Source organism: Rapidithrix thailandica (genome assembly GCF_039710355.1).
In the GTDB taxonomy this organism is placed as follows: Bacteria; Bacteroidota; Bacteroidia; order Cytophagales; family Flammeovirgaceae; genus Rapidithrix; species Rapidithrix thailandica.
On record NZ_JBDKWZ010000023.1, the window covers coordinates 1 to 57,671 of the forward strand.

Below are 57,671 nucleotides of genomic sequence, written 5' to 3' on the forward strand. Positions count from 1 at the left end.
GAATGCTTGGCAAAATGACCGCAACAACAAAGAAAGTCGGATAAACTGGCAGTTTACCACCAAGGAATCAAGAGTGAAACTAAAAAGACTTTATCCGTCATTTAATGATTAACATAACACTAGGTAAGTTGGTACTGATCAGCTTGTCCGTACTGGCTGAAAACGACTCAATGGTTTTGTATTCCTGGTTAAACCCGGCCAATACGTTGAAGGCATGTTTTCCAAAAGTTTTCCGAAGGTTCGTATAAATATTATATACATTGTAGCGGGTATACGTATTCGAACTGCTCGCGCTGGAATTTCCGTCTCGCTTCAGAGGCATACCCGGTCCGAGGCGATAGGGAAGCGGAAATTGATAACGTTCCCCTTTATCGTTGGACCTACGGAAAGTCGCATCCCCTTTTAAACTCCAAACATCTTTGATCAGAGACATATCGAAAGAAAAGGTCGATTGAAAATCATTGGTCCAGGTGTTGGAACGTCCCCCTTCTTTCAAACTCCCGATCATACTGGCACCGGTCTTGGTATAGCTGCCATCCGGGTTGGTAATGACATTCAGCGAATTCGAACGGTTCACATTATGAAAAAACAACCAACCTCCGTATTCCGGCTCATCGTATTCACTATAGGTAAAAGAAGTATTGTTTTTCAGTACCAACCAATCGGTTAAGTTTACATCTACCTTCCCCCGAAAATTGTATCGATCGTAAATATCATTGCCATAGCGCAGCATTCCTTCCTGACGGGTATAATCCCCGGAGAGATAAAACGTCACCTCTTCTACACTCTTAGATACACTTATATTGTGATTCATAATGGTAGAAGAGCCGGTATAGATCTCGTCAAACCAATCGGTAGCACCATAATATTTCCAGGCTTCGGGGTTGTTCGGATCTACGATGACTGCGGGAGCAGAAGGATCATCCACCCGCTTTTGCCCGTAAGCAAAGTCTACATCTTGGTACAAGTCGTACCAGGGTTCAGCCATTACGTCTTTGTACTTCATCACCTGATACGGGTTTGTAACCACCTCCGGTCTGCGGGTCAGCTTTTTCGTTCCGTAATTGGCATTATAAGTCACTTTCAAATCTTTGGACGTTCCGTTTTTGGTGGTGATCAACACCACGCCAAAAGCCGCCCGGGCGCCATAAATTGCCGCAGAAGAGGCATCTTTTAACACCGAGATACTGGCAATATCATTGGGATTCAATAAAACCAACTCCGATTCCGTCACCGGGACATTGTCCACCAAAATCAACGGAGAGCCTTTTCCGTCCCCGTTACCGGAATTGATAGAGGTAACCCCCCGAATGTTGATACGAGGAGCAGAATTAATCTGTCCGCTGCCTTGGATAATATTTAAGTTAGCTACCGAACCTTGCAAGCCACTGGAAATATTGGCAATCGGCCGGTCTTCAAGCACTTCCGCTCCTACAGCATCTACGGCACCGGAAAGGTTGATTTTCTTCTGTTCTCCATACCCTACTACTACCACCTCATCCAGAGTAGTGGCATCTTCTTGCATCACAATATTCACCACATGGCTATTCCCCAATTCCACTTCTTGCGTAACATAGCCGATAGAACTGAATACCAACACACTGCCCTCCGGTACATTAAAGCGGAAATTTCCTTCATAATCGGAGGTCGTTCCTCTGGAAGATCCTTTGATCAGAATACTCACCCCCGGAAGGGATAACCCTTTTTCATCGGTTACCTTACCTGAAACGGTCACCTCCTGAAGCACTTGTACCGGTAGCGCATGGCTTGACTTTTTGGCAGCTGATTTTTTAACACTGATATTCTCATTGACTTGCAAAAAACGCAATTCGCCTTTCCGGGCAATTTCGGTCAACAGCTCCGCTACACTGATATTTTTCAGGTTAATATTCAAGCGCAACTGTTTGTCAATAGCTTTTTTATCTACGGTAAACTGATAATCCGTTTTGTTTTCGATGGCAGTAAACACTTCCATCAAAGAGGCATCTTTCACATGAAAAGAAATATACACCTCCTTGATGCTTGTACGCGTTTTTTGGGCATTGCCTTCCCGGGCAAATAACAAGGTAAAAACGCAGCTCTGGACGAGAAATCCAATTAAAGCATACTTCGACAGCATTTTAATGAGTCGTAAAAGTTTTTTTTCCATAACTTTGTAGCGTTAGGTTAATTAATTATTTAATTATAAGCATACTCCTCCCGGCCAGGCGTGCCAAGCTACACCGGTTGTGAGTAATGTTATTAGCAGCAAGGGACCAGTGCATTGCAGTACTGGTTTCTTCTTTTCTAGCTAGTATTCATGTCTTTAAGTCAGCATATTTGGTTGCAAAAAATACGATTATACATTGTTAGGTTGTTGGTAGTGATCAGGCTTAGGTATTCGGTTTTTCATAAGAACAGATTTTATATGCTCACCCAACACGTTGAATGAGTATTCAAAATTTCCCAGTAGGCCAACTGTCCTCATGCAACAAGTAGTGATTCGAATGTGTTAGGTTATTATCTATTATTAGGTTCAGTCGGCAACAGTTCGCTTTTCTATCTCTCTATTCATACTCAAGGTAAAATGCCTTTACTTACTCTTGACGGAATACGGTCTATTGATATACTTTGACCCAATCTACAATCATTTGCACCGGCAAGTCTTCCGGTTTGACTTTTCCTACCCATGAGCCACCCAGTTGTTGGTCGATTAACACATAAAAAGGTTGATCGTAGGGCCATTGTGAAGGGTCTACCCCTTCTACCCTTGGGTAGCGGAAGGTTTCTTTCCCGTTCAGGGTAAAAACCAATTTGTCAGGATACCATTCCAAACCGTACGTATTAAATTGATTGATATCCACTTTGGCCGTTCCATGATGCGGAGGGTTTTCTTTTTCTTTCAATCCCAAGGTGTAATACGAATGGGTAGTTTGGTAAATGATCTCGTCAAAATTGAGATGCTCCATAATGTCAATTTCCCCATTTCTCGGATATTTTCCATATTTCTTTTGCTCAGCCAACATCCACATTGCCGGCCAGGCACCTTGTGCGCATTCCAGTTTAGCGTGTATTTCTATCTTCCCATATTGAAAAGCAAACTTTCCTTTGGTATACACCCCGCCGGTTAAAAAGGGCCTGGGATCATTTACCGTATCCGGGTTGACAATGCCTTTTAAATATAACTTCCCGTCTGATAGGCCATAACATTGAGGATCGTTGGTCATATGTTTTCCCCAATCCGCTTGATTCGGAGGAATTTTGGTCCACTTGCTTGTATCCAATTCCGAATTATTAAAATCATCCTGCCATACGACCTGCCAATCCTCTTTTACTCTTCCTTCTTTTTGCACATAGATATAAGAGTCAAGCAATTCGGAAGGTGATTCCTTACACCCTGTAATAAAGATTACAAGTGCGATGATCAGATACGGATACTTTTTCATTTCTATTTCAAATTTGAGTTATTGCCTACTAAATACTTTTATATATGAATGTCAGCTCCCTATAAGCACAAGGCTTATGACATTAGGTAGAGGAAGAATATTTATTTTGTTTCAAATTGTCTATCCTCACCAATTACGCTCCTCAAAACATGGTGATCCACACCTCTTTTCCTTTGATTTGGTAATTAAAATTCAATGAATAACTCAGGCTTTTCAACACCGCCTCCAATGCCTGTTGACTGTAAGAGGTATTGATCAGGACTTCCCGGTTCTGAGGATTTTCCAAATGGATGGTGACCCCGTACCAACGGCTGAGTTTTTTGACAATCTCGGTCATTCCGTCTTCCTCAAACACCAGATTACCAATACGCCAGCCAAACTCTTTATCAGGGTCAAACGGCCGTTTCCCTAACTCGTTTGAAATCCGTTGATACACAGCCTTTTCTCCAGGAATCAAGTGTATTTCCAGAGGAGATTCTCCCTCTATATTTACCTGAACTTTTCCCGTAGCCAAGGCAACACTCGTAACGTTTTCTTCCGGATAGGCCGATATACTAAAAGAGGTACCCAACACCTGAGTACGGGTATTACCCGCCCGAATGATAAAAGGCATCAAAGTATCCCGCTTCACATCAAAAAAGGCTTCTCCTTCCAGGTATACGCTCCGGTTTTTTCCGGTAAATTTTTCCGGATAACGCAAGCTGCTTTCCGCATTGAGTTTGACTTCGGTGCCATCGGCCAGGTAAAAATTCGACTTGGAACCTGCCGGATTGTATTTGGTGACCCACTGGACTCCTGCTTCTTCCTGTATTTCAAGGGTGTTAAAGTAATACAATCCCCATCCAGATACGAATAATAAACCGATCATAGAGGCTATTTTTATCCAGGAGAAATGCTTCTGTTCTGCTTTTCGATGGACTTTAAAATGTGTTTTTTTCACTAGAGGTGATCCGGAAGAAACCGATTGACGAAATTGCTTCCAACTACCTTCGGCATTATAAGAGGTGGTTTCTTCTTGGCAAAGACCCAGTAAATCCCAACTTTCTTTAAGCTCACGAAAATACTCAAAGTTTGCCTCCGAAGCGTCTATCCACTGAAGCAGCACTTCCCGTTCTTCTTCCGATATTTCTCCGGTGATAAACTTGACAGTTAATTCCTCTTTGATCTTTCGTTCGTCCATTTTCCGTTTGCTTTGCTCCTATGACAAGCCTCAACGGATTTACCCTTACAGGTTTTTAATTTTTTTTCAAGAAACTTTCGGAAGAAGGTAGGAGGAAAGAAGGACTGAGGGATTGAAGGATTGAAGGGGGGGATTATTAAGGCTACTCCATTATACACCACAAATTACCCTATATGTTTCTTTAACGACCTATTTGTGGTTTTAAGAGCAATCAAATGCAATTGGAAAATAGTAAAGCGCTTATTTCAACAACTCGCGCAGTTTGAGCAAACCTCTGGAAATTTGGGTTTCTACGGTTTTCACTGATATCCCCAAATGCTCGGCAATCTCCCGGTACTTCATTTTATGAAATTTACTGAGTACCAACACTTCCCGGCAACGCTCCGGCAAAGCCTCCAAAGCTTGTCGAACTTTCTCTTCCAGTTCTTCCTGCTCTGATTTAAAGGCCTCTTTGGGCAAGGTGACTAGTTCTTCCTGTTGTTGGTTTTTCAGGACTTTGAGGTGTTGGTAATGCGTGTCCCGTACTTTCCGGGCATTGATATGATTCAGGCAGAGATTGTGAATCGCTTTATAAAGATAGGATTTGATAGAGGTGTTAATCTGAAGTTCTTGCCTTTTGTTCCACAGCTTTAAAAAGACTTCTGACACGACCTCTTCAGCCGTATGTCTCTCCCGCACAAAGCTCTCTGCATACAAGCACAACCTTACATAATAATTTTTATACAAGTACTCAAAAGCCCAGTCCTCCCCCTTTTGCAAGTGGGGCACCAACGCGGTGCCTTCTCGCCCAGGAGATGTTTCAGATAAATAGTTTTCTGTTTGCTGTTGCTCTTGCAAAATTAGTGCTTCCATAAACTCTGGCTTGGGCTTTTTCATTCTTATAGGGCAAATTTATCGAACACAGTTGATTGCTCTTCAAAGGGGCTAATGAACAAATTAAGAAGTTTTTGTATCCGTGGAGTAAACGTTTTCCCCAAAAAGCAAATGAGCAATTACCTAAAAAGCAGGTTTACTCTGGTAATTCCGGTTTGGAAAAGTCCATATTCAAGCGGGAAAAACAGATGGGTTAAAGAAGGGATTCTTAAGGGTGCTTTTCTCTCTATTGTGTAAACAGTGTTACTAGTTAAGCTTGTAAGTTTCATTATTTTCATAGTTACGTTCTTGCTTGTAACCTTTCACCGGACCACAGTGAAAGTGATAGTTGCTTTTTCAAACTTAATCAAAAGTTACGGGTTGACAAAGTTATGAAGCCTGCATACCTTGTAATTTTTCTATTCAACAGGTACCTTCCCCTTTGCACAAGCAGGGTAAAAGCCTATTTATTTCGCTACCGGATTTTCCATATCTTAATACCGGAACTCGGGATATTTCCCCAAAAAACAATCAATCAATCTGCCTATCGTAATTCAAATGAGGGGATAAGGCATAGTCCTTCTACTCCCCATGGACACCAGCCGTTGGAAAAACAAAAATTATGAAGTGCGTTTATCCGGTTAGCGCTTCAAAATTTTTTCAAAAGTAGTATCGCCCAGTTGCTTGGCTACATCCAAGGCACTGAGCTTTCGTTGGTGGGTACGGGCCTCAGCATCCGCTCCGTTTTTCAACAATAACTTGGCAATGGCATAAAGTTCTTTACGGGCCTGGGTAATCTCTTTAGCCGAGAGTTCCTTTTGATACAGAGAAGCTTCTCCGGCTTCATTTTGTTTTAACTCACTCAATTCTTTGGCCACTATCAATAAAGGGGTAAGGTTGTTATCAAAGTCACTTTGCCGGAGCATCCGGGCCCATTCCGGGTTTGAAATGGGCAAATTCACATCCGCCCCTTTGGCAATGAGTAGTTTTACCATGGCTTTGTTATGAGCCTGGATGGAATAATGCAAAGCCGTGGCGCCCCGCTTATCAATCAAATCAACAGGATATCCCTTCGCCAAAATCTCTTTTACCAAAGTACGGTCTCCCCCATTGCAAGTAGCAGCAGTTGAGAGCAACAAATTTCCGGAAGGGTCAAACAACTCATTAATTGCTTTATTTCTCAAATCGAAGGGGATATTTTCCCGTTCAATCATCCGGAGGCGGTCAAAGATCCACTTTTCTGTCAGGGTATCTCCTTGTGTGTATTTTGCCTGCCAATATGCTGCCGACTCCCGCTTAGGATCATACCCTACTTCTAAGAACAACCGGATCAATTCGAGTTGGCAATTATCTGCGGCCCATTGTATAGGCATACCATAGCGTGAAATCACATTGACTTCCGCTCCTTTTTCCAATAAAAAATCCACCAGCTCCCGGTTGCCCCTACTGGAAGCGTAGAACAACAAAGTAGGCTCCCAGGGTTGGTTGCGGTAGTTCACATCAAACTGATGTGTTTCAATTAGCTGTTTCACCTTTTGGGTTTGTTCTTTGCGAATATACTCTTCCAGTTGCCGTTTGAGCGCCTTGTCATCAACATCTGTTACGGTATCGGCAGTTGCTGCACAAGGAACCGTCAGCAAAAGGCTCAATAAAATACTACAAACTAAGGCGCTCAAATGATACATAAATTTGGTCTTTAATAATAGGTTCGGTGTTAAACAAAGCTACTTCTATTCCACTGTAATTCAAAAGTCCCGTTACATTCCGGAATCTTATACAGCCATCGCTACGGTTTCAAATACGTTCGGGCAATACATTACCGCTACTTTTCCGGATAAAGAGAACTGATATTATCATGCCATAGCAAGACTTCGAACTTTTTCTTTTTTGAAAAAAGGAATTATGGCACCCACTCATCTAAGAGCATGTTTACATTTCACCTTTTGGGCTAAAAATCCCCATTTCAGGAACCTCAACGCATCTTTTTTGAGAACCCTAAACTGAAAATTTTCATCATCAAAGGGGCGGCCCCCGCAACAAATTTTAAACAGGCTCTACTATGAAACTTCTCCTCATAATATTAACTTTTCTAAATGAAGTAGATGTACCATTAAATTGCTTTCGCAAATGCAATGCAAGGAAATAGACGATTAGCAGCCATCATGTTTACTGATATGGTAGGATACAGCGCACTGTCTCAAAAAGACGAAGCGCTTGCCTTGGAATTGCTGGATGAACACCGCCTGTTGTTACGGCCTTTTTTTGAAAAGCACGAAGGAAGAGAAATCGAAACTGCGGGGGATTCTTTTTTTGTGGAATTCAACAGTGCGGTAGAAGCCGTACAATGTGCCATAGAAATTCAGTCAGCCTTGTATCAGCGGAATAACAAGGTTGATAAAGAACGGAGAATCTTATTGCGCATCGGCTTGCATATCGGGGATGTGGTGATCAGTCAACAACATGTACACGGAGATGGGGTTAATATTGCCGCCCGGATGGAACCCTTGGCCGCTCCCGGGGGAATTTGTATTTCCGAAGACGTAGCCCGGCAAATCCGTAACAAAGTGCCATTCCCGGTGATCAAGCTGGGTAGAGGAAAACTGAAAAACATTTCCTTGCCCATTCATATTTATTGTATTCAACTTCCTTGGCAAAAGCAAAACCCGCATCTACCTCAAAAAACGTCCGTCAGGCACCTTTTTCTCAATATCGGTTTAGCCCTGCTTGCTTTGTTTTTGGCCTTTCTTCTCTTCAGAAGCCATCAATTAGAAAATAAAACCACTTATTCCAAAACCCGACTGGCCGTATTACCCTTGACCAATATTAGTTATGATTCGCAAAATGAATACTTTGCCGATGGCATGACTGAAGAGCTGATTTCCAGTCTGTCAAAAATCGGGGAGTTAAGAGTGATTGCCCGTTCTTCCGTTATGAAGTACAAAGGAGGGCAAAAAGATATTGCACAAATCGGAAAAGAATTGATGGTAGGTACCATATTGGAAGGTAGCGTGAGAAAATTTGAAAACAAGGCCCGGATTACGGTACAATTGATAGATGTTTCGACTCAGGAGCACCTGTGGTCAATGGATTATGATCGTGAATTAAAGGATATCTTCCACATTCAGAGTGAAATCGCCCAAAATGTAGCCAAAGAATTAAAAGTCAGACTAATAGCAACAGAAAAAGAACTCCTGTCAAAAATTCATACCGATAATATCAATGCCTATCAGGACTACCTGGTGGGAAAGTATTACATGAATACCAGAACATCCGAAAGCATTCATTCAGCTATCCGGCATTTTGAATTGGCAATCAATCAAGATCCTCAATTTGCGCTTCCTTATGCCCATCTTGCCTATTGTTATACATTGGCCGGTGTGGCCGGTTATGGTGAAATTTCCCGGGAAGAAGCTGAGAAAAAAGCTTGGAATGCGGTAAACACAGCCTTACAGCTCGACAGTACACTGGCCGAAGCCCATGCTGCTTTGGCCTATATTCAATTCCGAATTGATTGGGATTGGATTAGTGCCGACCGGGAATTCCGCAAGGCGATCTCCTTAAACCCCAGCTATGCCACCGCACATGAATGGTATGCCTTGTTCTTGAGTATTCATACACGGCTGGATGAAGCACTTGTCGAGATTCAAAAGGCTTATGAGCTGGACCCTCTCTCCCTCAGTGTAAATACCGGGTATGGCCGGGTGTATCATTTTAGAAATGAATTAGACAAAGCCATTACCCAACTTGAGAAAACACTAACACTGGATCCCGGTTATGCTGAAGCCTACTTTGCTTTGGGTATGACGTATTATAAAGACCATCAACCGGAAAAAGCTTTGCCTGCCATGCAAAAAGCAGTAAAGCTCTCCGGGAGGCGTCCGGTAATGTTGGGATTAATGGGACTGGTTTACCTACAAAAAGGCGATACTACTATGGCCCTGCAACTATTATCAGAACTGGAAACCCCTCCTATGAATAGTGATCAACTTTATGCTTGTGCGTTTATCAAAATGGGCTTGGGACGCGAACATGAAGCCTTTGATATTTACGATCAATTGGTGAAAGAAAAATACGGAGTGCTGATTTATATGAACGCTGAACAAAATCTCTTCAAAAAAAGTAATAGACTTCATCCTCGCTTTCAAAAGCTTTTGGATCAGATAGGTTTTCAAAAATAGTTGTATGCACTTTTCAAAACCCACCTGTAAATCTCCGGGGCATTCACATAGTAGAGGCTGTCTAAAAAGATAATATATAAACACTGGGGTTTGTACAGGAGCAATGAATTGCAAATCAAAAGCTTGTATTTCATAGCCTGTCTGGAATTTTATGCTCTTTTGACTTTTTAGACAATTCCCCCCTTTCGGTTACAAAGAGGCAGAAGCTTGTTGAAGCAGGTTGGAAAGCAATGGGTAATCCACCTCCTGGCCTTCGGTAATGGTAGCGGTTTTTCGATCTGGACTTGACATGGATTTGAAAAGCCCTTCGATTTCATCAAGCCCACCGGCATTAAAAACCATAAAAGAAACCTTCTTTTTGGCTACATGGATTACACAGGCATAAGAGCCATTCTTAAGGAAATGGGGTTTTCCGTATTGTATCCGTTCTTCAATGGAGGGGATGGTTTTCCGGATCATGTTACGCAATGATTCACAAATACTCACTTGCCAGCCCTCGTGTTTTTGAATGTATTCAGTGACTTCAGCATTCATCTTCGGTTGATTTAAAGTTTAAGCAAAAAATATTGTTTTGGGCATTCTTTTCTCTTACTCCCCCACATTAACCGGATGGTGTAAATGCTCTTACCCTTGTGCATAAGCCTCTTTCAATTTATGGATATCAAGTTTGTCCATTTGAAGCATCGCCTGCATGGCCTTTCGCGACTTTTCAGCATCTTCACCATGAATCAACTCATTCAAACCGTTGGGCACCACTTGCCAGGATACTCCGTATTTGTCTTTCAACCAGCCACAACGTTGCTTTTCTCCTCCTTCGGAAAGCTGTTCCCACATTTCATCGGTTTCCTCCTGTGTTTCACATTTGATAAAAAAGGAAATTGCTTCCGAAAAGGTAAATTGAGGTCCTCCGTTCAAAGCCATAAATTCTTGTCCGTTGAGGTAAAAAGTGATCGACATCACTGCTCCTTCCGGTATTCCGGATACTTCTGCCGCCTCTTTTCCATAGCGACTGATGCTTCCGATTTTTGAGTTTTTAAAAATAGAAGTATAATAATTTACGGCCTCTTCGGCATTGCCATCGAACCATAAAAAAGGGCTGATTTTCTGTGAAATTGCGTGTTCCATTCTTCCAAGGTTTTTAAGAGTTTGATTGTAAAATTGATACCACAAATTTACTCCCTTACTTCTTACCTTAGAAGGTGCAAAAACGACATTTTGAAGGGCAAAATACGACATTATAAAAACCCGGTTTCATTCCCAAGGAATATTTCACGGCAACGTCCCCTGTAAAAAAAATCAAAACAGGTTGAATGCCCTGAAATTAGGTCTACTCGTCAAGGGAGAAAAAGCCCATGGAATATTCAATAATATAAACAGTAAACCGGCTGTAAACCAAAGTGCCATGGTTTTAAACTTTTCTTTGTCTGCGGCTTTCCGTTTGGCTTTGGCCGAACCTATCGTAATGATCAGAATGGCGATAAACATCATGGAGCTGTGTTCCATTCCGAAAAAGCGGATTTCCCTTTGATGGACCGCTTCGCCAAAGTTCTGAAAAAAGTAGGTGATTAAGGGACTGATAAAATACAACCACAGGCCGATAAGTAACTGTATATGGGCAATAGTAACAGTCGTATGCCTAACGGTATTGTCAAATTCAGAAAAGGTACTTTGAGAAACCCATCCCTTGTAAGCCCGGTAAAGAGCAAAACATAAACTGGCCAAAACCAACCAACGAACAATCGAATGAGTTGCTAACAATGTTGCATACATATCACAAATATTTAACTTCGGAAACTAGAATTCACAAGAAAGGCCAAAGATAGGTATTAGAGCACTCCGCGCTCGTTTAACAATCATTTTTATAGACAAAAATAGTGCGTTTGGGAATTTTCAGCGTTGCTCCTTATTTAATTTATGAAGTGAATTAAACTCTTTCTTTTTCCGAAAAAATGTTTCAAAAAGGCCTCCTCTGTCTTACTTTTTTCAACAATAGCGTTGGCTATTCTCTTCAAAAAGTACCTTGATGAGCCGATTTTGATTCCATCTTCGGTCAAAAACTATACGTTTAAATCACTTCTATATCAAAAAAAGCCCTCCCGGAGGAAGGCTTTTCAATACATTTTTAACTCGTGAATTACTACCTGGTAATTACCCCAAGCTCGGCCACACAGGCCCAGGCTTTTCCATCCACTTCCTTAAGCGTACGGAAACGGATAAATTGTCCTTTCACAGGTTTTTCAAAACGGATTTCTTGCAACATGGGGTTGTTTTTGATATTGTCAAAACTTCCTTTTGCAATAGCTTTGCCCCAGTTTTTTCCATCTTCACTTACGTAAAATTCAAATTCTTGTACCGTTCCACTGATGTTTCGATCGGTACGTGGCTGATAGGTAAAACCCTTTAAATCAGTTTTTTGCCCTAAGTCCACGGTAATTTCATGCGGGTGCCCTTCGGTGTTACCGTCCCAGGGCGTATGCCAATAGGTGGAAGGATTGCCATCAATGGCTTTGTCCCCTCCGTAATTTTTCACGGCTTCATCCGTAGCGACCAACTTCCAGTTACCTTTGCTGATATCAAACGATTTTTCGATCAGCTCACTGGCTTGGGCAGCCCCTTCTCCAATGAATGCCCGGGCTTTTACAACTCCTCCTTCCTTTAAGACAAAAGGTTGGGTATAACGGGTAGAGGCAGTAGTAGGCTCGGAACCGTCCAGGGTATAATAAATAATCGGGTCCGGTGTTTGGCAAGCGATGTGCACCTGCCCTTCTTTCGAACGGGTAATCTGCGGGTCGCTAAGAATTTCAGGCCCTTTGTACAAACCGATATTGGCCAAGGTAGGGGTCGCCCGGCTGGCAAGGATCTTCACCCGTACTTTGCCGGTTGTCACCATTGGGAAGCGTAAAATCCGTTTGTAACCCACCACGGTATACCCGGCAATTTTCTGCCATTGCCCGTCCAGTTGTGCTTCTACTTCAAACTCTCCGATGCGTTGCCCGTGGTTTTTGATGTCTTCTTGCAATACGAGCCGGTTAAAGGTCTTCTCTCCGTTCAAGTCCAGTTCAATAGTAGCTTGGGCTTGTGCCGGCTGCCAGCTGGTTTCCAAATTACCATCCAATGCATTTTCAGCCGGATGTCCTTCCATCGTAGTTTCACTTTTCGCTTTGGCATCAGCAGCCAGGTTATGCGCAAATGTTTCCTTCACAATCCGCCCTACCTCTCTCAAGCGTTCCGCATCTTTGTCCGGGATCAGGCCCCTTCGGTCAGGCGTAAGGTTTAGCAGAAAGACCGTATTTCCCCCTACCGAGCGGTACCAGGTATCCAACAATTCATTCACGGTTTTTACATACTGCTCCTCATCCCGGTAAAACCAACCGTGGCGAATGGAGGTATTGGTTTCGGCCGGATACCAGTACAGGTATTTACCCTCCTTCACTTTGGCGTCACTGCCCAGGTCTTCCTGGGTCATGTCCGGCCAATTGCCTTCTTCCGGCTTGTTCGGGAAAGGAATCACACTCCATTCGTCTTTCCTTGTGTGCCCGGCTTCGTTACCACACCAGCGTACATCCGGTCCTTTGATCGCAATGACGGCATTGGGTTGCAGTTTGCGGATCATATCGTACCAGGCCTCGTAGTTATAAGTCTGTCCGGTACCGGGTTTGGGATTGGCCCCGTCAAACCACAACTCCGAAATTTCCCCGTATTCGGTTAGCGTTTCATAAAGCTGGTTCATAAAATAGGTATCGTAGTCAGTCAGTTCGTATTCGAAAACCCGCTCCACGGATTTTTGGTGGTCCGGATCGGAAGGGATTTTGGTCAGCTTTCGTTCGGAACCATTGCCATAAAGCCCTCCTTCCCGTTCAATTTCGTGCAAGTCGGCCGGAGAAAGGTACACGCCTAACTTGATACCTTCATCCTGACAAGCTTCGGAAAGCTCCTTCATTACATCCCCTTGACCGTCTTTCCAGGGGCTGTTTTTTACCGAATGCTCTGTATAGCGGCTGGGCCAAAGACAGAAGCCATCGTGATGCTTGGCCGTAATCATGGCCATTTTCATCCCGGCGTCCTTCATCACACTCACCCACTGACGGGTGTCCAGTTCGGAGGGGTTAAAAAGAGAAGGGCCTTCTTTGCCGCTGCCCCATTCCACCCCGGTAAAGGTATTGACCCCAAAGTGTAAAAAGGCAATGAATTCGTGTTTTTGCCAGGCATATTGCCTTTCGGTGGGTACTACCCGGGCCGCCTTTTGGAGAATAGCCTCAGGGCTATCCCCTTCTTCAATTTTAATTAAGTTGCTTGTTTCCGTTTTTTGTTCTTTTACCGGAGGCTGGCAGGCCATCCCCCAGAGTAGCATAATGAATGCAAGACAAGTAGTTAGTGATCGATTCATATTTATCATGTTTGGATTGAATACCAAAGCTAGTGAAATTTCTCGGAAGCGCGCTTTTGTGACTTTCATGAGAAAACGAACACATAATACCTTTCAAATCAACACTTTGCATAAGGTCTTCTTAGCAAATTCCTGCAAACGTTTGCCTGAAAAGTATGAGAAAGAAAGCACTTTATGAGTAGTGAGGAAATAATAAATACTCCCGGGTTTGCTCCAGGCCCGGCAACTACATCTTTCACCGGGAGGCTAAGAAACGTTTGAATAAGCAAGAATAACTTTAAAATATATACCCATATGGCAGTATCAAAAATATTTAAGAATCTTTGATAGTTTTTAAAAATTACGTACTTTGAGGTAAGGGTATTTTTTAGTGGAGCTAAACAAGCATCAAAAAGAGAAAGTGTTGAATAACCCACCGGAAAGCCTTCATGATGGGATAGGAGTTTTGGCAATAAACAAATTAACATCAATTAAACGATAAAGCCATGCAATCTAATTACTTAAGACACCTCGGTCATATTATCGACCAGAAGAAAAGAGCTCAGCGGATGAAATTGCTTACCGCTATTGAGCAACCTACAATCCCTCCGGAATTCAACCCGAAAGACTATCTCAGTTTTTTAATTCACGTAGATGCCGAGTTGGAACACGGATTAATGGTACAATACCTCTATGCAGCCTACAGTATGGGTGGAGACCAAATTGAAGAAAAGGACCGTGAAAAAGTAAAGCGTTGGCAGGAAATTATTTTGGGCATTGCCAAAGAGGAAATGGGCCACTTTGTTTCGGTTCAAAACGTGCTAAAGGTAATTGGTGCCCCTTTGAACTTCGGCCGGCAGGATTTTCCATGGGACTCCAAGCTCTATCCCTTCGAATTTTGTCTGGAACCATTTACACTTAACTCCCTGGCCAAATACGTTTATGCCGAGTCACCGGAAGGCTGGATTGAACCTAGCCCGGACGATGATCAAGAGACATTGGAAATAAAGCAGGAAATCAGAAACGTACTGCAAGATACGGAACATGGTGATCCTGTGGGTGTCATATTCGCAGAGGTTCTTAGTATTATCAAGGACCCTAAACTCATCCCCGATAATGTCTTTCTGCCGGAAACCTACCCCCTTCAGGCGAAATTTGACGAATGGGGAAGAGGCTATAAAGGCGGGGCGCGTGGAAACAGTACTCTGGGTAACCCCAAAGGTGCACCGGATGTATTGGTAGCTCCTTTAAGCTCCCGTTCGGATACGGTTGCTGCCCTCGAAGCCATTGCCGAACAGGGTGAAGCCACATCCGGTGAAGAGAATGAGTTATCCCATTTTGAAAGGTTTTTGGGTATTTACAAAGAATTGAGAACAATGCCGGTCGACTTTTCCCCTTCCAGAAATGTTGCCTTCAATCCCACCATTGCCGAGGGAGTTGCCGACCCTTCCATTGACCCCTCGGAAGGAGAAACAAGTGATCAGCGAAGAGACATTATCGAAAACCCTCTGGCACAAACCTGGGCCAATCTCTTCAATGTGCGCTACAGGATGTTACTTACTTTATTAAAACATAGCTTTCTGTTAGATGACGGATTCAATTATTCAGGTGCTTATTCTCCAAGAGGGACTATTATCCACTCTACCTTCGGAGAAATGTACAACTTAAGGAGTATAGCCAATGTGCTGGTAAAACTTCCGATAAGCACAGGTTCCGATATCATGGCAGGCCCTCCCTTCCTGATTCCCTACACGATAGATTTACCCTCCAGTGAGGCAAGCCGATGGAGAGTCCATCAGGATTTACTGGAAGCCTCAGGTGCACTCATTGAAGTGTTGCTTCAGTCTGGTGATGAATCCAACCACAAATATTTGTACTCCTTAAGGGAGGCGGATAAGCAATTGAACAACATTGCTGAAAAAATAACTGCTGTACCTGCTTAACGAACTTTTTAAAACTGAGCATATGAAAATCATAGATATAAGAATTTTGCCTCCAATGGCTATTGGAAGACTAGGCTCTTCAGAAATACCAATGGCCGCATTTAACCTGAAGGTAATGGAAGATAAGCCGCTCGATTTCCGGCAAATCGTCCCCAAAGAGTCGCTGCAAGTTGACCCGAATACAGGTGTCATAACTAGCTATCAGGAAGAAAACATCATCTTCAAAGATGCCGAGAACATCAATGACAAAAACGGAAAAATCCGCCCGGTGGCGCCATTCTTAGAAGTTTTTGCCATTACAGATGAAAATCCGGGTATGCTGGTCCCTTTAACCTTAGGCTTGCTGGAACAGGCCGGCTTATCCGTCAATGACATTTCATGGAATGTGCATGTAGGTAATATTAAAATATACAGAAGGACCCAAAATGAAGACGACAAAATCAGTGCTGAACTGACTGACATTACCACTCATGAACGCAAGCCACTGCTAGGCTTTTGTAATAATTTTCGAGAAGGGAAAACCCTTCCTTTAGGGCATATACAATTTATTCAGCCAACGGAAGAGTTTCCGGAGATCAGGCTTCGCTACACTCCCGGACCGGGGAAGGTGTACGGAACCAGAAAAGATAGAATTGAATCTGCCGGGGCAGAACCTACACCAGATCCTGTGTATCAATATTACGGAGAAGATTTCCTTCTTTATAATGAATCCGGTGACTGGTTAAACTATAAGGAAAAGGGAATCCCCAATCCAATGTATACTAACCCGGCTCAAATATTTGCAGGCTATTACATAGACGAAACCCAGGAGCAGGTAAGCTGGGGATACCTGGACGATGAATGTGATGGATTTGCTTCGGTACATTTAAAAAATTACGATGGAGAAGTACTGAAAGCCAGAGCCCATATCAGTGCCGGGCCACCGGCCTTTGCACCGGATACCTTGCCTGTAAGAGTGGTAACCGATGAATTGGAGCAAATCCTTTTGGGGCCGGAAGTAGATCAGGAAGTGCCTATTGAAGATGCCGAAGAAATTATCAGACGTGCACTGGAAACCGTACGTTTAATGAATACGGCCATCATGAACGGAAATCTTTACGATGGCCAGTCCAATGTAGCCAGTACTATGGTGAGGCAGGATACTAACGACTTCGGAAGGCTATATGAACCCATCATGGCTACTTCGTTGGTGGATAATTTGGCCGTAAGAGCGATTCACGAGCGCGTGTATAATGGCATAAGCACCGGAGCTACCCCCTGGTTTGAAAATGCCTTGCGCAGACCGAATAAAATAGGCAACCTCTCTAACGAAGAGCGCAGAAAAATGCCTGCTTTAATGAGGGGGGCCGATGGAAGGGCTTTATGCTTTACTCACCGGCAAATCAATACTATCATCAGATGTGCCGCTTCGGCCATGTTTAGCAATGCCAGTAAAAAACTGGACATAGACGAGGGCAGCCCCATGGCAGTCAATGACCTGAGTGGTCAGCTGCATTACCGGGGCAAAGGAAACCCCTTCTCCATTTTACCCAGAACCGCTATCTCCAATTGCTTTCCGGGCTTGGAGTTCGATTTCCGGAACCTGTGGCGCAGGGCATTTGTAGGGCTTACCTTAATAGAGAACAACAACTATGTGTTAGAGGGGGAAGGTGAACTCAGCGACCTGCAATATCACCGCTTAGTAGGTATTGACGGAGAGCCCACTATGGTACTCACTTCCGGGCCAACCTTCCCGAATGGCGGTAACAATACTACCTTAATCACCACCGACAATCCTAATGGAGTCTCCTTTATGGAATGGTCAAACAACCTGGCCAAAGTATTGCAAAAGCAAGGCGAAGAAGTGGACTGTTATTTTACCAGATGGGAAGAGAAAACAGAAGTGGTGGTGACCAAAGAGGAACTAAACGATACGAATGAAAAACTCATCAAGAGAAGATTAAAAGTAAATACTTTTTTTGAGAAAGACAGTGCGGAGTTTACAGACAGTATCGTTCTGCCCGGTGAATTAACCCAAGGCTTATGTGCCCCATGGCAAAATGACTACCGCGAATGTGCCTGTTACTATTGGGCAGCCAGCCGTCCTGATTATGTAAACGTAGAGCCCGGTGAAAATGGGCTTAGTAAAGGAGACAACTGGATGGCTAAGGAAAGAAGTGGCAACTATATTCCTGACAACCGCACCGACAGCCGGTTGGTTACCTACGATGATCTTTTTAAAGATTGGGAAGGTGAACTCAACTTTATCGTAAAAGGTAAAGATGCCTTAGATTCAAATGGAGATCTAGATCTATGATTAATCGAACCCTAAAAGAAGAAGCCAGTCCTTATACGAAAATAGCCCAAGGGCTGGCTTCTCATATTGCCGAAAATTCAAAACCGGCTTCTGCGCATGTACACTTGATCAAAGGCGCAAAAAAAACACAGCTATTTATCCCCAATGGTAGCAGGCTTTATCAGATCACACCAGAAACGGAAGCCTATTTGGCTTCCTTAATGGATGCCAAAGACGAAAAAGCAATCCGGTATGAACTGGTAGCATTGGGATTGGATGCACCTGCCCTGATCAGTGATGAACCTTTACAGGATCCGCCTCTGCATGCTTTATCCCTGGCAATTGCCCAAAAATGCAATATGGGGTGCTCTTATTGCTATGCCGATCAAGGCGACTTCGGTGGACCGGCCAAAAAAATGTCTCTTGAAACGGCCAAAAAATCAATCGATTTATTGATCAACGGACGCCAAAAAGGAGACAGGGTACAATTGACTTTTTTGGGTGGAGAGCCTTTGATGAACCGGCAAGACTTGAGAACCGCCACCGAGTATGCTGCCAATCTCGCAGCGCGCAAACAGATAAACATCGGTTTTTCCATCACCTCTAATGGCTCATTGGTGCGCGAAGAGGATGCCCGCTTTTTCGAAGAATACGGCTTTGCGGTCACCATTAGCCTCGATGGCCTGAAAGAAGCGCATGACAAGTTACGCCCTTTCAAAAACGGCACCGGGAGTTTTGACCGGATCATGGAGAAAATAAAGCCTTTGTTAACTCTCCAGAAAAACATGCAGGTTTCTGCCAGAGTAACCGTAACCCCTGACAATATGAATTTAGCCAAAGCACTGGATGAATTCATTGATATGGGCTTTCACAGTGTAGGTTTCTCTCCGTTATTAAAATCCAGCAACGGGGAAAAGGAAATGTCTAAAAAAGACTTGGAGCATTTATTGGCCGGAATGATCGAATGTGGTTTGAAATTCGAACATGCCGCGCTTCAGAACAAAAGGTACCCCTTCTTAAACATGGTGAACGCTTTAAAGGAAATAGGGAAAGGAACACACCGCCCCTACCCCTGTGGAGCCGGAGCCGGATATATGGGGGTATCTGCCGATGGGGAATTGGCGGCCTGCCATCGATTTGTCAATGAACCCAAAGGCAACATGGGCACTCTTGATGGGGGGATTGATCCGGCTCTTCAAAATGGTTGGTTGGCAGAACGGCACGTGCACCGACAAAGCCCATGTAACAATTGTTGGGCACGCTATTTATGCGGAGGAAGTTGCCACCATGAAGTGATAGACAAAGGAAGAACCGCCTGTGACTACATCCGGGGATGGCTGCATTTTGCAATCCAATCGTATGAAAGAATCAATCGATTGACCCCCGACTGGAACAAATGACATAACAGGCATTGCAGTACTATGGACAATTATGATATTTGTGTAGTGGGAGCAGGGCCTTCGGGTTCCGTAATTGCTAAAAAGTTAGCCCGGTTCGGTTATTCTGTGGTACTGATTGAAAAAGAAAAATTTCCACGAAAGCATATCGGCTTATCACTAACTCCCGGCATACATCATTGGTTGGGTTTATTGGGTTTAAAAGAAGAGGTGAACAAGGCAGGCTTTACCCGGGCCTTAGAATCGTTCATACTTTGGGAAAGTAATGAGGTAGTCAAAAAGGAGTTTAAGCCCGATTTGGCAGGATACCATGTAGACAGGGGCAAGTTCGATCAAATACTGCTTCACTCGGCCTTGGCTGATGGTGTCCGGCTTTTACAACCCTGTACAGTAAACCGGCTGGATCAGTGCGATGACGGAGACTGGAAAATTTCAGTGACACAATTTTCTACCCAAAAGCATCTCTTCGCTAAATTTATAGTAGAAGCGACAGGCAGAAAATCCGTTTTAACAGGAAGCAAGAAGGCTTATTTACCCAAAACCTTAGCGACTTACACGTATTGGAAATCAATCCCCACCAACCCTGTCTCATTTGTGGAGGCAGGTAAAAACGAATGGTACTGGGGTGCTCCGGTGGGCAAGGGCTATATGGCCTGTATTTTTTCCGACCCGGAAACTATAAGGAAATTTGCATCCGTTCAGGATTTTTACTTCCGCACAATGAACCACTCTTCCTTATTCGCCTCATTGGGAAATATTGGAGGTGCCGGTGATATAATCGTTTGCGATGCTACGGCTTATAAAGAAGAAAGACCTGTTTCTAACAGATATATTAAGGTGGGAGATGCGGCATTCACGATGGACCCTTTGTCATCACAAGGTGTACAGAAAGCTATCAAATCCGCCTATCAAGGAGCCATTGTGGTTAACTCGCTACTAAAAGACGGGCACTCCCATGCAGCACTTGAATATTATCATACTTTGATCAGAAATGAAGTTTTAAAAAACACTCAATGGACCAAACAGTTTTACAACAGGCAGAAAAGGTTCGATGGAGGAGCGTTCTGGGACGTGAGGAAGGATGCTTTCATCCCTGGTGCGAAAGAGCCCCCCGAGACGAATGTTTCCCTAAAGAAAGAAGACCGCCTGTTTATGAATCCAAATGCCGTAATTATCGATGTTCCGGTGGTGGGGGAATATCGCATAGAATATTGCAAAGGTGTCCGCTTAGAAGAGAATGACGAACCCTTTGTGTTCCTTCAAAACACCTCTATTGCTTCACTGATCAAAAACATGCACGGTAAACCCTTGATAGAATGCCTTCAAATCATTGAACATACAATGCCTCATTCGCCCCCCCTGGAAGTACTGCGATGGTTGCTATACCATAGAGTGATAAGCAATTAAAAAGCACCTTTAGCTTTCCATCAAGAGAGGTATTCTTTAATAACATCCAAGTTTTTCCTCTTTAACACAGGCCGGTGTTACGCTGTGACAGTCCCCTCATTTTACCATAGGAATAAACGTATTCTCCTAAAAAAGCAGCAATACTTTAGAAACCTTTGATAAAAGGTAAACCTTGTATAAATTTAAGTATCGCATGAATTTTTATACTTTTTTGGGAGTAAAGAAGTGAAAAAATAAGCTTCCGGATAGCCGGCCGACATTTGGTAAATAATGAAGTGAATTAACCTTTTTCTTTTTCCTAAAAAATGTTTCAAAAACGCCTCCTCTGTGTTACTTTTTTCAACAATAGCTTTGCTATTCTTTTCAAAAAGTGCCTTGATGAGCCGATTTTGATTCCATCTTCGGTCAAAAACTATACGTGTAAACCTCTTCAATATCAAAATTATTTAATAATATGAAAATTAGAATTGTAACCTTAAAGCAAGCAATAGAATTAGTTAAAGCCCACGAACCTCTATTTATATGGGAAATAATTGAACAATTGGAGAGCTGCGTTTACAATAGAAAAATAAGAAATGAAACCAATCCAAATGACGGCTTAAGTGATGAGTTGAAAAACCAACAACTTAATTTAATCAACACGTTAGACACCGATAAAATCATTGAAAAACTAGGTGCGTTTTCTGATGAAGTTTTGGTCTATGAAGGGGAAACAAAATTAAAAGAGCTTATTCTTGATAAAACAATCGTAATCATAAACGGTGATTTAGTTGTTGAACAAAGTATTAAAGACAATTATGATGATGATTGTTTATTTATAGTGCTAGGAAATGTAAAGGTTGAAAGTATAGTCACCTATTCCTGGATGTTTATTTCGGGGAATTTAACCTGTGAAAATGTTACCATTTGTGATTCCTCCAGTAATAAAACCATGTTTGTATGTGGAAATATGCGTTCGAAAACGATACTAGAAAACGGACATTCTATTATTGTTGGCGGGAAACTCAATGTGGAGGATATTTACTATATTTCTAAATATAGCGTACAAGATGAAAATGGATTTATAGAAGCAAATTCGAAAACGCCAATACAAGAAATTCTCAATGAAGATCAAAGCTATATGAACCTGGATAAGGCACTTGATTATTTAGACAAAGGAGGAACAAAGTTTACCGTATAAGCCGTCTGCACACGGCAGTCCGATGTAATTAGGCTTTGTACTTCCTAAAATTAAAGGCTTGTACGAAACGGCCCAGAACCCAACCCCTTAGCCACTCATTGGTGATGCCCGGTTTTTCGTCAATTTGTCTGATGGTAATAAGGGCAACAGATGTTAATTGTGAGCTTACTCTTACAACTAAGAGCGATATCTTCATTGTCATTTTCCGATCATATTTTTTAAAAGAATACAATCCATTCCTAGAAAACTCCTCAATTTGCGACCTGATTGCTTGGGGGATCTACAAAAAACTGGAGTTAGAAATCTTAAAACAACCCTCCGTTAAACCTTTATTTATATTTGACAAAAAGACCATAATAAATGACTACTCATATCATATTGCATTTTGCTATCTAGATAATTGTACGGAAAAAAGCTATATTAAAACATTTTATCTATTTCTAAAGGGGGCTTTGAATGAGGGAGTTATCAGTGGAATTCGAGAAGCTTTGCAAAATAGACTTGGTAATAAGGCTACAATCACCAACAAAAAAGTAAAGAAACGCCTTACAAGTAAAAGGGGTAAACGCCTCAGAAGGTCAATTCAGCTACAAGTATTCGCTAAAAGCAAAATTAGATATGCCAAAAATGAAAACGGATGTTGCTACTTATGTAAAGTATGAACTAGAAAAAGTATTTAATCAAAAACCTGAAATTGAGACAACAAAAAACTAAATCCACAAAAAGCCCTACCAAGGAAGTTGACCTGAACATTTCCCGGATCTTAGGTTCTTCTCATTAAATTAACCCTTCGTTTTGTGAGGAACCGGAATGAGTCGACCTTTCATTATCTGGTTTCTAAAGAAAAAGACAAAATAAATGAGCAAAGTATATCAAAGTAAGTGCAATAAACGTGCTTTTACATCTACTGATGTTCTCATTTATTTTGTCTGAAAATTTCATTAAACCTGCGTAGGTTATCGCAACTTCCCTATATACCCAATACTTCCGCCAACGGGGGTTGAAACGACTTTAAACTCTTTGGCTCCATCTTGTCTGAGCAGGCTATAATCGCCAGAACTCGCGCCAAAGTTGCCATAGTATTCAATTCCGTCTATCTCACCAATACGATAAACGGTTCCGTATTCTTCAAAAGCAGTAAACTCCTCAAACGTCTGGGCCTCCAAGTCTACCAATGCAAATTTAGTTGGGGCTTTCAACCAATCCGAGGGGTTTGAAGGAGGCACATGCGATGCATCCATATACTGGGTAAGGGCTTTACCACCATGCACATAAGTTACTATATTTACAGAGTGGGCATTTAAAATCGCCTTTAAATCCACAAAAAAGGCTGGGTCAAATGTTCCGTCAGGGTTTACTTTCAACAGTCCACCGGTAGTAGGAAAATCCGTGAGCGTGGTATAGTCTTCCGCACGTGCCGTGTTTCTTGCCGGTCGATAATATAGAGCACCGTCATTTCCTTTGGCAAAGGTATCATAGCCCATAGACATGCGGTCGTCCTTAACATAAGTAATTGAATGGTTAGCAGGGTCAAATACCGCTATTTGGGCGTATTGAGGAAATTTATCAAAATCTCCGGGGTTAGCGGCTACCGGAAGGATAATTTTACCTGTTGAAGTCACATAACTTGCGTACACCGAGGTTTTAATATCAGGATCACCGCTATGCTCCAAAGGCGTCACGTCAATTGTTTTTGTGATCGTCATCTTATCAGGATCAAATTCGATGATTTTCCCCTCAGCCAGCGCAAAGAAATACGCCTGAGTCTCAGAGAAAAAAGCAGGGGGTCCAAAAAAGCCACTCAACCCGGTATTGGCAAAACTTAAAACGTCACCGGCACTTATCTTTAATTGATTGTCCACAACATATTTTGTTAAGGTAGAAGCCGTCCCATTCCATACGTATGGGTTTTCTCCATAAGAATATACCGTAACCGAGGCTCCTAGCTCTTCCATTTCTTTAAAATCAAGCTTTTCAGGCAGCTCAGCATAGGCCCCCATGTAGTAGACCCTCCCGCTTGGAGTACTCACCCTGAGAGAGGCGATAATAGCCGATTCTGTTTCTTGCGGAGGAGTTGGAGTCGTTTTATCGTCTTCACAAGCAGTTAACCCAATTAATGTCAACAGGAAGACGGGTAAATACCCTGTCAAGAATGAAATATGTTTCTTCATTTTTCTATGATTTAATTTAGCTTAGTAATTTGATTAAGAGTATGTTTAAAATTTGTTGCAGGGGCCGTCCCTTTGATGATGAAAATTTTCAGTTTAGGGCTCTCAGAAGATCATTTTTGATGGTTCGACTTTCGGAGGTTCGACTTTCGAAGAATAATGGAGCTATTCGACAAAAAAATGATGCGCTGAGGTTCCTGAAATGGGAATTTGCAGCCCAAAAGGTGAAATTTAAACATGCTCTAAATTTGAAATAGTAGTTTTACATATACTGCCCTCCCGGGCTTTTGTACACCATAAAAATCGAAGTTTTTATTATTGGTGAGATTTTGTACTTCTATGGTAAGGTCATACCTTATTGATGCAAACTTATTCTGGTAGGTAGTGCCTGCATTGTGGACTTGTTGGCTTGGAATACCCTGCTTATTAAGGCCTCCGCTTTCCCAACTCCTAAAAAATTTGTGTACATGCCTTGTACTCCAAAAAAAGGATAACTTATCATTATTTTTTAATAAATTCCTAAGGGCGTAAGTCCCCGATACATTTGCAAAAAAGTACGGAATATTCGGAATACGGTCTCCATGAAATGTTTTAAAGAGCCCTTCCTCAGAATTATTGTAATAGTTCTGATAGGTTGAATTGGCAGCAAGGCTCAGTTTATCGTTTTTGGACGTCCATTTGGCAGCTATTTCTATACCCGTTGAAGTTGCCTCAAATACATTTTGATAACTTGTTCTCACTTCCCCGGGCACTAATAAAATAAGGTTCTCTATTTTTCTCAAAAAGATATTACTGCGGATCAACCAACGACTTGCCGGATATTTGTTCTTTAAAGAAAACTCTAAATTTACATTATGGCTGCTTTCCGGCTTCAAATCCAAATTACCCAGGGTAAGTCCGTCACCGAATAACTCATCCGGTTGGGGCAGCCTGGTGGCGTACTCATATGTTAACTTGGTTGAAAATTGCCGGCTCAACTTATAATGCAAGCCATTTCCAAAACCAAAATAATTCACAGTGCGCTCTGTAATTGTTAATTCGTCATTAGGAGGGGTAAGTTGTTCGGACGCGATATGCTGCAAGTAATTCTTTACAAAAAAGGTATTTTCTAATTTGCTTTCAAACAAGCCCGCATTATATTCAATCCCATTCACCCAAGTAAGTACAGTTCTTTGTACATCAAAAGGGTCAAAACTATTCAACATTTTATCATCACCGGTTTGCCTGGTATGAGTAGGCGCCAGGGTAATGCTAATGCTGTGGTTTTCGGCCAGCTTCCAATCGGCTGTAATTCTTGCGAATAAATTATAGTTCCAAGTAAAAAGATTACTGGCTTGGTTGGCAGAGGATAATGTTGGAATTTCTCCGGGAACATTTCTCTTAGCGATGCACTCTCCAAACCAATTATAGGTACAATCAGCTACATCGGTAAATTGCCTTTCCCGGTAATTATACCCCATAGCGGCATCTAATGCGATACGCGTTCCAAAGTCATTTCGGTATTTAAGAAGGGTTCCTGCCGATTTTCGATAGGACATCACCTCACCGTAAGGAATCCCCTCCATCAAGTAATTGTGTTGAATCTCCTTGGTGTAATCCGTAAAATAGCCTTTGATACTCAGCTCTTTGACCCAGGGTTTGTTCTGTACCCCAAAGGTAATACTGGCTCCCTGTCCTTTGTAGGCATCGTGAAACCTGGGAACAGTTACTTCTCTCAGTTTGCCTTTGTCATCAGGCACCTCCACCTCCACTTTATAATTGTTCTTGGCATAGTCATAGAAGCCATTCACATCAAAAAACACCCCGGTGTCTTCGTTGAGTTTTTTGACATATAAAGAGGTGCGTTGTGTTCCAAAGGACCCTGTTTGATAAGAGGCAAAACCACCTAATTTCGAAGTAACTTCCGGAGAGATAATATTGACCGCTCCTCCTAGTGCATCGGCCCCGAATTTTATAGGGACTACCCCTTTATACACCTCGATATGATCCACCAAATTGGTCGGAACGGTTGATATACCGAACGTATATCCGTGAAATTCAAGGGGAATCCCATCCAAGAAAAAGCGTATCTGATTTCCACTAAGCCCGTTTAATGAAAAACTGGTTTTATCACCCAAGCCCCCGCTTCGCCTTACACTGATGCCTTGCACGCCCGCCATCATCTCTCCCAGGTCACCGGTTTTGATGCTCACATCCTTTGTATCTATTACCGTGATGGCCTGTGCCGCTTCCTCTTTTTGACTTTTTACGGATTGGCTGACAATGGTAATATCATCGAGCTGGTGAACATTCTCTTGTAGGATAAAATTAAGTTGAACGCGTTGATTCTTTTCCAGTTTTACCTCTTGTTGCTGTGCAATAAAACCTATAGAACTGGCCTCTATCTCATAAACGCCTTCAGGGATATTATCCAGGTTAAAGAAACCGTTTATACCGGTTACGCCCACTATATCCGTGTTCTTTATTTTTATATGAGCAGATATGATCGGGTTTTTAAGAGCATCCAGCACTTGCCCCGTTATAGAACTTTGATGCTGAGCGGAAAGTAAAATGCTATTGAGTAAACAAATGAAAAGTATTGCAGTAATTTTCATGAAATAACGCTGTTTAGAGTTTACTCAAATCAAAAAGTTTCCCATAGTGCTCTTCCATTATCAGGTAAGGATCGTCCGTGTGAGTGACTTCTCGTATATTAATTAGGCTGGTTTTGCTCATCATCCGCAACATTTGTCTTCTTTCACACTTTACGGCCTTGCCATCTTTCATTTTCATTCCGGCCACAAACGCACTTCTTCCGTGGGCACACAAATGATTATTCAAAAAGACTAAGTCGCCTGCATCGGGCACAAAGCTGTTATAAATTAAGGCTTTTGATTTTTCCCAAAAATCCAACAGATGATTCAATGCTCTCGGACTTTGTTTTACCTTTTCATTAAAAATCTGCTCTGCCGCATCAAATCGCATAAAGGGCCATTTTTTGTTCCCATAGAAAATAGACGTCAGCTCTTCACTTGTTTCATCATTGTCAACATCATAGTTTGCATCTTTGGGGCATTTATATATCGGCTCAAAGAGCTCCTGCATTTTATTTTCCATCGAACCATGAGACCTGATGGAATACAAGGAGGAAGGCACTTCTTCTTCGTTGCGCAAGTATAATAAGCTGATAAAATCGGCTTGATTATATAAAAAGGCATCTTCCGTATGAACATAAAGATCCGTTTTGGAACCGGAGCCCGTTTGTGTGTACTCCATACCTGCATCAGGTATAATGGCGTGCATAATTCCCCCTCCTTTTCTTTGCGCAAAATATTGAACGGGTTTGGAGGGAATCGCCCCATGCAATAGCGAACAAATAAACCCGTAATTTTTAAGCTTTCGATAGTCGGTTTCTTGCCAACGTGCCGGGGTTTTGCCTAAGACCTCCTGATCAACATCTACTAAGCCTCTAAAAACAATGGCACCGTATTGACTTGCCGAAAAGTCGGCACCAAAACTACTCAGGATATTAGTAATCCGCTCCGGAAGCAGTTGAAAGGCGTATATATGGATTTTTGAAATAAAATTAGGATTTTCATAGCTGTCAAAAGATCGTGACAGAAGGCCTCCTATCCCCATGATGATGTTTCGCTCTTTGGGTTGAATATCTATAATTAATGGAGAGGTAGGAGGCGTAATAATTTCAGAATCATTGAAGGATTCGTGTTCATGTATTTCTGAGTAACTGATAACTTTCATGAGTGTACATTAATTTAAATATGGTCATGGATTTGAATTCTAATAGCAGTTGAGTTAATTAGATAGTAGCGCTCACTAAACTTGATTATACAGTGGCAAAGCATTTTTTTTAGAACTTGTTATGTTCTACCCGATGGATTTCCACTACCGGCCGAAAATATATTTTCAGCTAAAAAAAGATACAGATTTTTTTTTACCTTTATTATCATAAATGATTAATTTTCAATTCCTTAAAAAAGGAAACAAAGCGCTTAAACACTGTATTACTATGAGCTTCTGTAAAAGAAAATACCCCCCTCTGAATTTCTTCTTTAGAGGATAACCTTCTCCTTTTTTAGTTAACATGTGGTTGGTTCGCCCAAAAGCATACAGTTTCATTCAGTGCAATAAATATTACTTACCTTGGGGTATTACCCCTCTTTTGATGTAGTCTGAAGAATGGGGAGAATTTTATAGGGCAATAATATTAAATTTTATTTAGACTTAATAAAAATAATTTTACTTTTGGAAAAATTCACTACTACTTAAAAGGTATGGCGCAATATTATTTATTTTTTTTAATTTTTATTTAGACTTATTAAAAATAATTATACTTTTGAAAAAAATTCAGCAGCTGAATAGCGATTACCGAATAAAAACAAGAATGGGGAGGCCTTTAGGCTTTTAAATGTTTTTTGTACAAAAAGACTTACCAAGGAATTGGAGTATACAACCTTTATTATTCTCAAAAAATGACAAGGTATCCAAAAGGGGTCGTTTCGAAGTTTTTTAAGGAATAGAAACGTTGAAATCACTTCAAAAAAACAACACTTCATTATTTTGAGGTGATGTTTAGGCTAACAATAGCCATCATTTACCACAGCTTACTATTGTCATTGAATTAAGAAAATTGCTGCACCGGCTGATGCGGATTGTATGCCTTTACAACCTCATGTGCCGATGCCCTATAACCTTCAATGAAGGCATTACTCATAAAGATCTTTTTCAGGGTGCTGAAAGAAGAGTTGACAAAGGTGATGCGGACAAGGCATTTCCAGTACCCGGCTAAACCTCTATTTTGGGGTATACTTTTTATAAAAATCACTGACAACAAAATACTAACCTATTGATCATTACTCTAAACCAAAAAACGATCGATGAACACGAATGAAAAGGAATTTTTTTCTGCTCCCACTATAAATGAGTACAACACGGTAACAGATCTAATTCGTAAACGCAGAAGTATTTATGCGGATGAGTTTATAAAAAAAGATATTACCGATGATCTTCTCAAAGAAATTCTGACCAATGCTACTTGGGCGCCTACCCATAAGATGACGGAGCCCTGGAGATTTTTAGTATTTAAAGAGAAGCGGCTTGAAGAACTGGGTATTTTTTTGGCAGAATATTACAGTGATTATTATTCTGAAAAACTTCCTGAGGACCAGGCGATTGAAAAATACAACTTCCTGCTTAACTATCCCTTAAATGCCGCCTGTGTTATTGGGATTATCCTCGTACGCAATCCTAAACTAAAACTTCCGGAATGGGAAGAAATCGCGGCAGTTTCGTCTGCCGTGCAAAATATGGCTTTAACCTGTACAGCCTATGGCTTGGGAGGCTATTGGAGTACGCCCCAAGGGGCAATCGACTTTGTAGAAAAATTCGGTTTAAACGAGCATGAAAAATCATTGGGGCTTTTTTATATCGGTCATTTTGACCAAGCAAGCCACCGCTCTGCCAAAAAGAGAACCCAACTAGATAAAAAGGTGACTTGGCTAAGTTAAACTTAGCTCTAAGATGCTTTTAACGGAATCAAGAAAACACTTTTATACCTCATAAAGAGGCCAGAACGGCTAATGTATGCCATAAGCATGAGCTCAGAAGGAGAAAATATACTTATTTTCAACCATTGATCTCATGTTCAGCATCATAATAGTTTTTCTGTTCGCCTTTTTTCGCTTGCCCCACAACGTGGGAAAGAATTATAAAATTACTTAAGACAAAACCTATACGGCAAAATCAAATTACACTTAAACATGGATCATGAAGCTCTTACACCAGCAGAACCTTTGGCTAGAAGGACTAGTCCTTCTTATGAGGATATATTTTACGAAGGGTCTGAAAAAGAATATCGAAAAGCGATACAAATTGCCAGGGAATACGTTTCTCAATTTTTGCAAAAAAATACGACTCCTTTCAGTGGTATAAAACCCGCCAACCTATCGGCTATAATTAATGAAATTGATTTTGATACTCCTTTGGAGAGTTATGAAAGTCTTTTTGAAGAAGTAAAAGCAATATATGTCGATCACGCCACGGCTTTTCACCTTCCTGGCTATATCGCTCACTTAAATTGTCCTGTGGCGATTCCGGCCCTTGCCGCAGAAGTGTTGATCAGTGCGATTAACTCCTCTCAGGATACCTATGACCAGAGTGCGGGAGGGACATTTATAGAGCGTAAATTAATTAACTGGACGGGAAAGCAAATTGGCTTTGACCAGAACTGCGATGGCATTTTTAATGCGGGCGGATCTCAAAGTAACCTCATGGGGCTTTTATTAGCCAGGGATTATTATGCGCTAACGCATTTAAAACACACTATAAAATTAGCGGGAAATCCGCCCGAAGCCACAAAGTTCAGAGTGTTTGTTTCGGATAAATCGCACTTTAGTAATTTGAAAAATGCCTCTATTATGGGGTTGGGAGAGCAAGCGATTATCAAGATAAAAACCGACCGTAGCTTTAGAATGCACCCCGGCCGTTTGGAGGATGCCATACTGAAAGAGAGACAATCGGGGAATATTCCCATTGCCATAATCGGAACAGCCGGCACAACGGATTTTGGAAATATAGATCCGCTAGCTGATTTAGCAAACCTCGCCAAGACCTATGGCTTGTGGTATCATATCGATGCCGCCTATGGTTGCGGCCTGTTACTCACGGATAAGTACAGGCATTTATTAAACGGCATCGAATTGGCAGATTCGGTAACCATAGACTACCACAAATCCTTTTTTCAGCCGATCAGCAGTAGTGCATTTATAGTCAAAAATAAATTGCATCTCAATATTATTAAACACCATGCGGATTATCTCAACCCTCCCGAACAAGATTATGAGGAGTTGCCGGCTCAAATAAACAAGTCCATAACACAGAGTACGCGCAGGTTTGATGCACTGAAGCTTTGGTGTACTTTAAGACTGATGGGCAAAGAGAAGTTAGGCGATTATACCAACAGAATTATAGAAGCGGCTAAGGAAACCGCCATCATGATGGATGCCGATGATGATTTTGACTTGCTAAGCCATTCGGATATGGGCGCATTGGTTTTTCGCTATTCCCCCAAACACAGCAAGGGTTATGATGTATGTAAAATGAATGAAAACATCAAAAAAGCGATGTTTTTTGAAGGAAAAGCCCTTGTAGCCAGTACGAAGGTAAACGGTGAATTTTACCTGAAATTCACCATGACAAACCCTATCACCACAGCGAATCACACCAGAAATATACTAAACATCATCAAGAAACATGGACAGAATTATTTGCAATCAATCTGATATTCGTACAGCGGCAGAGGAAATCAACTATACCATACTGATCAACAGTTGTTGTAGAGAGTTTGCCAACAGTACTTTTTACTATGGAAGCCCGAAATATGACGAGGTTCTGGGCAAGTACTTCGATGAAACTGGCCATCAACTACATCTTAAAATTGATTTTCCGGAGGGCATAGAGGTATATGTTCCTCTCAAATATGCCTCTGAAAGCGGAAGGCATCAATATTATTTTCCGGTAGTCGAGCGCAACTTATCTACCGATGAACTGAGAGTGATCGATATGGACCGCTTTTTAGAATTGGTGACTTCCCAGGCGTTAACCGCACATCCGGATGCAACGGTAGAAAACAGTAAAGAGCGGCTTCATAATAGCGTTGATAATATTGAGAAATACTTGACGCACTTTTATGAAAACAAACTAAAAGTGAACAAGGCTGAAATGAATTTCATTGAAGCCGAACAGTTACTTGCCATCGGCCATCATGCACATCCACTGACCAAAGGAAGATCAGGTTTTTCCGGAAAAGAACTTTTTACTTACTCTCCGGAAACCGGTGGAAGATTCAAACTTCATTATTTTCTGATCCATCCCACCTGCGTTACCGAAAGAAATGTAGAAGAGCAATGCTTTTCGGAGATTTTTAGAGAAGACTTGCTGAAACATGCCGATACGAATGTACTTGGGCTGTTAAACGAAAATCCCGAATGGAAGGTAGTACCCGCTCACCCCTGGGAAGCCCAGTACTTGTTGCAAGAGCCATTGGTACAAGAGATGATCGCCAATGAGGCGTTGTATGATTTAGGAGCTTGGGGAGCACTCTATACGCCTACCTCCTCGGTCAGGACGGTGTATAATGAAGAAAGCGATTGGATGTTTAAGTTTTCGCTGCATGTAAAAATAACCAGTGCGGAACGGGTAAACTACTTGCATGAACTGCATAGAGGGCATGATTTTGCCCGGTTATTGGCAACGGAACTAGGTCAAAAGTTAAAAAATCAATTTGACTACATAAATTTTATTACTGACCCGGGCTTTATCTCAGTGGCTTACAAAGGCAGGGTAATCAATGGCTTTAATACCTCTATCCGGAAAAATCCTTTTAAAGGAGAGTTTGCCAATAAAAATGTTTCCCTATTAGCTTCCATATTCCAAGACGAAGTGTTGGGAGAAAAATCAAGAATGGCAAACATTATAGAAGAAGCGGCCAAACGTAAAAAACAGCCTGTACAAGAAGTGGCCCTCGCATGGTTTGAAGCCTATATCGAATTGGTAGTGCCCGCCACTGTGACTATTTTCAGTGAATTCGGAATTGCCTGCGAATTACACCAGCAAAATGTATTGGTGGAGTTTGATGACGACTTATTTCCAGCAAAAATCCATATCCGGGATAACCAAAGTTTCCTTTATCGAAAAAGCCGGGAAAAAGCATTAACGGCCTTGGTACCGGACCTGGCAACACAGGGCAACGCGTTTATCCGGGACGAACGGTTGCTCGACCTGATCTCCCATTATTTTCTCGTGAGTAACCTTGCAGCGCTGGTTAATGTGATGGGCGCAACCGGATTAGTAAAAGAGCAGACGCTGGTAGAGCTATGGTATAAAAAAGTAGTTGATTTAAAAGATGAGGACGAAACCGGTTTGGTGGATTACCTCTTAAATAATCGATACTGGAAAGTAAAAGGAAATCTTATTACTGCTCTTCTTAATGTAGATGGAGGAGAAGCGCCAGCTTCGGTAGTGATGGTCAATTATCCTAACTTGTTACATCTCCGTTTTTTCTCCAGGCAATTAATTTTTCCCCAACCTGACGAAGTCATTTACAGTCGCTATTTTCCTAAAGAAGAGGTCACCATTCGTATCCGGCCCATCGACCTGGAGCGTGACTTGGAAATGTTGCATGAATGGTTTCACAGAGACCATGCTAAGAAGATATGGAAAATGGACTGGCCTATTCGCGAACTGGAGGTGTATTACAGAACCATGCTGGCAGGCAATGCGCTCAGCAGCTATATAGGCGAGGCAAATGGAGTGCCTACCTGTAATTTTGAAGTGTATTGGGCTACCAGAGACCTGGTTGGGGATTACTATGACGTATTGCCTTCCGATTATGGTACCCACCAGTTTATCGCTCCTACGGACCCCAAGAAAAAATATGTTTCGCCTTTTACCCAATGCATGGTTGACTATGTATTTGCACAACCTGAGGTAGGTAAAATGGTGGGCGAAGGAGCCGTAGATTCTCTGGCTTCCATGATGAACAAGGCCCATGTGGGCTTTAAAATAGAAAAAGTCATTGAAATGCCACATAAAAAAGCAAACCTCAATTTTTGCTACAGAGAATGGTATTGGGCTAAATTCCCACAAAACAAAAACATTGTCATCAGTCCTGTCGCAGAGAAATCAACAGAATTAGTTTCCCATGAATAGCAAAAAACCATACTCAATAGCCGGTGTAGGCATCGGCCCGTTTAATCTGGGTTTAGCCGCATTGTTGGAGCCTGTGCAGGAGGTGTCTGCCGTTTTTTTTGACCAGGCAGATACATTTGACTGGCACCCCGGATTAATGCTGGACTATGTAACTCTTCAGACTCCGTTTTTATGCGATTGCGTGTCAATGGCTGACCCTACCAGCCCCTATAGCTTTCTCAATTTTTTGAAGCAATCCGGAAGGTTATACAAATTTTTCATTCGAGAAAATTTCTTCATCCTTAGAAAAGAATATAACCTTTATTGTAAGTGGGTATCCGAACAGTTGGCCAGCTGTAAGTTCTCTCACCAAGTGTCTTCCATACAATACGAAGAGGGTTTATATGCCATAACGGTAAACAATCTTAGCCATAAGACTAAAGAAGTTTATTATGCGGAAAAACTGGTATTGGGTACAGGCACCCGCCCCTCCGTTCCCGGGTTTATCACGGAGGAGATGACAGATCGTGTTTTTCATACCGCAAATTACCTGTACAAAAAGGAAGAATTGCTCCGCAGCAACTCGGTAACCATTATAGGTTCCGGGCAAAGCGCTGCGGAGGTGTTTTATGATCTTCTGCAACAAAAGCGCGATGACCTTAAATTAAGTTGGTACACAAGGCCCGACAGGTTCTTCCCCATGGAATACGCTAAGCTCACCTTAGAATTGACCTCCCCGGATTTTGTGGATTATTTCTATAATATGCCTGCTGAGATGCGGAGAAAAATATTATCGACCCAATTGGCTCAATTTAAGGGCATTAACTACGATCTCATCAATGAGATCTATGATACTTTGTATATGATGAGTGTCGGTGACAAAGACATAAATGTAAAGATACAGCCTACTAGTCAACTCGATCATATCCGGAAAAACCTCGATAACTCGTATACATTGGAATTCACACAGGTAGAGCAGAGTAGAAAATTTGAAAGTACCAGTGAATTTGTGGTATTAGGAACGGGGTACAAATACGAAGAACCCGATTTTCTTCAAGGCATCAAAGACCGCATTGCCCGCAAAGACAACGGGCTATTTGATGTGGGAAGAAACTACTCCATAGGGTGCAATGCCAACGATATTTTTGTGCAAAATGCAGAGGTGCATACCCACAGTTTAATATCTACCGACTTGGGGATGGGAGCTTACCGCAATTCATACATCATTAATCAAATTACCGGCAGAGAGGTCTATCAAATAGAAAAACGCATTGCTTTTCAGGATTTTGGAGTCGAAAAGCAGGCAGAAGTACCCTTGGAGATGCTCTCCTAAATGATTCGGCTGTATGGCTTTCATAGTGGCCGTAAGACTTCATTGTATAAGCGCAAACGAGAGCCTCCGAGAAGGATCCGGCTATTTTAAACCTCTTTTGTAAATTTTAAAAATATGACTTCAACGATATTGAACGAAACAGTTTTTCCGAGTGAAGAAATTTGGAAAAAGGTAACGATAAATATGCTCGCAAAAAGCCTGTCGGAATTGATGCACGAGCAAATTGCCCAACCGGAAATCACCAAGGTGAACGAAGGCATCACCTATTTTAAACTTCCTACGGATAAGGAATCGGTCTACTACACTTTTTCAGCGGAAGCCCGGCTTTTGGATTACTGGCATATTCACAAAGAGTCGATCAAAAAATACGAGAATGGAGTAGTAAATCCATCCATGGATGTTCCAACGTTTTTTATAGAAAACCAGGAAGCATTTGGCATCGAATCATTTACATTGGCGCATTACATAGAAGAATTACTCAATACATTGTATGCAGATGCTGCCATACTTATGAAGGGGCGCTTAAGTGCCAAAGCCTTAACGGACGCGGACTATCAAACCTTGGAGCATCAAATGGACGGACACCCTTGGGTGATTGTGAACAAAAGTCGAATAGGATTTAACCCTACCGACCTCCAAAAATATGCTCCGGAGGCCGATCAAAATACAAAATTGATATGGATAGCCGCACATAAAAGCAGAGCTACTTTTAATGCCTTAAATTCAATAGAACAAACCCAATTCTATAAAGATGAAATTGGCGAAGAGCAATTAGAGCATTTTTATCAGGTGCTATCGGATAAAAAAGTACAGGTGGAAGCGTATGTTTTTATTCCGGTCCATGCGTGGCAGTGGAACAACAAACTATTAATGCAGTTTACTTCCGAAATTGTCGATAAAAAAATCATTCCATTAGGCCTAAGTGAAGATGTATTTTCACCGCAACAAAGCATCAGAACCTTTTTTAATGTCAGCAATCCTGAAAAACACTATACCAAAACGGCTGTATCCATATTAAGTACGGGCAATATAAGAGGGCTATCTCCTCAACAGATGGACATCGCGCCCGCAGTGACCCAATGGGTAAGTGACCTCCTCAAAAAGGATCAATACCTTAAAGATACCGGTGTAATCCTGCTTGGAGAAGTAGCCACGGTTTCTTATCTGCATCCGCAATACAGTACCATCAAAAAGGTGCCTTATCAGTACAATGAAATGCTTGGGGCGCTATGGCGCGAAAGTGCAGTAAAGTATATGCAAGCGGAGGAGCGTTTGATGACGATGGCCGCCCTGCTATATGTGGATGACAGTGGAAAAAGCCTGGTGGATGAATTGATAAAAAAATCAGGTTTGACAACAGAGGAATGGGTGATGGCTTATTTGAAAGCCTATTTAAAACCGCTGTTACATATTTACTATGAGCATTCTTTATGCGTGACGCCACACGGGGAAAATATTATTATCGTGCTGAAAGATTATACTCCGCAACGCATCATTATCAAAGATTTTGTAGATGATATTGTACTTACTGCCGAAGCCCGGGAAAAATTGCCAGAGAATTTGGCCAATGGTTTAATACAGTCTTCTAACAAAGAAAACATCCCGCTATTTATTTTAATAGGTGTTTTCGATGCATATTTCAGGTACCTGAGTAATGTCCTGCATGTATATTCCGGATATGAGGAAAAGGCATTTTGGAGCAATGTGATGGAGGTGGTATTGGCCTACCAGGCAGAAAACCCTCATTTAAACGGGAAGTTTGATAAGTACGATCTCTTTACACCGGAATTTAAACGGTTCTTTATCAATGGCCTCAGGTTGCATCAAGGCTATGCGGAACGGACGGGATTTGCCATTCCCCAAAAAGGCGGAAAACTAGAAAATCCACTGGCATTGCTGAGACAAGAACAGCCAAGCTAAGGCAAATAAACCTGGTGTCAACTATGGGTTGTTGACACCAGGCTACCTATATAAACATCGAACGCAGACACCAACTTTATCCATTCGTATGAAGCTGATATTATCGCAAGTAAGATATTTTTTTCACCTCCTGAAGCAGGCTGTATTAGGCAAAGAAAAAAAATTTACCACAGGCAGTATCAACCGGGCTATTGTCTTACTTTCCGTTCCCATGGTCTTGGAAATGGTTATGGAGTCTCTTTTTGTCTGTTCTAATTTGTTTTTTGTGAGCAGGTTAGGAGCCGGAGCCATTGCTATCGTAGGGGCGACAGAGTCTGTCATATCATTCTCTTATTCCATTGCCATTGGCTTAAGTATAGCCGCTTCGTCAGTGATCTCAAGAAGAATAGGAGAAAAAAAGTTTAAAGCCGCAGGGGCTACCGCCATGCAAATCATTTACATAGGCCTTTCTATTTCATTGATTGTAAGCATCCTATGTGTGGTATTTTATAAGGAGATATTGCTCCTGGTAGGCATGCCCGAAGCGCTTGTCATAGAAGCAGAGTGGTTTGCCAAAATTATGTTTGCAAGCATTTTGTTTATCATTTTAAGAATTTCAGTAAATGGAATTTTTAGAGGGGCCGGAAATGCCGCCATAGCCATGCGTACTTTATGGCTATCCAATACGGTCAATATCGTATTATGCCCGGTATTGATTTTTGGCTGGGGCATTGTTCCCGCTTATGGCATCTTGGGGGTTGCGCTGGCAACGGCAATAGCCAGGGTGATTGGCGTGCTTTATCAAGCCTGGCATTTAATCCGTAGGAAAACGATCCTGAGTATTGGTTTTCAGCAGTTGAAATTCTCTTTGGCACTCACCAAAAAAGTATTGAAGCTGGCCATCACCGGGGCTGTTCAATATATGATTCCCTCTTCGAGTTGGATTTTGATGATTAAGATCGTGTCGTACTTTGGCCCCAATGCATTGGCCGGGTATATTATTGCACAGCGTGTCGCTTCTATTGCTACCATGCCCGCTTGGGGCATAGGAAACGCTGCCGGAATATTAACCGGTCAGAATTTAGGGGCAAACCAACATGCCAGAGCAGAGAAATCCGTATGGAAAGCGGGCATTTTCAATACCGGTTTTTTGTGCTTGGTGGCCCTGTTTTGGGCATTTGGTGCAGAACCGGTCATACTGCTGTTCACGGACGAACCGGAAGTGTTGAAAAACGGTGTACTGTACCTTAATTACATCACCATTGCTTATGTTTTGCTGGGGTATACCATGGTAATTTCCAGAGCACTGAATGCCGCAGGCGATGTAAAAGTGGTAACCTTGCTGTACATACTGATGTTTTACGTGACTCAAATTCCATTATCCTACCTGTTCGGAATCTATTTTGATTGGGGGCCCAAAGGCATTTTCACAGCCATTCTGACATCGGAGTTAGTCTTGGCGGCAGCTTGTATTACCGTATTCAGAAAGGGCAAATGGAAACATATAAAAGTATAAGCGCTCCTAACGAAGGGGGCCTGCTTTATAAAACTTATCCCATCTGATTGCCACAGTATTTCTGCCGATCAGAAACGGATAAAACCCAATGGCAAAACCGGAACAAACTATAAAAAGTAATTTCTATTTAAAACAAGAATTATTAAAAAACATGAATTCATTACCAAAATTATCAGAAGTTTTTGCCGAAGCACTTGCTATTTCATCAGAAGAGGTGACGGAAGATTTAAGTTATCAAGGCATTGCGGAATGGGACTCTATGAGCCATTTAGTATTGGTCACGAAAATAGAAGAAGTGTATCAAATTTCAATAGAAATGGAAGATGTCCTAGAGATGGGTAGTGTATCGAAAGTAAGAGACATTTTAAAAAAATACGAGATAGAGAATGTGTAAAAAGCCTGCTCGACAATGCTTTGGGCTTTAGAGCATCTACTGTTTCCCGTTATTTATTTAGAGTATGTCTGAAATTTGTCCCTTTAAGGGTGAGAATTCTCCGTTCAGGGTTCTCAAAAATAAGGAACAGAGCTTCCTGAAATCGAAAATTGCAACCCAAAAGGTGAAATTCAGGCATGCTCTGAATCATTGATAATAAGCAATTCAACAATTGAATCCTTATGAATATTACGCCATTTAAACTACTTTAAAATCGGTGTATACCACTAGTTTGTATGCTTAAAATAACTATAAATTTTACAGAAGGATGAAGCTATATGACTTAATACAGCAAAACAAAAAACTGAGATTGATTGACTCCGCCTCCAAAAATGTTTTCACTGTTGGAGAGTTTCATGAATCCATCAATATAGAAGAGTTCCCTGGTCTGGTATTTATATACAGCAACAATAAAATTGGCTCGATAGAAGTATTCTTAAACTTTTTACGAAGCCCGTTTACCGTTTCTTTACTCAGCGCTCAATTGAATACCCAATTTAAACAAAACCTCGAAAGGCTGTATCAACCTTATTACATATACGACCCTTCCAGAACGGCAATAGAAGGTTATGAAATGTACGAGGCCTCAGCATCAATCGGTCTGTTTAGGAAAAAGATTAAGCCGGAGTACACCCTTCATAAGGATATTAAGGTGCTATTGAGCACCTCCGGAACTACCGGAACACCCAAATTTGTCAAATTATCAGATGAAAATCTGGTGAACAATGCCTTGTCCATTCTGGAGTACATGCCCATCGAAAACGAAGACGTTGTGCCTCTAAACGTACCTATTATCTTTGTTTATGGGCTTTCGGTGTTTACCACAAATTGTATCAGAGGCGGAACGATAGTATGCACCGACAAAGATGTGTTGCAGAAGGAATTTTGGGAAGATTTTAAAACTTTTGCCTATTCTACGATTAGCGGAGTACCCTATGTGTATGAAATGTTATATAGAATTGGCTTTTTCAAAAAGGCCCATCCCTCCCTTCGGTATATGACACAGACCGGAGGCATTCTGAATGAAGCATTAATAAAAATAATAGTTGAATACTCCGAAAAGCACAATACTCCTTTTTATGCGCAATATGGCCAAACAGAAGCGGCCGGGCGTATGGCTTATTTACATCCAAAGGATTTATTAGAGAAAGGGGCCTCTATAGGTAAGCCTATTAAGGGAGGAAAGTTTGAAATAGAGAATGAAACCAACGAATTGATCTATTTTGGAGAGAATGTGTTCGGAGGCTATGCACAAGGATTAAGCGATTTAAGTACATTTTTGAAAACCAATAAGTTACATACCGGGGACATTGCCAGAAAAGAGGAAGACGGATACTATTACATAATCGGGAGGATAAAACGGATTATGAAACTATTCGGCACCAGGCTTAATCTTGACGAGGTGGAATTAATTCTTAAAAATGCATTGGGTGGAGAAACTTTTATTTGCACAGGTATTGACGATAAATACCTGTCGATCATGCACCTCAACAAAGAATTACCCAATGCCTCCATTGAAAAGGTTTTGAGGGAAAAACTCAACCTGCATGCAAGTTCTTTAAAAATAAAGCAGATGGACACGGTTCCGCTAACCCACAATGGAAAAATAAACTATCAACAAATTAAAGCCGAACTTGAATAATGCATTGGCAACAAGGCTTGACTTTCTCCCTGACAGACGGTACTTGATTTTATTCTTTTTTACCACGAAGGCACAAAGCTTTGTGTCTTAGCGCCTTCGTGGCAACCTCTATTCATTATTCTTTCAATAAACATACAAATGACTTCAAAATGAGATGACCATGGAAAATCAACATAAAAGAATACTAGCCTTAGACCTGATAAAAGGATGCAGTGTAATCATGATGGTGATAGTACATACCTTAATTATATATGGTAGTAGAGAGGCGCAAGCAGAAACCTTTTTTGGCAACTTCATTCGCTTTTTAGGTAAGGCCCCGGGAATATTTCTAATTTGTATGGGCATCACTTTTATGACCTCGCGCAACCAAAGCCTTCTCAGTGCAATTAAACGAGGCGGTCTACTGCTCTTGGCCGCCTTGCTGATGAATTTTATGAAGTTTATGATTCCTGTCATGTTTGATTTTGTCCCTGATAACTACATGACAAAATTTCAATGGGATGCCCCCATAGAATGGCAATACTTATATCTGGTCTTATTGGGCGATATTTTACACTTAGCAGGTATGTCATTATTATTTATTGGCTTTATCAGAACCTTCGTGAAAAACAAATTCGGAATACTTGCGATAGGTTTGGCAGTCGCGCTGGTATCCAGAGAGCTTCATGGCCTATATACCGATATCCCTGTTGTCAATTATGTATTGGATCTTATATTTCATAATGAATTTCCCGCTTATGTTTATTTTCCTGTTTTTCCCTGGATCACTTTTATCATCCTGGGGATGTTTTTTGGAAAATGGTTTATAGAAGTCAACTATGATCAGGCATTTCTTTTTAAAAAGATTTTCATTGCCGGAATCATCTTCGTGGTGTTAGGGCTGCCTTTAGTCTATTATTATCCTGAATATCACTATAATGACTTTTACTATATGGGATTAGGAGGCGTGCTTTATTCTGCGGGATTGGTTTTATTGGCCCTATGGCTGGTGTACCTCTTATCTTTTAGCATCAAGCAGAAAGCTTTTGTCGGTATTCTTAACTATTGCAGTAGGAATTTAACAAGCATGTATATTATACAATGGACTTTAATATCATGGGGAAAAGGCATATTCGGTTTCAGAGAATCCGGAGCTGTAGAAGTACTCTTACTTATTCCTCTGTATATGGCACTCACCTTCCTGGTTCAAAAATTATTGGATGAACTTATTCATATTTTCAAAAGTAAAAAAGACACGGTGGATTTAACCAAGCAAACAGTATAACAAGCTAGGAGTCGTTTTTTCCAATGGAGGTCTATCATTACGTTCCGGAGTGGTAATTTTATAGGGAATAATAGCAGGATTGATAATTGTACATTTAACAGATAAACAAAAAGTGCGTGGCGGTACTTTCTTGAGGCTTGCTTCTTTACACATAAATCATTCGCGTCTCCCTTTCAGAACAAAAATACCTGTTTTCAGCCTAAAAATAGCGGCAACTGCCGGGAAGTCTTTTTGTTAGGGGCCTTTCAGATATTTTCACTTATTTTCATTTTTTTTCAGCTATTTTCAGTTAGCTTTTCACTTAGCAGGAGCGCGAAAAAAAAAATTTATCGAAAGCTCGCTAAGTGAAAATAAGTGAAAAGGCCTGTTAAGTGAAAATATCTGAAAAACAGCCAAACCATAGCTCGAATTAACCGGGGCCAATCAAGGGCTAAAATGCCCGTAAAATTTGTATTTTTCAGAGAATGCTGTGCCAGGGGGTAAAATACCTCGGAATTTTTTTACCCTATAAAAACAACGTTAGTCGTCAGAAAGGGGGGGGAGATGTGTAAGAGAGTTTAGTTACGAGGGACTAGTGGTTAGTAATTAGCTATTAAGTAACTTGATGGTTGTTGATTACAGTATCATCCCTTCGAGAAGTTGAAAGCCTACCCGAAAGATCCAGCCAACTTTGTTGGAGAGGAAAGGCTACGGGATGGATAAAAAATTGGAAATTCTGCCAAAATAGGTAAATTTAGGGAGTAAAGATTCATATATCCTATCGCTTGATTGGTATATGTTGAGAATGGTTCCGTATAGAAACAAAATGTGAAGCATTAAGAACAAAATGACAAGAACGAATCAACGGAGATATTTCATCCTTATTGGTGCTCTCTTAGCCGAATGGATTGACAAAAAATTGGGACTGACAATTATTGAAAATGATGAAATTAGTATAGAATAAGTCAAATAACTACAATCCACGAGTTTTTGGGGTTGACAAATAAAGGATGGAATAAAGTTCAGCGGATATACGAAGGAGAAACGGAAAGTATTAGCAGTGTTTATATTAAAACTGATTATTTCCTTAACGACAAAATACGAGGATCCTATAATCCATAATTTAGCTACCATAAAGTTTGTACATTCAATAAAAGTAAAAAAGGAATAAAAAACGTTTTACAACAATAGGTATAAAACACTGGAGGAGCCGGCTTTTGCAAGTTTTGGTTGCTTGGTAAACTTATCAAGACACAACTACTCATAGCCAAATCCGTTATGGACTAATACTACATAACCTAAAGAGGTACTAAAAACCCATAAGCATCAGAAAAATGACAAAAATAATTTTACTATTATCAGCCCTGTTTCTAATTAATTGCAAGCCAAAAACTAATGAAAACGAGCATAAGAATAGCCCCCTAAAAGAGCCATTATCCGACAAGATTAAAGTTTTGAACTTCGCAACTTTCCATTTTGGCTACACACCGGACGCCTACAAGGTTGACTTTGATGAAAATGACAAACGAAAACAAGAAGAAATCAGGCAAATTTCTAAAATGCTGGCTAATTTCAAACCTACCATAATCTGCATTGAAAATTTGCCTAAGTATAATGCGGAAATTAACCAGGCTTACCAGGATTTTTTGGACAACCCATCTGAATTAAATACCAACTATGGGGAAAGCAGTATGATTGGGTTTGAGGTGGGCCGCTTAAGTAATGTGAAAAAACTCTATGGAATAGATAATCATATGGGGTATAATTACAGGATAGGTGAGCAAATTGATAATGCAATAGATTCTATTACCTACAATGAGTATCTCAAAGAGCCATTTAAATACGATCCGGAATTAGCAGAATTAGATAGGGATTTTGAAAAACTGTCTTTACAGGAAAAGCTAAAGTATTATAACCACCCTAAAAAACTGGATTTCAATATCAATATAAATGCCGACAACCTGATGTACGCGGGTACGGAAAACGGTTTTGAAGGGGCTGATGAAGCTGCAAAATTTTATCAAAGAAATATGAGAATATATTCGAATTTGAATAGAATCCCAATGACAAAAGAAGACCGTGTGTTTATTTTAATGGGAGCCGCTCATGCTGCCTTTCTGAGAGAATTCATCCAACGAAGTCCAAAATTTGAAATGGTCAACACCTTAGATTATTTAAAGTAAAAAAACAGTCTGCAACCCTATATAACTGCAATTGCGATCGATATGACGAGGTCCGCGAGTCCATTGGGAATTACAACAGCCTGTCACTGAATCGAAATTTACATATAAAAATCTCTCACTGACGTTTGTGCTGGGCCGTTAGCAATATTTAAGAGAAAAATTCCAGAGTTTAATCATTAAACAAATCTAAAACAATAATGAATTTTAAATATTTATTTTTACTATTATTTAATTTAATTTTTATTAACGCTTGTTCCTCGCAAGAAACGTCAGATATAACGCTTGAAGGGAAATGGAAAGTGGTTGATTGGACTTACAAAAGTTTTGTGGGAAGAAGTCTGGATCAAGATGAAATCAATAATATGGATGAAAGCTTTGCCGATTTAATTTTAGATTTTAAAACAGATCAAACCTTTTCAAGTAATAAACCGACTGAATTAGATTTTTTAGAAAATAAAAAGTTTATAGTAAACAACTATCAAGAAGTCGTAATTAACAATCAAGCATATTTTTTTTTAATAAGAGATGGTAACTGCTACTTCTTTTTTAGCAATATTATTCTACAAATCAAAAAAATAGAGAGTTATACAAATGCTAGCATCAAGCTTAAAGAACTCCCTGCGGATAATACGTCCGTATCAGAAGTTTTCAACAAAATGGAAAAATTTGAGACAGTATATGCCATTGAAGATTTGGATATCCCACCGAAATTTAAAGAGGTTCAATTTGATGATAACTGTCTTATCGATTGTTTATACAACTCTTTTAACTCCACTATAGGAATCTATATAGATTATTCCAAAGCAGAAGGCGATGTAAGTTACTATGTCAATTTTATTGTAGATAAATCCGGTGAAATCAATAATATAAAAATAAAATCCAAGCATCATAAAACTAACGCTAACGGTCAACGGTTTATGAGTAGAATGGATGAATTTGATGAAAAAGAACACTCAGAGCTTTCTGCAGTAGAAGAAGACATTGTAAAAAGCATTTTCAAGTTTCAAAACACCATGATTGCCGGAGTAAAAAACAATCAAAATGTTAATACCCAATTAAACTTAGAGGTAAGATTGATATCCAAATAAATGACTGATAAGTGATGCAGATTCTCGCCTAAGAACATGTTTCAGTTTCAGCTTTTTGGAACAAAAACTCCCATTTCAGGAACTTCAAGTGCCGGATTTCGATGGTTCGACACTTCGATGGTCCGACACTTCGGAATCCCAGTAACCGGGACTCCGAAATGTCGTATTACAAAACTACTATACTGAGAATTTTTACCAGCAAAGGAGCATCGCCCCATAAGGAACGATGCTCTACCAATTCTAACCCTTATTTCCAGCCATAAGGAACTTGTACCCTCTTGAAAAACTCGTACATTAGCACCAATGGATAACCCATACGGGGAAGGAACAATGCACCCTATTAAACCGAAACAGATTAATGGCAACTCCGAAAAATAAAGTAGAATTGCTCTTTGCAATAGAAGATTCTTATTCCAAACTGAAAAAGGATTTGGAAAGCATTCCGGTTGAATTGACTACAAAAAAAGAACTTGCAGGACACGTTAAAGGCACACAAATGAGTGTTTCCAATTTAGTCTCTTATCTGATCGGTTGGGGAGAGCTCCTGCTGAAATGGAATCGAAAAAAAGATAACAAAGAAACGGTTGACTTTCCCGAAACTGGCTATAAGTGGAATGAACTGGGAAAACTCGCCCAAAAATTCTATTCGGATTATGATAAACTTCTCTTCCCGGAATTATTAACAAAACTGGAAGTGGTGGTAACCGAAATATTGGACTTAATTGAAAGAACAGAAAACAAAGAACTTTATCAAACACCGTGGTACGATAAGTGGACCAAAGGAAAAATGATACAACTCAACACTTCTTCGCCATATAAAAACGCTAGAAGCAGAGTGAGGAAATGGAAAAAAGTGACTATAGAAAAACAACAATAACTGTAGAGCGGTTGTTACTTATCCTCCATCCCGGTATTTTTTGACCTAATTGTTTTGATACAAAAGTTTAGTCAAAACCGATGAAGCCAAACTATGTACGTGAAATAATATTTTGTGCAACTAGAAAGGGATGGAAATAGAGGGGATAAACACACTAAAGTACAATGTAAAAATGTATAAAACCGTATTTTGCACGAAACCCCGGATGTAACATGTATGAAAGAGCTTGTTCATGAAATCGACACAATCATTCCATTATCCCCTGAGGAAAAGGAGCGGATCGGTCACTTCTTTAGCCCTAAAGTGATTCAAAAAAACAGCTTTTTAATAAAAGAAGGGCAGTACTGTAATGAGGTGTTTTTTGTAAAAAGGGGCATGCTAAGGGTGTATTATTCAGATAATAATGGAGACGAAATCACTTGCTATTTCAGTCGTAACAATGAGTTTATTTCTTCTTACACAAGCTTTTTAACCCAAACTCCCACAAAGGAAAATATACAAGCCCTTGAGGATTGTAAGCTTTTTTCCATCAATAGGGCGAATCTTGAGGACTTGTCACAAGAAATTCCAAAAATTCAAATTTTCAGAAGAGTGATTGCGGAGAATCTATTCATAGCCATGGAAAGAAGGATTTCTATGCTTCAGTCGGCCACTGCACAAGAAAGGTACGAAAGGATTATCAAAGAAAACCCTAAGTATATCCTCAACATTCCTCAACAATATATTGCCTCTTTTTTAGGAATTACCCCACAGCATTTAAGCCGCTTAAGAAAAAAAATCACCCGCTGATTTCTTAACATTTGTTCAGTGGAATGGGTGTTTCACAATGGAAATTTGCCCTGTTGTTAAACATCAACTTCTAACAAATTTATGATGAGGAATCATAGAGAATTACATACTGTACTTGGGGCAAACGGAGCAATGGGCCGGGCTGTTTTCAAAGAGCTTCAGCGCAGACAGTTAAATTTCAGACTGGTCTCAAGAAAAAAGATGCCGGGTTTTCCCGAAAGCATCACAGCCAACTTACTGAACAGGGATGAAGCCTATGAGGCCGTAGGGGGCAGTCAATTTGTGTACCTATGCGTTGGTTTGCCCTATAGTACTGAGGTCTGGAAAAACCAGTGGAAAATTATCATGCAAAATATGATAGATGCCTGTGCAAAATATGGAGCAAAACTGATTTTCCTCGATAATGTCTATATGTATTCGCAACCTTTGCCGATACCTTTTGATGAACAAACGGCAAAAAATCCCCAATCAAACAAAGGTAAAATACGAAAGGACATTGCAGATATGTTTTTACAAGCCATAGCCTCCGGAAAAATCACAGGTTTGATCGGTCGTTCTGCCGACTTTTATGGCGAAGGGGTAACAAACAGTATTTTATATATCTCCCTCTTGGAAAAAATGCGGGTGGGAAAACGTCCCTTATCGCTAAGTCATGGAAAGGTTAAACATACCTATGCCAATGTAAAAGATAATGGCAGGGCCTTAGTAGAATTGGCTCTTTGTGAAGACTGCTATGGAGAAGTATATCATTTGCCCGTCTCCCGACCCATTACACTGGATGAAATTGTGGAGTTTTTTAACGAAGAGTTGAAAACAAACTTCAAACTGAAAGTAATGCCTAAAATCATGCTTAAATTGCTCTCCTATTTCGTACCTATTCTAAGAGAATCCTCGGAAATGCAATATCAATTTGAACAAGAATACATAATGTCTTCCCATAAGTTTCTCTCAAGGTTTCCCGGTTTTCAAGTAACTCCAATTGAACAGGGTTTAAAAGAAATGGTTAACTTTTTCAGAAAAGGCTAAGAGCATAACATGCTATGAAGATTTCAAGACACAAATAGTCGTAAGCACATGATTTATAATTAGTTATTTTTGTATAAATCTTAGTTTTTGTGCCTTTATACCTACTTTTCGGACAGCCTCTTATTCATGAGGCCTCTATACGAGAATCAAATGGCGAAAAGCCTCTTTTTAATGTGGTAAAACACTACAAAACCTTGTCCTGGGGATGACATACCCGCTGCTGGTAAAGAAGGCATTCCATAGCATGAAGAAAACGGACAAAGAATTCTGATAGCAACATACTTAACCATACGCATCCCTCCTTAGCCTTGTCGCTTTTCACCCTTTAAATTGTCGCAGACGCACTACATAAGGTATCGCATTGTTGCCGAAATTTGTATTGTAACAAAACCATATTGTATATGAACAAGAATATCCTAAGCAATCTCTTTCTGGCCATTTCCTTGCTTGCAGTTGCCTCCTGCCAAATGGCTCAAAAAGAAAACCAAAACGATTCAACGGTATCAAAGGACACGGTTGTCAGCCAGAATATAAAGCCCGTTGAAAGTGGCTATGCAGACATAAACGGCCTAGAAATGTACTATGAGGTATTCGGTAAAGGCAAACCCCTTGTACTGTTGCATGGTTCTTTTATGAATATACCCATGAACTGGGCGCATATTATACCTCTATTGGCAAAAGACAGGAAAGTAATAGTTGCTGAAATGCAAGGCCACGGCCGCACAAAAGATATTGCCCGTGAATTTAGTTATGAAGGGATGGCAGATGATGTGTCCGGCCTGCTCAAGCACCTCAAAATAGACAGTGCGGATATCTTGGGCTATAGCATGGGAGGAGGAGTGGCCTTCCAGGTAGCTGTGCGACATCCCGAGCAGGTGCGCAGGCTTGTGGTGTTATCAGGTACCTATACGCATGACGGGTGGTGGCCCGATGTTGAGGCCAGTTTTGCTACTTTCACCGCGGATATGTTCAAGGGTACTCCTATACAAGAACAATACGAGCGCTTTGGAAACGACCCCGCCCATTTCCCTGCATTTGTGAAAAAGGTGATTAGTATAGACCTGAAGCCTTATGATTGGTCCGGGGATGTCAAAAACATCAAGGCTCCGGTATTCATGGCTATTGGCGATGCCGATGGTGTGCGGTACGAGCATGCCCTGGAACTGTTTCGTGCCCAAGGAGGAGGGAAAATGGGGGATATACACGGACTGCCTAAATCCCGCCTGGCCATCATACCGGGTACTACCCATATTGGTTTGATACAACGGACAGATTGGTTGATTCCCATGATCACTGATTTCCTGGATTCCAAACTAAACTCAGCACCACCGACATTTTAATGAGGCTCTTCAGGTAATTAGAATAAACAGCGCAATTGAACCTGAATCGAGATACGGGAAAAGGCAAAGAGCTGGATTGTGGTTTTGACAATATTTATTTACGGAGGGGCAAAATTGATCCAATTTGATGGGGCTACTCAGATAGATAAGACCCTTTCACCAAGGATATGAAAAGCAAGTGGTAACCTCTATGCTAAATTTGAAAAACAAAATGGTTCAAACATTCAAATACAAAATCGCAATACTCACAATTAAGATTTAAAGAAAAAGGACTCGTTTTTGAATGAAGAATATCACGGTCATGCATACCTGAACGGTAATAGCCATGCAAGACCAAAATGCAATGAAGCTACACCCTGTAGAGAATTAGAAATTCATATTAACAGAGGGAATAATCATGGCCGCTGTTGGGATAGGATTTTACCAAAACATAGAAAAAATCAATAACTACTTTTACAAAGTAAATTACAATGAGAAAAATTATTTTAGATTTAGCTGTAAGCCTTGACGGATTTATCGAAGGCCCCAATGGAGAAGTTGATTGGTGTATCATGGACGATGATATGGATTTTGGCGGCTTCCTTTCAAAGATAGACACGATATTTTATGGCAGGGTAAGTTATGACCTTTGGGGAAACTTTCAGCCGGATGCCAATGCAAGTGAAACAGAAAAGGCTATTTGGTCTGCTGTACATTCCAAAAAGAAATACGTTTTTTCCAATACGCCTAAACAAGACAATCATGCTCTCATTAACAGTTCGAATTTTATCGAAAAAGTGGCTGAACTCCAACAGCAAGAGGGCAAAGATATATGGTTATATGGCGGTGCCCGGCTTATCAAAACATTTATCAACCTTAACTTGATTAATATTTACAGGATGTCGATTCACCCCACCGTATTAGGAGCCGGGAAACCCCTATTTGAAGACATAAAAGAAAGAATAAACCTTAAGCTCGTTGGGGTAAATCAATTCAAATCCGGTGTGGTACAACATATTTACGAACAAGAAAAATAAGCAAGGAAGCCACCCCCACACCGGCTATCGGTTCGTGGGCGGATGGGTGGACTCAGGCAGCCCTTTGAATAGTGGTAAATAATCTTCCTGTTCCCTCCTACTCTTCCGTCAAAACCAATCCGGAACAAACACTTTCTCCCAAACAAAATTACAGAAAATCAATTGATTACAAATTGAGGCAATTTGGGAGTGTGGAGAAGAGGTCTTGTATGAGATCATGAATAACCAAAGTGAAATTTTATTCCGACTGGATACCATCGAAAAAAACTTACATAAAGCTTCTTTTGGAGAAAGAATATTAACAAAAATCAAATGAAGTGAATTAACCTTTTTCTTTTTCCTAAAAAATGTTTCAAAAACGCCTCCTCTGTGTTACTTTTTGCAACAATAGCTTTGGCTATTCTTTTCAAAAAGTGCCTTGATGAGCCGACTTTGATTCCATGTTCGGTCAAAAACCATAAGTTTAAACCACTTCAATATCAAAAACATGAGTAAACTTCACAAATATAAAATGACTGTTGAGTGGACAGGGAATGAAGGGAAAGGAACTTCCGGATACAAATCCTATAATCGCAATCATAACATCCGGGGAATTGAAAAACCGACAAGCATTGACGGCTCCTCCGATCCTAATTTCCTAGGAGATAAAAACAGGTACAATCCCGAAGAGTTATTCTTATCTTCCTTAGCGGCTTGCCATATGCTCTGGTATTTACATTTATGCGCTTCCAACAATATCATTGTCTTGGAATATGTGGATGCCGCAAAGGGTACGATGGAAGAAACCTCCAACGGAAGCGGGCGGTTTACAGAAGTCATGTTGAATCCCAAAGTAACGGTTTCCGATGAGCGAATGATTGAAAAGGCAATCGCTTTACATCACGATGCCCATAAGATGTGTTTTATCGCCAACTCTTGTAATTTTCCTATCTTCCATACACCCATAATAAAAACCGGTCATGCTTGAAATGAAGCCAACCTGCGAAAATTGTGGCAAGTCTCTTCCCAATGAAAGTGACGAAGCCATGATTTGTACTTTTGAATGTACCTTTTGTAAGGATTGTGTTGACAAGGTTTTAATGAATGTTTGCCCGAATTGTGGAGGGGGTTTTGAAAAACGGCCAACCAGGCCCTCAAGCCTTTTAACAAAGTACCCTGTCAGTCGTAAAAAATATCAAAAGCCTATCGATATGGAGGAATTCCGCTTGACACTGGCCAAATACAAAAATATTGAACCGAATAAACGATAATAAACCGTTCAATGGCTATTTGTCTACCGGATTTTTGAATTCTTCGAACACCTTAGAGTATATCTAAACTCCATCCTTTGGGTTTTTCAGGAACCTCATTCCGGTGGCCGGGATGCCCCCCACAACGAATTTTAAACATGCTCTAAAATGAAAAGCTAATAGTATATTTATGGCCTGTCAGTTTCCGTTTGGAGATTAATTATTAAATTGCTCTACCTATTTGAAATGTAAAGCGGCAAGCAAAACACGGTACTTCCCAGTTGATAATTTTGTAGCTGCAGCCATTTATATCCTAAAATGTTTAACAAAGCAAAAAAACATGAATAATCTGGAAGCCAAGGAATTAATCCGTAAGAAAGCCTTACCCTTTAAAGAGCATGCAATGCAATTGATAGATGCCTTTTGGGAGGTGGAAAATAATATAGATTTCCTGCCTAACGATACTAAGTCAGACAGCTACCAAGTAGAGCATATCACGATTGTTGACGGGAACCTCGAAATTGAAGGATTGCTGGAGGATGCCGTAAATGATCACTCCCTGTTGATCGTCTTGGGAGATTTGAGTGTGGACCGGGCCATCATCATGTCCGAAGTAATTGTAACCGGTAATTTTATCATAAGAGAGATTGCGGTATTTGACTCTTTGGGAGATTATACCTTAAACGTTGGCGGTGATCTCATTGCCAAAGGCTATATCGAGTCGGACCATCACGAAAATATTAAAGGCAAATGCGAAATGGAAAAGGCTTATTCACGGGGAGAAGACCCCAATGGTATTCTTGTCCCTGAGTGTATTTCGGAAGGAGAGTACCACAATTTCGTGAACATCGCAAAAAGGATCAGAGACAAACAAGCTGTTTTTGTATAGATATAAAGCCGAACAAGTTGATTCAATATACTTCCGTAAAATCACCACTTCTTTATACCCTACTTGTCACAGTAAACTCTCCTCTCTTGCTATTGCTCTTAGCCCAAACCGTTATTTTTTTACACCTATTCTCCGTTAAAATGCATCTTATAAAATTAACGATCACAGGGAAGGGAGTCGGAACGGACGATTTTTTTGAGACTGCCGATTGCTACTTTCAATCCCTTAATGATAGCAAACAAATCATCAATGAAGAATGGCAATACGAACCTGTTGAAGGAGGAGTCAGTTTGAACCTGTTCTGTCCGGAAAAAGATTCCTATCTGGCAAAAAATTCGACCGTCTATGGGAAAAACTGGCAAAAGAGAATGGAAGAGGAATTCGGTTGCCAATTCAATTTCCAATACCTGGGTTTAGCCCCTGAACGTGAAAAGACAAGTCTTCCGAAGAACGCTAAATTTTTCCTATTGAAAACAACCCGGCTATCTCCTTTGATTGACGGAGAATCATTCCTGCCAATTCCTCTATACAAGATTCCATTCACTTATCATGACGGAGAATCTCATAATGACATCAATTTTTGGGAGAACAACTACATACGTATTGAGGGCCTTTGGATGAATGGTAGTGTAGGCGAACGATGGGCGCAAAATCAACTGCAAAATCACGATAGCGAATTGAACAAACAGGGTATAGAAAGTTGCCGTAAAATCGAAGAAGTGACAGGGATACCCACGTATTATTTCTTGTTTAACTACCGTGCCTGGGGCCATAAAAAAGATAAAGCAAGAAAATGTCCGAATTGCGGTGGGGATTGGCTAATAGAAGGAAAAACGTTCAATAATTTTTATGCGTTTAAATGTGATCCCTGTAGGTTGCTATCCGAACTATCTTCAAATACATAAAGAAGCATGACGATCAACAAATTCAAAAGTGGATGCAAGTGTGTCTTGAAAAAGAGCTGGACAAATGGTCTTCTCCTTTAAAAAACGAAGTGATGAGCTCCTTTGATTTGGGAATTCACCCTCAAAAAGAGATTAACCCATAACACCTCCGGTAATTGTCTTTTCATTTGTTTCGTATTTTTATTAATGCAATAATGTTGCATTAATAAAAATATTCCTTAAGTTTGCCCAAGCAGGATGCACGACCCACACCCATACAAGTCTTACCGCATAGGGTAGCTTCCCTGTAGTTAACATGTATTCATTGAAATGATTTTCTAAGATTAAAGTATGACACATCGCAAAATTTTTGACGTCCTGATTATAGGGGGAAGCTATGCCGGGCTTTCGGCAGCTATGGCATTGGGCAGGTCTTTAAAAAACGTATTGGTCATCGACAGTGGGAAACCCTGTAATGCCACCACCCCCCATTCGCATAACTTTTTGACACAAGACGGCATTCCTCCGAAAGAAATTGCAGCGATTGCACAAGGCCAAGTTAAAAAATACGAAACGGTTCGGTTTTACAGTGGACTTGCCGTATCCGGTACAAAAACCGGCGATGAATTTCAAATCACTACTCAAACAGGAGATACATTTTGGGGTAAAAAGGTAGTTTTTGCGACAGGTATAAAAGACGAAATGCTTCCAATACAAGGGCTTGTAGACTGCTGGGGTAAATCCGTGATCCATTGCCCCTATTGCCATGGGTATGAATACCGCCACAAAAAAACCGGGATACTTGCCAATGGCGAATCAGCTTTCCATATGGCAAAGCTGGTCAATAACCTCACGGATGAGTTGACACTTCTGACCAACGGACCGTCCAACTTAAGTAGCGAACAAACGGAAGCACTCCAAAAATATAAGATCCCTATTATAGAAACCGGAGTAACTAACCTTGAACATGAAAAGGGCTGCCTCCAACAGGTCGTATTCAAAGACGGTTCAAGCATTTCTTTAGATGCCATGTATGCCAGCCTTCCATTTGTACAACATTCGGAAATCCCTGTATCACTAGGCTGCGAACTTACCGAGCAAGGATATATTCAAACAGACCCCTTCCAGAAAACCACTGTACCGGGAGTGTTTGCCTGTGGTGACAATGCTTCGATGATGCGTTCTGTGGCTAATGCCGTGGCCTCGGGAAATATTGCAGGAGCTATGGCAAACCATGAACTGACTGAGGAACAGTTTTAACCATCGCATTATTTATTATAAGTAAAAATTCCTATTGGATGCTCCCTCACACTAGCGGTCGAACTGCAAATTTCAACCGCCAGTATTTTATAAAAAGAAAGATATCAATCCAATAAATACGAAACAGCCGAACCGGTCACTTCTGAATAAGAATCTTTGGGAGTTGCCAGCAATACATCTGTAAACAACCCCGTCTCTTGTAAGTCTAAATAATCGATTTCCGGGTAACGTTGGCCTTTGGATAAACAGGAAGGGACAATCGATACACCCAATCCATTTCTGACAAGCTGAATGATCGAATTGATATTGTTCGACTCATGGACAATATTGGGTGTAAATCCATATTTAGCACAAATTTCCAAAAGGGAATTATGATAGTCCGGAGCATAGTCTTTATTAAAAAAGACGAATATTTCATCTTTTAGCTTTCCAATTTCACGGGTAGAATTCAACTGTATATTCTGATTGTTAAAGACCAAAGAATACGAATCTTGAAACCAACGTTTGGAGGTTATTTTTGTAGATATCAAAGGTGCTCTCAAGATGCCCAGGTCTATCTTCCCCTGCTCTAAAGCGGCAATTTGTTTGTGGGAAGGAACTTCATAGAGCTTAATATTCAGGTAGGGATATAGTTGAGTCAAATGTCGGATCAACTTGGAAATGGTGACCGAAAAGGTAGAGCTGATATATGCAATCCGGTACTTTCCACTGATATTTTCCGATATTTTTCTGGTTTTCAGTGTAGCGGCTTCCAAGTTCCGGATAAGCTTCCCCGCTTCTTTCTCAAAATACTTCCCGGCATCCGTCAACGTCACGGTTTTATTGTTCCTGTCAAACAAACGTGCCCCGATCTCCTCTTCCAGTTCTTTAATTTGCCGGCTTAGAGGTGGTTGGGATATACAGAGTTTTTCGGCAGCCTTCGTAAAATTCAATTCCCGGGCCAGCGTCAAAAAGTATTTTAAGTGTCTTAATTCCATACTATACCTAATAAGTATTGTTTAATGACAAAATAAGTCTTTTTAAGTATTTATTGAAAGCAATACCTTTGAAACAATTCATCAAAAAGAAATGAAAAATGGAAAAATCAACTGTTGCGGAAATCAAGGAACGATTCGATAAGGATGTAGAAAGGTTTTCAAACCTTGAAACAGGTCAGCAAACCACGATAGATGCCCAAATCTCTTTGGAGCTTATCACCGAAGCCTCCAAAAGAATAGTACCCCAAGCTGAGAATTTGCTGGACATTGGGTGTGGAGCCGGCAACTATACCTTAAAAATGCTTTCAAAAATACCCCACCTCAATTGTACATTGGTAGATTTAAGTAAGCCTATGTTAGATAAAGCTTACGAAAGGGCCTCTCAACAGAGTAATGGAAGGATCGAAATTTCCCAAGGCGATATCAGAGAGGTGTCTTTAAAAGACAATCACTTCGATATCATTTTAGCGGGTGCCGTATTACATCATTTGAGAGATGATGCGGACTGGGAAGCTATCTTTCAAAAACTATTCAAGGTGCTCAAGCCGGGTGGCTGCCTCATGATTTCCGACTTAATTACACAAGATACGGTACAAGTAGACCGGTACGTTTGGGAAAAATACGGAGATTACCTGGCTGAATTAGGCGGTCTGGATTACAAACAAAAAGTATTAGAATATATCGCCAAAGAAGACTCTCCAAGGTCCATGAATTATCAGTTGGAACTGATGAAAAAAGTAGGCTTTTGCAAAGTAGAAATATTGCACAAAAACCTCTGTTTCGGAGCTTTCGGAGGAATTAAATAAGCTTTTTCATATCAGGGGTTATGGATGCATAACGCCTGCCCTTCTTCTTCAACGAACTCTATTCATTGAATTGCTGAAAAATATAACTTTCGTAACTTTAAACCATTTTCCGGTGAGTGAATAAAAGCATTGAATTAAAATGAAAAAAATTCCGATACGATATATTGATACCAAGTCAAAAAAAACGGACTTTTCCGGTAGCTTTAACATACGCAACCTTCAAAATTTATTTACCGGGAAAGACTTGATTCAGGAACTTCACCGGCATGACTACTTTTATCTACTTGCTTTGAAAAAGGGGAGCGGCAAACACGAAATAGATTTTACTCCCTACAAGGTTACTGATCATACAGTTTACTTCATGCGGCCCGGTCAGGTGCATCAACTCAGATTAAATGCCGATAGTACCGGATACATGATGATTTTCAAAGCCGGCTTTTATGACTCTCATGATAATAAATCTTATCAACACTTGCGCAAAGCAAGTAAGAACAATTATTATCAATTGGAAGCCCAAACATTCCGCAAACTGGATACTGCCTTATCGTATATTGCTCAGGAGTTCGCCAACCAAGGGGAAGGGTATCAGGATCTTATAAAAGCAAACTTGAAAATTATCATGATCGAACTTCTCCGGCAACAAGATCAACACCCCGTGCACAATGTCACTCCCTATACACAAGAACGTCTTGAGGAGTTTTTAGCACTTTTGGAGACCCATATCACTCAACATAAACAAGTGGCTCACTATGCAGACATGCTGCACCTTTCTCCCTATCAGTTGAATGCCATTACCAAAGCAGCGTTGGGGAAAACCTGTTCGGAGCTGATCAATGAATATATCTTGTTAGAAGCCAAACGGTATTTGCTGGCCACGTCTAATCAAGTCAATCAAATTGCATTTCAGTTGGGTTATGAGGATGTTTCCTATTTTATCCGGTTTTTCAAAAAGCAAACCGGTTACTCTCCCGAAGTATTCAGACATACTTTCAAAAAGGCATGAACGCCTGGTATTCACGATCAACGGGGCCCCTCATCGGAATAAAAAAATCAAAGGTATGTTCCCATTTCAGGTATGTCCTATTGAACTGCATGTTTGTCCTACCTTATCAAGTGATCAGAACACTACTTTTGAGGTAAATACAATTTATTACATACAACTTAACCCGAATCCTTATGAAACAGA

44 protein-coding genes (1 of these 44 running past the window's edge) are annotated in these 57,671 nt (G+C 40.9%); 30 read left to right on the forward strand and 14 right to left on the reverse strand.

Translation table 11 applies throughout. The features are described from left to right. Positions 1 to 97 precede the first annotated feature (97 nt). The 5 genes from AAG747_RS26330 to AAG747_RS26350 all read right to left on the reverse strand — a co-directional run bounded on the left by AAG747_RS26330 (position 98) and on the right by AAG747_RS26350 (position 7,142). Positions 98 to 2,149, reverse strand: a complete 2,052-nt coding sequence (locus AAG747_RS26330; RefSeq protein ID WP_346824246.1) for a SusC/RagA family TonB-linked outer membrane protein — start codon at positions 2,147 to 2,149, stop codon at positions 98 to 100. A 448-nt stretch (positions 2,150 to 2,597) separates the two neighbouring features. Then, positions 2,598 to 3,425, reverse strand: coding sequence for a glycoside hydrolase family 16 protein (locus AAG747_RS26335; protein WP_346824247.1), 828 nt, complete (start codon positions 3,423 to 3,425; stop codon positions 2,598 to 2,600). A 142-nt stretch (positions 3,426 to 3,567) separates the two neighbouring features. Beyond that, positions 3,568 to 4,605, reverse strand: a complete 1,038-nt coding sequence (locus AAG747_RS26340; RefSeq protein ID WP_346824248.1) for a FecR family protein — start codon at positions 4,603 to 4,605, stop codon at positions 3,568 to 3,570. 240 nt (positions 4,606 to 4,845) lie between these two features. Continuing rightward, positions 4,846 to 5,457 (reverse strand): RNA polymerase sigma-70 factor, encoded by a 612-nt coding sequence (locus tag AAG747_RS26345; protein WP_346824249.1) that lies wholly within the window; start codon positions 5,455 to 5,457, stop codon positions 4,846 to 4,848. A 641-nt stretch (positions 5,458 to 6,098) separates the two neighbouring features. Next, positions 6,099 to 7,142 carry an ankyrin repeat domain-containing protein gene (locus AAG747_RS26350; RefSeq protein WP_346824250.1) on the reverse strand — a complete coding sequence of 348 codons (1,044 nt, stop codon included), beginning with the start codon at positions 7,140 to 7,142 and terminating at the stop codon, positions 6,099 to 6,101. A gap of 447 nt (positions 7,143 to 7,589) precedes the next feature. On the opposite strand from AAG747_RS26350, the gene AAG747_RS26355 reads away from it, so the two are divergent. Then, the gene (locus AAG747_RS26355) at positions 7,590 to 9,635 is read left to right on the forward strand and encodes a tetratricopeptide repeat protein (protein WP_346824251.1); all 2,046 of its coding nucleotides are present in this window, start codon (positions 7,590 to 7,592) and stop codon (positions 9,633 to 9,635) included. Positions 9,636 to 9,824: 189 nt separating this feature from the next. On the opposite strand, the gene AAG747_RS26360 is transcribed toward AAG747_RS26355, so the two are convergent. The 4 genes from AAG747_RS26360 to AAG747_RS26375 all read right to left on the reverse strand — a co-directional run bounded on the left by AAG747_RS26360 (position 9,825) and on the right by AAG747_RS26375 (position 14,022). Beyond that, a complete protein-coding gene (locus tag AAG747_RS26360) occupies positions 9,825 to 10,169 on the reverse strand; it encodes a DUF1801 domain-containing protein (RefSeq protein WP_346824252.1) in 345 nt (114 codons plus the stop codon). A gap of 90 nt (positions 10,170 to 10,259) precedes the next feature. Further along, positions 10,260 to 10,760 (reverse strand): VOC family protein, encoded by a 501-nt coding sequence (locus AAG747_RS26365; protein WP_346824253.1) that lies wholly within the window; start codon positions 10,758 to 10,760, stop codon positions 10,260 to 10,262. Positions 10,761 to 10,931: 171 nt separating this feature from the next. Continuing rightward, complete coding sequence (locus AAG747_RS26370) at positions 10,932 to 11,405, reverse strand: hypothetical protein (RefSeq protein ID WP_346824254.1); 474 nt, start codon at positions 11,403 to 11,405, stop codon at positions 10,932 to 10,934. Between the two features lie 367 nt (positions 11,406 to 11,772). Next, positions 11,773 to 14,022, reverse strand: a complete 2,250-nt coding sequence (locus AAG747_RS26375) for a discoidin domain-containing protein (protein WP_346824255.1) — start codon at positions 14,020 to 14,022, stop codon at positions 11,773 to 11,775. A 485-nt stretch (positions 14,023 to 14,507) separates the two neighbouring features. Here AAG747_RS26375 and AAG747_RS26380 point away from each other — a divergent pair, with 485 nt between their 5' ends. The 5 genes from AAG747_RS26380 to AAG747_RS26400 all read left to right on the forward strand — a co-directional run bounded on the left by AAG747_RS26380 (position 14,508) and on the right by AAG747_RS26400 (position 22,203). Next, on the forward strand, positions 14,508 to 15,944 hold the full coding sequence (locus AAG747_RS26380; protein WP_346824256.1) for a ferritin-like domain-containing protein: 1,437 nt from the start codon (positions 14,508 to 14,510) through the stop codon (positions 15,942 to 15,944). 22 nt (positions 15,945 to 15,966) lie between these two features. Continuing rightward, positions 15,967 to 18,240 (forward strand): hypothetical protein, encoded by a 2,274-nt coding sequence (locus tag AAG747_RS26385; protein ID WP_346824257.1) that lies wholly within the window; start codon positions 15,967 to 15,969, stop codon positions 18,238 to 18,240. Beyond that, positions 18,237 to 19,619: a radical SAM/SPASM domain-containing protein gene (locus tag AAG747_RS26390; protein WP_346824258.1), complete on the forward strand. Its 1,383-nt coding sequence runs from the start codon at positions 18,237 to 18,239 to the stop codon at positions 19,617 to 19,619. The genes AAG747_RS26385 and AAG747_RS26390 overlap by 4 nt, the downstream gene beginning before the upstream one ends. 21 nt (positions 19,620 to 19,640) lie before the next feature. Further along, positions 19,641 to 21,023, forward strand: a complete 1,383-nt coding sequence (qhpG, locus tag AAG747_RS26395) for a flavin-dependent monooxygenase QhpG (RefSeq protein WP_346824259.1) — start codon at positions 19,641 to 19,643, stop codon at positions 21,021 to 21,023. 454 nt (positions 21,024 to 21,477) lie between these two features. Continuing rightward, complete coding sequence (locus AAG747_RS26400) at positions 21,478 to 22,203, forward strand: hypothetical protein (protein ID WP_346824260.1); 726 nt, start codon at positions 21,478 to 21,480, stop codon at positions 22,201 to 22,203. Between the two features lie 28 nt (positions 22,204 to 22,231). On the opposite strand, the gene AAG747_RS26405 is transcribed toward AAG747_RS26400, so the two are convergent. The 4 genes from AAG747_RS26405 to AAG747_RS26420 form a co-directional block, all read right to left on the reverse strand. After that, positions 22,232 to 22,405, reverse strand: coding sequence for a hypothetical protein (locus AAG747_RS26405; protein ID WP_346824261.1), 174 nt, complete (start codon positions 22,403 to 22,405; stop codon positions 22,232 to 22,234). A gap of 754 nt (positions 22,406 to 23,159) precedes the next feature. Further along, the gene (locus tag AAG747_RS26410; RefSeq protein ID WP_346824262.1) at positions 23,160 to 24,374 is read right to left on the reverse strand and encodes a DUF4374 domain-containing protein; all 1,215 of its coding nucleotides are present in this window, start codon (positions 24,372 to 24,374) and stop codon (positions 23,160 to 23,162) included. Between the two features lie 239 nt (positions 24,375 to 24,613). After that, a complete protein-coding gene (locus AAG747_RS26415; protein ID WP_346824263.1) occupies positions 24,614 to 26,965 on the reverse strand; it encodes a TonB-dependent receptor in 2,352 nt (783 codons plus the stop codon). A 13-nt stretch (positions 26,966 to 26,978) separates the two neighbouring features. Continuing rightward, positions 26,979 to 28,109 carry a TauD/TfdA family dioxygenase gene (locus AAG747_RS26420; RefSeq protein ID WP_346824264.1) on the reverse strand — a complete coding sequence of 377 codons (1,131 nt, stop codon included), beginning with the start codon at positions 28,107 to 28,109 and terminating at the stop codon, positions 26,979 to 26,981. A 1,136-nt stretch (positions 28,110 to 29,245) separates the two neighbouring features. Here AAG747_RS26420 and AAG747_RS26425 point away from each other — a divergent pair. The 21 genes from AAG747_RS26425 to AAG747_RS26520 all read left to right on the forward strand — a co-directional run bounded on the left by AAG747_RS26425 (position 29,246) and on the right by AAG747_RS26520 (position 54,702). Continuing rightward, positions 29,246 to 29,875: a nitroreductase family protein gene (locus AAG747_RS26425; protein WP_346824265.1), complete on the forward strand. Its 630-nt coding sequence runs from the start codon at positions 29,246 to 29,248 to the stop codon at positions 29,873 to 29,875. 252 nt (positions 29,876 to 30,127) lie between these two features. Beyond that, positions 30,128 to 31,648, forward strand: coding sequence for a pyridoxal phosphate-dependent decarboxylase family protein (locus AAG747_RS26430; protein ID WP_346824266.1), 1,521 nt, complete (start codon positions 30,128 to 30,130; stop codon positions 31,646 to 31,648). Then, positions 31,620 to 34,076 (forward strand): GNAT family N-acetyltransferase, encoded by a 2,457-nt coding sequence (locus AAG747_RS26435; protein ID WP_346824267.1) that lies wholly within the window; start codon positions 31,620 to 31,622, stop codon positions 34,074 to 34,076. Before AAG747_RS26430 ends, AAG747_RS26435 begins: the two co-directional genes overlap by 29 nt. Next, positions 34,069 to 35,388 carry a lysine N(6)-hydroxylase/L-ornithine N(5)-oxygenase family protein gene (locus AAG747_RS26440; protein ID WP_346824268.1) on the forward strand — a complete coding sequence of 440 codons (1,320 nt, stop codon included), beginning with the start codon at positions 34,069 to 34,071 and terminating at the stop codon, positions 35,386 to 35,388. Before AAG747_RS26435 ends, AAG747_RS26440 begins: the two co-directional genes overlap by 8 nt. A gap of 114 nt (positions 35,389 to 35,502) precedes the next feature. Continuing rightward, positions 35,503 to 37,308, forward strand: a complete 1,806-nt coding sequence (locus AAG747_RS26445; protein ID WP_346824269.1) for an IucA/IucC family protein — start codon at positions 35,503 to 35,505, stop codon at positions 37,306 to 37,308. Positions 37,309 to 37,396: 88 nt separating this feature from the next. Beyond that, complete coding sequence (locus AAG747_RS26450; protein WP_346824270.1) at positions 37,397 to 38,803, forward strand: MATE family efflux transporter; 1,407 nt, start codon at positions 37,397 to 37,399, stop codon at positions 38,801 to 38,803. An 88-nt stretch (positions 38,804 to 38,891) separates the two neighbouring features. Continuing rightward, entirely contained in the window at positions 38,892 to 39,197 is a 306-nt protein-coding gene (locus AAG747_RS26455; RefSeq protein ID WP_346824271.1) for an acyl carrier protein, read from the forward strand. Between the two features lie 307 nt (positions 39,198 to 39,504). Continuing rightward, positions 39,505 to 40,878: an AMP-binding protein gene (locus tag AAG747_RS26460; protein WP_346824272.1), complete on the forward strand. Its 1,374-nt coding sequence runs from the start codon at positions 39,505 to 39,507 to the stop codon at positions 40,876 to 40,878. 160 nt (positions 40,879 to 41,038) lie between these two features. Then, positions 41,039 to 42,142, forward strand: a complete 1,104-nt coding sequence (locus AAG747_RS26465; protein WP_346824273.1) for a heparan-alpha-glucosaminide N-acetyltransferase domain-containing protein — start codon at positions 41,039 to 41,041, stop codon at positions 42,140 to 42,142. A gap of 1,433 nt (positions 42,143 to 43,575) precedes the next feature. Next, complete coding sequence (locus tag AAG747_RS26470) at positions 43,576 to 44,304, forward strand: DUF5694 domain-containing protein (RefSeq protein WP_346824274.1); 729 nt, start codon at positions 43,576 to 43,578, stop codon at positions 44,302 to 44,304. A gap of 197 nt (positions 44,305 to 44,501) precedes the next feature. Continuing rightward, positions 44,502 to 45,392, forward strand: a complete 891-nt coding sequence (locus tag AAG747_RS26475) for a hypothetical protein (RefSeq protein WP_346824275.1) — start codon at positions 44,502 to 44,504, stop codon at positions 45,390 to 45,392. Positions 45,393 to 45,750: 358 nt separating this feature from the next. Then, positions 45,751 to 46,269, forward strand: a complete 519-nt coding sequence (locus tag AAG747_RS26480) for a ClbS/DfsB family four-helix bundle protein (RefSeq protein ID WP_346824276.1) — start codon at positions 45,751 to 45,753, stop codon at positions 46,267 to 46,269. Between the two features lie 216 nt (positions 46,270 to 46,485). Further along, positions 46,486 to 47,058, forward strand: a complete 573-nt coding sequence (locus AAG747_RS26485; RefSeq protein WP_346824277.1) for a Crp/Fnr family transcriptional regulator — start codon at positions 46,486 to 46,488, stop codon at positions 47,056 to 47,058. 81 nt (positions 47,059 to 47,139) lie between these two features. After that, complete coding sequence (locus AAG747_RS26490) at positions 47,140 to 48,084, forward strand: NAD-dependent epimerase/dehydratase family protein (RefSeq protein ID WP_346824278.1); 945 nt, start codon at positions 47,140 to 47,142, stop codon at positions 48,082 to 48,084. A 401-nt stretch (positions 48,085 to 48,485) separates the two neighbouring features. Beyond that, positions 48,486 to 49,424 carry an alpha/beta fold hydrolase gene (locus tag AAG747_RS26495; protein WP_346824279.1) on the forward strand — a complete coding sequence of 313 codons (939 nt, stop codon included), beginning with the start codon at positions 48,486 to 48,488 and terminating at the stop codon, positions 49,422 to 49,424. Between the two features lie 470 nt (positions 49,425 to 49,894). After that, complete coding sequence (locus AAG747_RS26500; RefSeq protein ID WP_346824280.1) at positions 49,895 to 50,440, forward strand: dihydrofolate reductase family protein; 546 nt, start codon at positions 49,895 to 49,897, stop codon at positions 50,438 to 50,440. A gap of 487 nt (positions 50,441 to 50,927) precedes the next feature. Further along, a complete protein-coding gene (locus AAG747_RS26505) occupies positions 50,928 to 51,407 on the forward strand; it encodes an OsmC family protein (protein ID WP_346824281.1) in 480 nt (159 codons plus the stop codon). 1 nt (position 51,408) lies between these two features. After that, on the forward strand, positions 51,409 to 51,690 hold the full coding sequence (locus AAG747_RS29250; protein ID WP_430300674.1) for a DUF1272 domain-containing protein: 282 nt from the start codon (positions 51,409 to 51,411) through the stop codon (positions 51,688 to 51,690). 319 nt (positions 51,691 to 52,009) lie between these two features. Beyond that, positions 52,010 to 52,558: a hypothetical protein gene (locus AAG747_RS26510; RefSeq protein ID WP_346824282.1), complete on the forward strand. Its 549-nt coding sequence runs from the start codon at positions 52,010 to 52,012 to the stop codon at positions 52,556 to 52,558. A gap of 140 nt (positions 52,559 to 52,698) precedes the next feature. Beyond that, on the forward strand, positions 52,699 to 53,463 hold the full coding sequence (locus AAG747_RS26515) for a DUF2310 family Zn-ribbon-containing protein (RefSeq protein ID WP_346824283.1): 765 nt from the start codon (positions 52,699 to 52,701) through the stop codon (positions 53,461 to 53,463). Between the two features lie 330 nt (positions 53,464 to 53,793). Then, complete coding sequence (locus tag AAG747_RS26520; protein ID WP_346824284.1) at positions 53,794 to 54,702, forward strand: NAD(P)/FAD-dependent oxidoreductase; 909 nt, start codon at positions 53,794 to 53,796, stop codon at positions 54,700 to 54,702. Positions 54,703 to 54,806: 104 nt separating this feature from the next. Here AAG747_RS26520 and AAG747_RS26525 read toward each other — a convergent pair whose 3' ends face one another. After that, a complete protein-coding gene (locus AAG747_RS26525; protein ID WP_346824285.1) occupies positions 54,807 to 55,679 on the reverse strand; it encodes a LysR family transcriptional regulator in 873 nt (290 codons plus the stop codon). 98 nt (positions 55,680 to 55,777) lie between these two features. On the opposite strand from AAG747_RS26525, the gene AAG747_RS26530 reads away from it, so the two are divergent. The 3 genes from AAG747_RS26530 to AAG747_RS26540 form a co-directional block, all read left to right on the forward strand. Beyond that, positions 55,778 to 56,485, forward strand: a complete 708-nt coding sequence (locus tag AAG747_RS26530; protein ID WP_346824286.1) for a class I SAM-dependent methyltransferase — start codon at positions 55,778 to 55,780, stop codon at positions 56,483 to 56,485. A 139-nt stretch (positions 56,486 to 56,624) separates the two neighbouring features. Next, positions 56,625 to 57,488: an AraC family transcriptional regulator gene (locus AAG747_RS26535; RefSeq protein WP_346824287.1), complete on the forward strand. Its 864-nt coding sequence runs from the start codon at positions 56,625 to 56,627 to the stop codon at positions 57,486 to 57,488. 173 nt (positions 57,489 to 57,661) lie between these two features. After that, on the forward strand, positions 57,662 to 57,671 hold the 5' portion of the coding sequence (locus AAG747_RS26540) for a class I SAM-dependent methyltransferase (protein WP_346824288.1). The gene runs 605 nt beyond the window's last position; 10 of the gene's 615 nt are visible here — the first part of the coding sequence; its start codon is at positions 57,662 to 57,664; its stop codon lies off the right edge, out of view.

What these genes read in the sequence shown, in the direction of transcription:
- AAG747_RS26385 (WP_346824257.1), top strand. Translation starts at nt 15,967, where the DNA reads ATGAAAATCATAGATATAAGAATTTTGCCTCCAATGGCTATTGGAAGA.
- AAG747_RS26410 (WP_346824262.1), bottom strand. Translation starts at nt 24,374, where the DNA reads ATGAAGAAACATATTTCATTCTTGACAGGGTATTTACCCGTCTTCCTG.
- AAG747_RS26500 (WP_346824280.1), top strand. Translation starts at nt 49,895, where the DNA reads ATGAGAAAAATTATTTTAGATTTAGCTGTAAGCCTTGACGGATTTATC.
- AAG747_RS26505 (WP_346824281.1), top strand. Translation starts at nt 50,928, where the DNA reads ATGAGTAAACTTCACAAATATAAAATGACTGTTGAGTGGACAGGGAAT.
- AAG747_RS26460 (WP_346824272.1), top strand. Translation starts at nt 39,505, where the DNA reads ATGAAGCTATATGACTTAATACAGCAAAACAAAAAACTGAGATTGATT.
- AAG747_RS26345 (WP_346824249.1), bottom strand. Translation starts at nt 5,457, where the DNA reads ATGGAAGCACTAATTTTGCAAGAGCAACAGCAAACAGAAAACTATTTA.
- AAG747_RS26435 (WP_346824267.1), top strand. Translation starts at nt 31,620, where the DNA reads ATGGACAGAATTATTTGCAATCAATCTGATATTCGTACAGCGGCAGAG.
- AAG747_RS26440 (WP_346824268.1), top strand. Translation starts at nt 34,069, where the DNA reads ATGAATAGCAAAAAACCATACTCAATAGCCGGTGTAGGCATCGGCCCG.
- AAG747_RS26365 (WP_346824253.1), bottom strand. Translation starts at nt 10,760, where the DNA reads ATGGAACACGCAATTTCACAGAAAATCAGCCCTTTTTTATGGTTCGAT.
- AAG747_RS26430 (WP_346824266.1), top strand. Translation starts at nt 30,128, where the DNA reads ATGGATCATGAAGCTCTTACACCAGCAGAACCTTTGGCTAGAAGGACT.
- AAG747_RS26400 (WP_346824260.1), top strand. Translation starts at nt 21,478, where the DNA reads ATGAAAATTAGAATTGTAACCTTAAAGCAAGCAATAGAATTAGTTAAA.
- AAG747_RS26420 (WP_346824264.1), bottom strand. Translation starts at nt 28,109, where the DNA reads ATGAAAGTTATCAGTTACTCAGAAATACATGAACACGAATCCTTCAAT.
- AAG747_RS26455 (WP_346824271.1), top strand. Translation starts at nt 38,892, where the DNA reads ATGGCAAAACCGGAACAAACTATAAAAAGTAATTTCTATTTAAAACAA.
- AAG747_RS26485 (WP_346824277.1), top strand. Translation starts at nt 46,486, where the DNA reads ATGAAAGAGCTTGTTCATGAAATCGACACAATCATTCCATTATCCCCT.
- AAG747_RS26475 (WP_346824275.1), top strand. Translation starts at nt 44,502, where the DNA reads ATGAATTTTAAATATTTATTTTTACTATTATTTAATTTAATTTTTATT.
- AAG747_RS26425 (WP_346824265.1), top strand. Translation starts at nt 29,246, where the DNA reads ATGAACACGAATGAAAAGGAATTTTTTTCTGCTCCCACTATAAATGAG.
- AAG747_RS26530 (WP_346824286.1), top strand. Translation starts at nt 55,778, where the DNA reads ATGGAAAAATCAACTGTTGCGGAAATCAAGGAACGATTCGATAAGGAT.
- AAG747_RS26340 (WP_346824248.1), bottom strand. Translation starts at nt 4,605, where the DNA reads ATGGACGAACGAAAGATCAAAGAGGAATTAACTGTCAAGTTTATCACC.
- AAG747_RS26335 (WP_346824247.1), bottom strand. Translation starts at nt 3,425, where the DNA reads ATGAAAAAGTATCCGTATCTGATCATCGCACTTGTAATCTTTATTACA.
- AAG747_RS26375 (WP_346824255.1), bottom strand. Translation starts at nt 14,022, where the DNA reads ATGAATCGATCACTAACTACTTGTCTTGCATTCATTATGCTACTCTGG.
- AAG747_RS26330 (WP_346824246.1), bottom strand. Translation starts at nt 2,149, where the DNA reads ATGGAAAAAAAACTTTTACGACTCATTAAAATGCTGTCGAAGTATGCT.
- AAG747_RS26370 (WP_346824254.1), bottom strand. Translation starts at nt 11,405, where the DNA reads ATGTATGCAACATTGTTAGCAACTCATTCGATTGTTCGTTGGTTGGTT.
- qhpG (WP_346824259.1), top strand. Translation starts at nt 19,641, where the DNA reads ATGGACAATTATGATATTTGTGTAGTGGGAGCAGGGCCTTCGGGTTCC.
- AAG747_RS26360 (WP_346824252.1), bottom strand. Translation starts at nt 10,169, where the DNA reads ATGAATGCTGAAGTCACTGAATACATTCAAAAACACGAGGGCTGGCAA.
- AAG747_RS26350 (WP_346824250.1), bottom strand. Translation starts at nt 7,142, where the DNA reads ATGTATCATTTGAGCGCCTTAGTTTGTAGTATTTTATTGAGCCTTTTG.
- AAG747_RS26450 (WP_346824270.1), top strand. Translation starts at nt 37,397, where the DNA reads ATGAAGCTGATATTATCGCAAGTAAGATATTTTTTTCACCTCCTGAAG.
- AAG747_RS26415 (WP_346824263.1), bottom strand. Translation starts at nt 26,965, where the DNA reads ATGAAAATTACTGCAATACTTTTCATTTGTTTACTCAATAGCATTTTA.
- AAG747_RS26355 (WP_346824251.1), top strand. Translation starts at nt 7,590, where the DNA reads ATGCAAGGAAATAGACGATTAGCAGCCATCATGTTTACTGATATGGTA.
- AAG747_RS26520 (WP_346824284.1), top strand. Translation starts at nt 53,794, where the DNA reads ATGACACATCGCAAAATTTTTGACGTCCTGATTATAGGGGGAAGCTAT.
- AAG747_RS26380 (WP_346824256.1), top strand. Translation starts at nt 14,508, where the DNA reads ATGCAATCTAATTACTTAAGACACCTCGGTCATATTATCGACCAGAAG.
- AAG747_RS26405 (WP_346824261.1), bottom strand. Translation starts at nt 22,405, where the DNA reads ATGACAATGAAGATATCGCTCTTAGTTGTAAGAGTAAGCTCACAATTA.
- AAG747_RS26445 (WP_346824269.1), top strand. Translation starts at nt 35,503, where the DNA reads ATGACTTCAACGATATTGAACGAAACAGTTTTTCCGAGTGAAGAAATT.
- AAG747_RS26510 (WP_346824282.1), top strand. Translation starts at nt 52,010, where the DNA reads ATGAATAATCTGGAAGCCAAGGAATTAATCCGTAAGAAAGCCTTACCC.
- AAG747_RS26515 (WP_346824283.1), top strand. Translation starts at nt 52,699, where the DNA reads ATGCATCTTATAAAATTAACGATCACAGGGAAGGGAGTCGGAACGGAC.
- AAG747_RS26465 (WP_346824273.1), top strand. Translation starts at nt 41,039, where the DNA reads ATGGAAAATCAACATAAAAGAATACTAGCCTTAGACCTGATAAAAGGA.
- AAG747_RS26390 (WP_346824258.1), top strand. Translation starts at nt 18,237, where the DNA reads ATGATTAATCGAACCCTAAAAGAAGAAGCCAGTCCTTATACGAAAATA.
- AAG747_RS26495 (WP_346824279.1), top strand. Translation starts at nt 48,486, where the DNA reads ATGAACAAGAATATCCTAAGCAATCTCTTTCTGGCCATTTCCTTGCTT.
- AAG747_RS26535 (WP_346824287.1), top strand. Translation starts at nt 56,625, where the DNA reads ATGAAAAAAATTCCGATACGATATATTGATACCAAGTCAAAAAAAACG.
- AAG747_RS26490 (WP_346824278.1), top strand. Translation starts at nt 47,140, where the DNA reads ATGATGAGGAATCATAGAGAATTACATACTGTACTTGGGGCAAACGGA.
- AAG747_RS29250 (WP_430300674.1), top strand. Translation starts at nt 51,409, where the DNA reads ATGAAGCCAACCTGCGAAAATTGTGGCAAGTCTCTTCCCAATGAAAGT.
- AAG747_RS26480 (WP_346824276.1), top strand. Translation starts at nt 45,751, where the DNA reads ATGGCAACTCCGAAAAATAAAGTAGAATTGCTCTTTGCAATAGAAGAT.
- AAG747_RS26525 (WP_346824285.1), bottom strand. Translation starts at nt 55,679, where the DNA reads ATGGAATTAAGACACTTAAAATACTTTTTGACGCTGGCCCGGGAATTG.